Raw genomic sequence first — 57,671 nt, 5'->3', positions numbered from 1 at the left:
TTTATCAGTTATAATTTGTACGTTTTGATTTATGTTTAAAAATATTCTAAGGAACCTTAATTATTATGAGTGAAGAAAAAGCAAAAATACTTAAGATTGATGATGTATTCCAATTAAAATTGAGAATTCCAGACTATCAAAGACCATACAAATGGACAGTTAAAAATGTTCAGCAGCTTCTAGAAGATTTATCAGAGCACTTCAGTCAAAATCAGAAATCTTATCGGATTGGTACTTTAATTACACATAAAAATGATGAGTGTAGTGATATTGTAGATGGTCAACAAAGAATTACCACATTATTCCTATTATTAAAATATTTAGATTGCAATTTTGGCAAAGAAGTAGATTTAATTTACAAGCATTCAATAAGTTCCAATAATATAATTAAAAATTATAATTTTATTAATGAATTTATTTCAGACTCTTCTTTGAATAAATATGATTTTTATAAATATATATTAGATAAGTGTGAAATGGTATGTATTGAACTAATAGATTTAGATGAAGCGTTTCAGTTCTTTGACTCTCAAAATTCGAGAGGAAAAGCTTTGCAGGCTTATGATCTTCTAAAAGCCTTTCATTTAAGGTCCATATCAAATGATAATAAAGAACAGCTTGAATATGTTGAAAAATGGGAAAATTCTATTATTTCTACGAGATTTAATAAAAATGGTGATCTTTATTTTATTATAAATTTAATACTTTTTAGGTTGAGAAGATGGCTTCATTATCAAAATGGATTTCATTTCACTACAGATGATCTTGATGTTTTTAAAGGAGTAGATGATAGTATGAATTACCCTTATCTTACTTCAATTAAAGCTACTCAATATTTATATAAAATGGCTAATTTAAATCCTTTTATTTATAATCGTGAGTTTATAGAAAATCCTTTTTTTATTTCTCAAACTATTATAAATGGTAGTTTGTTTTTTAGTTATGTTGAGCATTATATAAAATTGTATGATTGTTTATTCAATCCTAACAATGGAAGATTAAAGAGAACTAAAGTATTAGATACAAATGTCTTGGATTTTATTTATTATAATAACTATGAAAGAACGGGGGATACATATGTACGTAATTTATTCCAGGCTATAGTTATTTATTATTATGATAAATTTGGAGATAACCATTTAGATACTGCTGTTATAAAAATATTAAAATGGTCTTATAGGATTAGAATGGAAAAATTTAGTGTACGAGTAGAAACTATAGAAAATGAGGTGCAATCTAAAAATAGTATTCTTCATTATATCGATCAAATTATACACTCTAAAGATATATTAAAGTATTCTATATCTCTAAACATAAAGGAAGTAAATAGAAAGAATATTCATGTTTTAAATTCATTGTTTAATTTTAATTTTGAGGAGCTAAAGGATGAGAAGTGAAGGTATTGATTATTTAACAATTAAAGATTTGTTAAGTAATAAAGATAGATATTTGATTCCTCTTTATCAAAGAAATTACTCTTGGGGTAAGGATGAAATAGAGCAACTTATCAATGATATATATATTGCTTCTAATTTAAATAAAAATTATTACATTGGAAGTTTGGTTGTGTATAAAGATAGAGAATATTATGAGGTTATTGATGGTCAGCAGAGATTGACAACAATTAATATATTAAATGCAGCTTTTTATAAGATTAATAATATAAATTATCAATTGGGTAGTAATCTAAGCTTTTCTCATAGAGTTAATTCTGAATTGTCTCTTAAGTCTATATATGGTAAGGACCTTGGTCATCTGTATTATGATAAGTTTAATAATATTGAATTTGGATATGATTTTGCTGTTAGAAAGCTAGAAGAGATAAAAGAGAATGATGCTGATGGCTTTAATTTATTTTTAGATTTCTTTTTTAATAAAGTACTAATTTTAAGAACAGAAGTATTACCAGAAACAGATCTTAATCATTACTTTGAAATTATGAATAGTCGAGGAGAACAACTTGAACAGCATGAGGTTTTAAAAGCTCATTTTATGAGCAAATTTACAGAAGGTATGGGTAATAAAGATAATGATTCGATAAAAGCTCAAGCTTTATTTGGTAATATCTGGGACGCATGTTCAGATATGGAGAGAAATGTTGTTATGGGATTTTCTCCAGGGGTTCGAGAGAAGCTCTTCTTTGAAACTAAAAGTAAATATGGTGAGAATCAAGAAAAATATCTTGAGAATTTTAAGTGCAAAAACTTTAATGAAATACTTAGCAAACTAGAAGAACAAAATATAAAAGAAGTTAACGGCGCTAGAAATATTATTGATATCCTTGAAAAAGAGATTTTTGCCCCTAAAAATAGTAATGAATTTAAAGAGGAAATAATTCAGGAGAATACAAGTAGTATAATTAATTTTTCTAATTTATTAATGCATGCATTAAAAGCTTATAAAAAAGATAAGCAGAGTGAAATTGAGTTAGATGATAAGAAATTAATTTTTACATTTAAAGAATTTATTAAAACAAGGGTGGATGTTGAGGATTTTATATTTTTCTTATTAAGAATAAGATTGTGTTTTGATAAATATATAATAAAGTATACCAAATCTTCGAATGAAGATTGGTCATTGAAAACGGCATATCTTTATACAAATAAAGGAAACAAGAGTGTGCAGTATATTGACACATTTCTAGATGGGGAACAGGGTAAAATAAAGTTACTTCTTTCAATGTTTCAGACTGTTTATACTACGAAGAATTATAAAAATTGGTTATTTTCTATATTAAATGGATTTATAAATGAAAATTGGAATACTAATAATTATATATCTAACTTAGAAAGCCTTGCTAAAAAAACAGCTAAAGATAGTGATGAGCTAGATAAAGGAACTAAAGTTAGACATTTTATATTTAATTATTTAGATTATCTTCTTTATAAAAAGTATAAAGATGAGAGTATACTCGCTTATTTGCCTGAGCAAAAGATAAGGCATGATAAGTTTAATGAACTAGAATCTTATTTTGATAAGTTTAGATTTTCTTATAGACATTCTATAGAACATTGTTATGCACAGAACCTTAATAAAGATGAAGATCTTGGTTATATAGAGAAAGGGGTAAAAGTAATTGATAGTTTTGGAAATTTATGTCTTATAGAAGCAGATTTTAATTCCTCATTATCAGATAATACAATTCCCTTAAAGAGAGAAAAGTTACTTGAGTTATTGAGAAAGAATCGAGATCGTTCAGCTAGCCTAAAACAAGTTATTATGTTGATGTATGATGATAATTGTTGGTCTTCTCAGAGCGCTAAGAAAACAATTGAAGAACACGGTAAGCGGATGAAAGAATTATTGAATGAGAGTTTCAATTCCTAACGACATCTTTTGTCGCACCACTCACTAAAATACTCCTTACCAACCCAGTAAGGAGTATTTTTTATGTCTGCATATAAATTAAACCCACCGACAGTGTCTTCTTATACTGAAAATATGATGCTTAAAGTTTTATTTGAGCATAAAGGTTTTTCCGAAGTGTTTCGGGAGAGTAGTTGGCGAAGTGATGAAATTGCCAGTGCGTTTGGGCTGCCTGAAGAATTAGAGAATGATAAAAATCTACGCACGGTTGCTCGTCAGCTTTTAAAAGAGCGGTATAAAACACTTCAAAAATCCACTGCACTTTTACCGGAGTTATGGAAACAGGCGTATGAAAATTTGGCAACGTTGGCAGAATTTTTGCAACTGAATCCCGTTGAACAGGAACTTCTCCGCTTTGCCATGCATTTACGCAGTGAAGGAGTTATGCGAGATTTGTTTGGCTACTTGCCGAAATCGGATTTGCAAAGAACGGCTGCGATCATGGCGGATTTACTGAAGCAGCCGAAAAATCAGATTCTATCCGCCTTAAAGAAAGGCAGTAAACTCGATGCTTATGGTCTGATTGATCGCGATTATCGCCCCGATAGTGTGCATGATTATTTAGATTGGGGCGAAACCTTAGATTTTGATGAATTTGTGACACAACCATTAAACGAAAACGTCCTATTAAAATCTTGTACGGAAGTCGCTCAAGTGCCAAGTTTGGAACTGGATGATTTTGCCCATATTGCCGGCATGAAAGAGATGATGTTGACCTATTTACAACAGGCAATAAAACATCATCGGAAAGGCGTGAATCTTTTAATTTATGGCGTGCCCGGCACCGGTAAAACCGAATTTGCCGGGTTGCTTGCACAGGCATTAGGGATTTCGGCGTATAACATTACTTATATGGATTCTGACGGAGATGTTGTGAAGGCAGAGCAACGCCTGAACTACAGTCGTCTTGCTCAAACGCTATTGAACGGGAAGCAGACGCTTTTAATTTTTGATGAAATTGAAGATGTGTTTAACGGCTCGTTTATGGAGCGTTCTGTTGCGCAAAAAAATAAAGCGTGGACAAATCAGTTGTTGGAAAACAATAACGTGCCGATGATATGGTTATCGAATTCGGTTTCTGGCATAGATCCTGCTTTTTTACGCCGCTTTGATCTTATTTTAGAAATGCCAGATTTGCCGTTGAAAAATAAGTCGGCACTGATTACGCAACTGACTAAGGGAAAATTAAGTCCAGCCTATGTACAGCATTTTGCTAAAGTGCGGTCATTAACGCCGGCGATTTTAAGTCGCACAATTCGGGTGGCAAAGGAACTCAATACATCAAATTTTGCGGAGACGTTGCTCATGATGTTTAATCAAACGTTAAAATCGCAAAATAAACCGAAAATCGAACCGCTTGTTTTAGGCAAAGCCGACTACAACTTGGATTATGTAGCTTGTAATGACAATATTCATCGTATTAGCGAAGGGTTAAAGCAGTCGAAAAAAGGGCGAATTTGTTGCTATGGCCCGCCAGGAACTGGGAAAACCGCTTGGGCAGCATGGCTTGCAGAACAGTTGGATATGCCTCTGTTGTTAAAACAAGGCTCAGATTTACTTAATCCTTATGTGGGCGGGACAGAACAAAATATTGCTCAAGCCTTTGAACAAGCGAAAGCCGATAACGCATTATTAGTGTTAGATGAAGTGGATACGTTCTTATTTTCTCGAGAGGGAGCAAATCGAAGCTGGGAGCGTTCACAAGTGAATGAAATGTTGACACAAATTGAACGCTTTGAGGGGCTGATGGTGGTATCAACAAATTTAATTGAGGTGCTTGATCCAGCAGCCTTACGTCGTTTTGATTTAAAATTGAAGTTTGATTATTTAACGCTCAAACAACGCTTGGATTTTGCTAAACAACAAGCGGAACTTTTAGGGTTGCCGTTGTTATCGGAAGAGGATTTAAGTCAGATTGAATCGTTTAATTTATTGACGCCTGGAGATTTTGCTGCAGTGGCTCGTCGTCACCAATTTTCCCCTTTTCAAAAGGTGCAAGATTGGCTAAACGCATTACAAGGTGAATGTGAAGTGAAACCAGCGTTTTCTGCAACGACAAGGCGGATAGGATTCTAATCAAAGTGCGATCAAAATTTTTATGGTTTTTTGACTGCATTTTTTATTGTTTTTTCAACTAACGGAAAATAAAAACCATTGAATTTATCTTCAATTATGATTTCTGTGATCCACCTCACAATCTTAATATGACAATTATCATAACCCTTTAGAGAGCGTTATATTATCTTTACGCTATGTTGATCGATATAGGGAGGACAACATATGCTCATGACGATACTCAGCTTCCTCATTGTAACTGGTGTGGTTGCTTATATTTCTTGGTTAAAAACAAAAGGGGATGATTTAAGTACATCCAAAGGGTATTTCTTAGCTGGCCGTGGTTTAGGTGGGTTAGTGATAGGGTGCTCAATGGTATTAACTTCACTCTCAACAGAACAACTGATTGGCGTAAATGCGGTCTCTTATAAAGGAAACTTTTCAATTATCGCGTGGACCGTTCCAACGGTTATTCCGCTTTGTTTCTTAGCACTTTATATGTTACCGAAATATTTGCGTAACGGTTACACAACAGTGCCAGAATTTTTTGAAAGCCGTTTTGACCGTCAAACACGCTTGATTATGTCAACATTATTCTTGGTGTTTTATCTTTTCATCGTAATTCCAACCGCACTTTACACTGGTGCAATCGCCTTCAATAAAATCTTTAACTTAGAAACCGCATTTGGCTTAAGCTATGGGGCAGCTATAACTTACACCGTCATTGCGATTGGCGTTGTTGGGGCTATTTATGCGATTTTTGGTGGTTTGAAAGCAGTGGCGGTATCAGACACGATCAATGCGGTGATTTTAGTCATTGGCGCATTGCTTGTACCATTCTTTGCCTTGATGTATTTAGGCGATGGCAGTTTCTCCGAAGGTTTACACACAATCACAACAACGCACATTGAAAAATGGAATGCGATTGGTAGCGAAACAGATGCCACTCCTTGGCCAACTATTTTCACGGGGATTATGGTTGTTCACTTTTTCTATTGGACAACTAACCAAGCTATCGTACAACGTTGCTTAGGTGCGAAAGATTTACAATCAGGTCAAAAAGGTATTTTGATCGCGGCATTATTCTTATTAACTTTACCGATCATTTTAAACCTTCCTGGTTTATTGAGTTTCCATATTTTAGGGGAAGGCGTAAATCCAATTGATGCCTCTTATCCATTATTAGTAAACAAGGTATTACCAACTTGGTTACAAGGTTTCTTTATTGCCGCATTATTTGGCGCAATTTTAAGTACCTTTAACTCATTCTTAAATTCAGCAGCAACCATTTACTGTAAAGACTTATTGCCTTCTATCAGCAAAAAAGTGCGGTCAGAAGAAGAATTAATTTCTTACGCGAAAAAAGTTTCTACCATTATGGCCATTGTCACTATGATTTTCGCTCCGTTACTCATGTTTGGTACAGATGGTATTTTCTTAATCACTAAACGTTTCGCAGGATTTGTGAATATTCCAATCGTTGCTTTATTTGCCGTAGGTATGTTTAACAAAACTGTATCTGGCAAAGCGGCACGTATCGCTTTACTTGCTCACGTTATCTTGTACTTCTGCATCGTTTGGGTGTTTAATGTCAAAATCAACTTCGTGTATGTTATGGGCGGATTATTTGTATTTGATGTCGTATTAATGCTCATCTTAGGACAATTCTTACGCCGCGAACCTTACATTGAAAACAAAGAAAACTTAGGTAACGTAGATTTAACTAACTGGAAATACTTAAAAGTAACCAGCGTATCTTTAATCTTAGGTTTACTTGCGCTTTACACTTTCCTTTCACCACTTGGTATGGCATCAGAATCTGGCAATCCATCAATGGTACTTGGCGTATGGGCGGTGTTACAAATTATCGTGTTATTTGTTGTACGAGATAAAGAGGCTAAATAATGAACATTATTTATATTCTACTGGATCAAATTCGTAAAGATATGTTGGGACCTTATGGTCACCAAATTGTGAAAACCCCGAATTTAGATCGTTTGGCAAAAGATGGCGTTCGCTTTAATAACGCCTTCACTCCAGCGTCTGTTTGTGGTCCTGCACGCACTTCACTTTTTACTGGATTAATGCCGTCCTCTCACGGCATTATTAAAAATGGAGAAAAAGGTGGTACAGGTGAAATTAGCCAAGAAAAACCGAATATCGGTAAATTGGCTGGCTATAATACTTATGTTGTAGGGAAGTGGCACGTAGGTACTAAATCTGTACCCGAAGATTACGGGATTAAAGGCCATAACTTTGATGGTTATGGCTATCCCGGCAGTGGAGTATATAAAAATTTAGTCTTCAACCAACCACCAACACATTCCAATCGTTATAAAGAATGGTTAGAAGAAAAGGGGTATGAAATCCCAGAAGTAAGCCGTGCCTACTTTGGTGATAACCCACATTTACGAGTACAAGAACTTTGCGGTTTACTTTCAGGCACGAAAGATCAAACTATCCCTTATTTCATCATTGATGAAGCGAAAAAATATATTCAAGAGTCATTAGATGAAGGCAAGCCGTTCTTTGCATGGATAAACTTCTGGGGGCCTCACACACCTTGTATCGTGCCAGAACCTTATTATTCCATGTATCGAAAAGAAGATGTGGTGCTTGATAAAAGTTTCTTTAAACCGTTAGAGGGCAAACCAGGACATTTCCGCACAATTTCAAAAATGTGGGGAATGTGGGAAGCGAGCGAAGATCATTGGAAAGAGGTCATCACAAAATTCTGGGGGTATATCACCTTAATTGATGATGCAATCGGTGAATTATTCGATTACTTAGAAAAAAATGGTCTTTATGACCGCACTTTCTTGGTAGCAACCGCAGATCATGGTGATGCAATGGGTGCGCATCGAATGATTGAAAAAGGTGAATTTATGTTTGATGCCACCTATAACATTCCGATGATTATCAAAGACCCAAATTCAGACCGAGTCAATCAAGAAGATGATAACTTTGTCTATCTTCATGACTTAACCTCGACAGTTTTTGATTTAGCTAATCAAAAAGTTCCTGAAAGTTTTGAAGGGCAGAGTATTCTCCCGATTATGCGTCAACACCAAGATAACCAAAGAAAAGGTGTACTTGGTCAACTTGCGGGGCATTTTGTGTATTTTGAACAACGTATGTGGCGTCGTAAAGATTACAAACTCGTATTTAATGCGACTGATGTTTGTGAACTTTACAACATCCGTAACGATCCGGAAGAAATGCACAATTTATTCTATGATTCACAATATAACAGCATCAAAAAAGAGATGTTGGAAGAAATGCGCGCAGAGATGAAACGTCTGAATGACCCACTGGAAAATTGGGTTTATCGAATTATTGACGAAATTTAATCAAAGTCGTAGATTAAGGGCGTATCTGATACGCCCTTTGTTATCTCTGCACCTTATTTGTCTTTTAAAAGCACAGGAATAAACATGAAAACAACATTACTAAAAACACTGACACCAGAACTTCACCTTGTTCAACATAACAACCTCCCAGTTCTTCACTTGAAACATGCTGTTGGTAGCGCAAAAATTTCCTTACAAGGGGCACAGCTTATAAGTTGGAAACCGCAAAATGCGAAGCAAGATGTATTATGGTTAAGTGAAGTAGAACCCTTCGAAAATGGCAATGCTATTCGTGGTGGCGTACCAATTTGTTATCCTTGGTTTGGTGGCATAAAACAACCTGCACACGGCACAGCTCGTATTCGTTTATGGCAATTGAGTCATTACGATATTTCAGCGAATAAAGTGCGGTTAGAATTTGAGTTGTTTTCTGATTTAAATATTATCGAAGCTAAAATTGTAATGGTGTTCACAGACAAATGTCATTTAACCTTCACACATTATGGCGAAGAACCTGCACAAGCAGCATTGCATACCTATTTCAATATTGGGGATATTAATCAAGTGGAAGTACAAGGTTTACCTGAAACTTGTTTTAATAGCTTAAACCAACAACAAGAAAATATTCCGTCACCGCGTCACATTTCTGAAAATGTTGATTGCATTTATTCTGCAGAAAACATGCAGAATCAAATCCTAGATAAAAGTTTCAATCGTACGATTGCACTGCATCATCATAATGCAAGCCAATTTGTTCTTTGGAATCCTTGGCATAAAAAGACGAGTGGAATGAGTGAAACTGGTTATCAAATGATGTTGTGCTTAGAAACTGCTCGCATTCATCACTTGCTTGAATTTGGCGAAAGTTTAAGCGTAGAAATTTCGCTTAAAGGCTAAATTTTGTTGCATAAGTGGTGTGAATACTATAGAATTCGCGGGATTTTGCTCGTTCCTTACGGGCAACAAATTTGAAATCTTTTATTTTTAGCGAAAAGATTTTTACTATTAACCAATAGAAGGAATACGATTATTAAAACCGTAAAAAAAGCGCCGGCAGTAAATCGCCCAAACCGTATCAATGAAGAGATTCGTGTAAAAGAAGTTCGTTTAATTGACCAAGATGGTGAACAAGCAGGGATTGTTTCTATTCAACAAGCCCTAGAAATGGCAGAGCAAGCAGAGCTTGATCTTGTTGAAATTAGCCCAAATGCAGAGCCGCCGGTTTGTCGCATTATGAACTACGGTAAATTCCTTTACGAAAAAAGTAAAACCGCTAAAGAACAAAAGAAAAAACAAAAAGTTGTCCAAGTTAAGGAAATTAAATTCCGCCCAGGCACAGACGAAGGTGACTATCAAGTTAAATTACGCAGCTTAATCCGTTTCTTAGAAGAGGGAGACAAAGCGAAAATTACCGTGCGTTTCCGCGGTCGTGAAATGGCTCACCAAGACATTGGCTTTGACGTGTTAGAGCGCGTAAAAAATGATTTAGCTGAAATTTCTGTCGTTGAATCTGCACCAGGTAAATTAGAAGGCCGTCAGGCTGTAATGGTGTTAGCACCGAAGAAAAAATAAGAATTTTGCTGAGAAATCTCAGCAAATCTTTTTGTTTAAGTTTGACTTAAATAAAAAGACAACTGCATGTTAGGCACACTACGCAGCCTAACTGCTTTTGAAAAGGCAATTTAATTTGCCTTATGATGGAAATGATCAGTGCTTCCAAGTAACTTTTTAAGTTCGCCTGATTATGTTGTTTTAAACGAAAAATGCGGAGTTATTTTAACAATGCCTAAAATCAAAACAGTACGCGGCGCAGCGAAGCGCTTCAAAAAAACTGCTTCTGGTGGTTTCAAGCGTAAACAATCTCACTTACGTCATATTTTGACTAAAAAAACAACTAAACGTAAACGTCATTTACGTCATAAATCAATGGTTGCGAAAGCAGACCAAGTTTTAGTAGTAGCTTGCTTACCATACGCATAAGCCGTTATTTAAGCAAAACGTACGATTAGTTCATTTTAGAAAAATATTACATAGGAGATTAAATAATGGCTCGTGTAAAACGTGGTGTTATTGCAAGAGCACGCCATAAGAAAGTTCTTAAGGCTGCTAAAGGTTATTATGGTGCACGTTCACGCGTGTATCGCGTTGCTTTCCAAGCGGTGATCAAAGCTGGTCAATACGCATATCGTGACCGTCGTCAACGTAAACGTCAATTCCGTCAATTATGGATTGCACGTATCAACGCTGCAGCGCGTCAAAATGGTTTATCTTACAGCAAATTCATCAACGGCTTGAAAAAAGCATCTGTTGAAATCGACCGTAAGATTCTTGCTGATATCGCTGTATTCGACAAAGTAGCGTTCGCTGCATTAGTTGAAAAAGCAAAATCTGCACTTTAATTTTTTAAAGTTTAGATAAAGAAGAATTAGGACGCTGAAAAGCGTCCTCTGACTACCGACAAACCCACCTTGCAGCCTAGCTGCCAAAGGTGGGTTTATTTTTGTCGTTTTACTTTTTTTCTTACATGTCACTTTAAATAGCCATGATCTGTCCCCAAAAGTTGGACTAAACAACCAACTGATTAAGGGGTAGATTTTTGATGAATAAATTCAACCAATCATTCAAACAACAAGTGATCGATTTTTATCTTCAATATGGTAAAAATCGTTCTCTCACCAGACAGCATTTTCAACTTGCAGAACAAACATTAAATCGTTGAATTGAACAATTTAATCAAAATGTAATCAATGGGTTAGAAGTAATAGGCAAGAAGAAACAAACGTATTAATAGGGAAAATCCTATTTTACACTCTGATCAAGGGGGCAATATCAAATTAGAGGGTATCAAGCAATCCTCTTGAAATACGGTATTCGACAAAGTATGTTTAGAAGGAAATTGTTTAGATAATGCGGCGATGGAGAGTTTCTTTGGATGGTTAAAAACAGAGCGCTATGAGAGGAAACAGTTTGATACTTTCGAACAACTCAAAAAACGATTAATGAGTACATTCATTATTACAATCATGAGCGTATTCAGTGTAAACTAAAAGGGCTAAGCCCTGTAGAATACAGAACTCAGTTCTTGATTTAACAGTCTAACTTTTTGAGATCAGATCAGAAAAGATTATCTTTTTATTCTATAAAATGTTTTGTTGGAACTTAACTAATTGTTCTACTTGATGTAAATTTGGATTATAGACCCATTCATTATCAAAATGAGTTTTTAATCTATTTTCCATAAATAAATTACCAATCACTAAAGAGTGAAATTGGTTTCCTTTTTCTCTTTGTTTTCTTATGTCGCTAAGTAAAGTTTCAGGCAATGACCCCATTACAAAATCAGAAATCATTAAAACATCTGCTTTTTCATAATTCTCCGATTGGCATAGCGATAAAGCATATCGTAATGCAGGAGCAGCATCAGTCCCACCGTGGAACGATTTACTCAAGAAAGAAACTAAATCGGCAATGCCTTTTGTTGCACTAATTTCAAACGTCTCAATACCTGTTGAGAAATTAATAACAAAACATTTTCTTTGTTCTGCTTTAGCTTTATTTCCCAAATACAAAGACATCGCTTTAGCAATATTTTCAGGTATACCGCTCATTGAACCACTTGTATCCACACACAAAATCATTGGACCAAGTTTATTATCTTCTTTTATTTCTATTTCGGTAGTAATCTCTTGTTGTTCATCTTGAAATGCTGTTCCTTGTAATTCAAAACAAACTAATTTTGATTCTAAATATTTTAAGTCAAATAAAATAGCGGTTTCAGGATCTGCCATTAGTGCCAATTCGGAAGGAATAACATACTCTAGATCTTTGCCTAATTTAAGACCAATAATTTCTTCTTTAGAATTAACATCAGTAACAGGCACGGGCACACTAATTGTTTGAGTAATAGTTTCTACCTTTGATGACTGCTCAATTTGTCGCATTTTACCTAATAAATCTGCGATTTTTTGTGCTTCTTTATCTTGTGAAAAATAATTTGCCCAACGAGTAAGTTCTTTAATTGATTGTGGGGTTAAAGAACCTAAACTATCATCAAACCAGATTCCAAAATCTAAGCCCAAAGGAGAAAGTTGTCGATCTAATTGTTGAATAAGTTCCAACCATTTTTCCAACTCTGTAAGGAATTTTCTTCTTGCAAGTTCAATCTGCTTTAATTCCCATTGAGCCTGTGATTTATCTAGATTTTTTTGCCATTCTTTCAATAATAAACTAGAAGCAATTCCTTTTTCTTTATTATTACTTTCTAATTTTTTATACCAAAAAGAATAATCAAAAGGAATACCTACTAATTTACAAAAAGCTTGGCATTCTTGGATAGCTTTATCATTTAAAACAGATTTATTTTTATGAAATTCGCTATTCCATATTTTCCATTTTTTTCGGAATTTTGGAAATGGATTCTCTTGTTGAATAAATTTCTCTGTTTTCTTAAACCAATTACGGATATGATCACTTAAATATTCAGCAAGTTGTGGTCTTTGAATAAGCTCTTCATATTTTTCAGAAAGGGATTTTTTGATAATCCCTTTTTCTGATAACAAGTTTATTGGCATAATGACTCCAAACGCTCACAGTCTGTAATTCGTAATTTAAGCTGTTCTATTTGTTTTAAAATACCACTTACTGCTACATTAATTTCATTTTCAGTAACAAATGGGCTTTGCAGTTGTTTTTTATAAGATTTATTTTTATCTTCAATTATAACTAAAGTATTACTTAAAATAGATCTAACTTCTTTTATTGCCTCTGAAAGTGATTTAATCAGCCTTTTATTCACTTTTTGTTTTCTTTGACCTTTCTTGAATAAAGGTTTAGGAGAGAATCTTAAGTTTTCATAATCATTATTTAACATCAATATGCAACTTCCTTGTTGGTCAAATTTATATGAAACATCTTTGATAAGATTACCTTGAGAATCTACAGGATGGTACTCCTGCGATGTTTTCATATGTTTAAATGGTATATTTAATATGAATTGTCTATTCCTATTGCTATAACTACTATATTTATAGTTAAAATTAGCTTCAATTTCAAAATACTCATCTCCATTTAGGTTATAAGTATCATAAATATCTTCAGAATAATATAGCTCGTTATGAATTTCTTTATCTAATTTATCTTTTTCTCTATCTAAATCAGCCAAATCAACCCCACTGTCAAAACCGCATTCTTTGATTACATTCATTACTATATTTTCTACCGCTTCACGATTTTCAGGAGTAGTCCATAAACAATATTTTAATAAAACAACATCACTATGGTTAGTTTCTTTACGTCCATTACAGAATGCAGATGCCTTTAATAACAATGCAGCTCGTTGCCAACGTCTGTCTGAAACATATACTTTCAACTCCTCAAATTTATCTGCTAATTCTTGGCGAATATATTTGATAATTAACAGAGTATCATCACTGAGTGATACATTATGTAATTGCTCTCGCCATTGCATAAGTTCTTTAGAACGAATAACTAATTCGGGGCTTATGCTTGGTTTTTCTGAACTCGCTTTACTATTTAATAGTTGGTTGAAATTTTTATTTTCTTGAATTGGAGGAACAAGAAGACGAAGGATAAAACGGTCATATAAAGCGTCTAACCCCTGATTTTCTGCAGGAACTTCATTGGAAGCTGAAATAAGAGATTTTAATGGAACATCAATTCTCTCATTACCATTTTTAAAAATATGTTCATTAATAATAGTTAAAAGGTTATTTAAAATAGCAGGACTTGATTTCCAAATTTCATCTAAAAAAGCAAAATCAGAGGTTGGTAAATATCCTTCAACTTGGCGAACATAGCGATCAGCCTTTAATTCTTTAATAGAAATAGGACCAAAGATTTCTTCTGGTGTGGTAAAGCGATTCATCAAGCATTCAAAATAATTTGATGTTTCAAATGCACAAGCTAATCTCCTTGAAATTAAACTTTTTGCAGTACCAGGTGGACCATACAGAAAAGTATTTTGACCAGAGATAGCTCCTAATAAAGTAATGGCTAATATCTGCTCTCTTTCGTGCATATTAGCATTTAGTTGCTTTAATAAATTAGATATGCGCTTTTGCATAGCTATTTCTTGAGCATTGATAACTTTATCTAGTTCTTGCGAAGCTCGGTTTTGTTCTGATTTTTTATTCATTTGAAAAATTTCCTTAATCTTAAAATATTTAAAAATAATGCTAATGACGAAACCATTATACGTTATATATTTATAATATATAGCAAAATGTCTAACAAGGGATTAATTATTTCCAATCATTATAATCAAGGCTTTTAGGCTTATTTTTAGTGACTGACGTAGATTAGCAAGTATGCTAGTCTATAAAAATGAAGATAACTCATTATAAATTAAAGAAATCTATACAAAATAAAAGCGCCTTAAGCTTTTTGTATTAGAAGTTACAGCCCGAGCAGCAGCTGATTTATTCGATATACAAGCCTCAGCGATTTTGTTTTACCGAAAAATTCATGAAGTCATTAACTATCATTTAGCCCTTAAAGATGATTAGGTTTTTGATGGTCAAATTGAGATTGATGAAAGCTATTTTGATGGCATCGTAAAGGAAAACAAGGTAGAGATACAGTAGGAAAAGTTGCCGTATCTGGTTTGTTAAAGTGACAAAGAAAAGTATTTGCGGTGGTGGTAGAAAATAGCGAAACAGGACATTATTAATTGTAGAAGATCAAACCCAATATGATGGTCTCCCGTTTAAAAACTCGTGCCTGTCATCTTAATTTAAGCTTAGATTCTTTTCTACTAAAATACGTTTCCCATCAAATAATGTTCCCATCGCTGTTCTTTCACAACACATTTTACCTTGATGGGTACAATAAGGGTTATAATACAACATCTATTCATCTAATAAGTCTGTTTGTAATGTATCTAAACCCGTATAAATTCTCTTTCTAAAGGCAACCTGATAAAACTCCTGCAAAATCGTTTTGTGGAAACGCTCGCAGATGCCATTGATTTGCGGATGTTTGATTATCGTTAATGGCTAAATAAAGCTCATCATCGTGATTTTCCACTTTTCCACCATATTCACTACTGCGGTCAGTTACAATGCGTAACATCGGTAATTCTTTGCCTTCAAAGCAAGGGAGTACCTTGTCATTAAGAATATCTATGGCACTAATTACGGTCTTCATCGTATAAAGTTTTGCAAACGCAACTTTACTATAAGTATCGATAAAGGTTTGCTGGTAAATGTGTCCTACGCCTTTGAGATTACCTACATAGAAGGTATCTTGAAACCCGAGATAACCTGGGGGGAGCCGTTTCAATTTCTCTACACGCAGGGACATCTTCTTTTTTTGCGCTCTAGGGCTTGTACTTACGATTCACTTAAAATAATACCTTTTTCGGCAACCAACTTCTCAAGTGCAGTTAATTTTTGTTTGAAATTAGCCAGATTATGTCTTAACCAAATGGAATGCACGCCTCCTGCTGAAACAAAAAACTTGTTTACGTAATTCATTGCTGGCACAAACCTGTCCAAAGGCGGGATTATCTAAGGCGAATTGTACCACTTCTTGTTCAACTTTCTAATCAACACGATTTTTCAGGTTAGGCACGCATCGATTTTGATTAAGTAAGGCTTCAACTCTACCTTGTTCTGCTTGTTGATAGTGATAAAAGGTATCACAACTCATGCCCATAATTTTATAGGTTTGTGAGATGTTACCTAACTCTTCCGATAAATTAAGTAAACCGGTCTTGTGTTTAATGATAGAGTTGTAAGTAATAAAACATGTGAGTTTCCTTTTTTGTTTAGATTGATTTTGACACTCATATTCTAAATGGGGAAACTCTCACTTTTTATTGTAATTTGTTAGATTAAGTCTGATCTTCTGCAAATTAGGACGCTGAAAAGCGTCCTTTTTTTGCATTTGTGACTTCAAATTTTGTAAAATAATGCCATTAGTTCTCATCTGTTAAAATCTATGGCCGAAACAATCCCACTGAATCCTATCACGTTGCCTTTAAATCAAATTAGCTTAATCGAAGCATCTGCTGGTACGGGGAAAACATATACTATTGGTTCTTTATATCTCCGACTTTTATTAAAGGCTGGAGAAAATAACTTTTCTCGTCCGTTAAATGTGGAAGAAATTCTGGTGGTAACCTTTACGGAAATGGCAACAGAAGAACTCAAGAAAAAAATTCGTGAGCGTATAACAGATGCGATTGATAAACTCACAACCTTCTCAGAAACCCAAGATAAATCCGCATTTAAAAATGATGAATTTCTTACCGCACTTTGTGATAATTTGAACATTTTTGAGGCAATTCATCTCTTAAAATTAGCTGAGCAAAATATGGATTTGGCGGCAATTTATACCATTCACGGTTTTTGTCGCCGTATGTTGATGCAATATGCTTTCCATTCTGGCATTCACTTCAATTTAGAATTAATTAAAGATCAATCTGATTTATTAGTTCGTTTTGCTAATGAATTTTGGCGAGAACATTTTTATCCATTGCCTTTTGAAATGGCTGATTTTATTGCGAATGAACTAGGATCACCAGATTACGTATTATCCCTATTAGAATCGAATTTAGGCAAAAATTTAATTGTTGATTTGGAGAACCAACAGGCATTATCTATTTCTATCACAGAATTTTTACACCAATATCTTGGTGAGTATTTTAAAGATATCAAGGCACTAAAACGTTTTTGGTTAGAAAGTGCGGGTAAAATTTCTGAATTAATTACAGAAGAATTGAATAAAGATTATGCAAAAGGTGAGCCCAAATCCTTAAGCCGTCGAAGCTATAATACATCACGTTTGGCGAAATGGATTGAGCAAGTAAACGCCTGGGCAAATAATCCGCGTGATTATTTACTAAATGAAACCTTGATGTCGTATTTCACTCAATCAGCTTTAGGTGAAAAAGGTGAGGAGGGCGCATCCCCCTTTATTGCCCCTATTTTTACTGAATTAGAAGAACGTACAAATGCTTTAATATCCCCAGATTTACTTCGTCGAGTTATTCTTTATCATTATCGACAAGGCTTACAGCAAAAACTTTTAGACTATAAACTAAATCATCAAGAAAAATCCTTTGATGATTTATTGCGCTTGTTTTGCAAAGCCTTGCAAGGTCCGCAAGGGGACGAATTAGCGGAAATGATTCGTTTCCAATATCCTTTTGCGATGATTGATGAATTTCAGGATACAGATTCACAACAATACGCTATTTTTTCAAAAATTTATCGTGATAATCCTGAAAAAAATACTGGTTTTATTATGATTGGCGATCCGAAGCAGGCGATTTATCGTTTCCGTGGCGCAGATATTTTTACTTATCTAAAAGCATCGGACGAAGCCCAATCTCGTTTTGAACTCACTAAAAATTATCGTTCAGAGAAGCATTTGGTTGATGGCGTAAATGCTTTATTCGATTTTCCTCAATCGCCATTTATTTATCAAAATATTAACTTTACTGCTGTTGATTCTCGTGATGATCATCTGCGATTTTATTTAAATGGTAAAGCTGAACCAGCTTATCGTTTTTATCTAACTGAAAGTGACAAAGTGAATAAAACTGAAATGGCAAAAATATGTGCTATTTCTATTCAACATTGGCTAAAAAGTGCGGCAGAAAATCAGGCAGTTTTTCAAAATGAAGATACTTGTAAAACATTGCAAGCGGCAAATATTGCCGTATTGGTGCGTGATAAAAATGAAGCGGCTCTAGTAAAAAATGAATTGCAAAAATTGGGGATCGCGTCAGTTTATCTTTCTGATCAAAATAGCGTATTTGATAGCAATGTTGCGAAAGAATTAGCTTGGGTGCTTAAAGCCTGTTTGAATGTGGCAGAACGTCCAATTTTGAACGCAATTGCGACCGCACTTTTTGGCTTAAATGCGGCGGATATTCATCAAATTCAGCAAAATGAGGCAGACTGGCAACGTTGGGCAGATAGTTTTGCTCAATACCAACAAACTTGGCAACGCCAAGGAATATTGGCCATGCTACATCAAATTTTATTGGAACAAGGCATTTCAGAACGCTTATTAAGCCAAGCCACGGGCGAGCGAGATTTAACGGATTTCCTACATTTGGCAGAAATTTTACAACAAGCTGCCACGCTACACGAAAGTGAAGCGGCATTGCTCAGTTGGTTTGAAAAACAAATTCAAGGCGAAGGTCGTCAAGAGGCTCAAATTCGTTTAGAAAGTGAACGCCAGTTGGTAAAAATAGTGACAATCCATAAATCTAAAGGCTTAGAATACGATTTAGTTTGGCTACCATTTTTAGCTGTACCAAGCAAAATTCCAACGGCTGGTGACATGAATGTTTATTATTCTAAAGAACGAGATGAAACCTTATGGGATATGGAAAATCGTAATTTAAACGCACTTTATGAAGAAACTTTTGCGGAAGAGTTACGTTTACTTTATGTGGCTTTAACGCGTGCCAAATATCAAATGGCATTCGCTTTGCCTGCGCAATTTGATAAAAAATGGAATGCCTTGCATTATGTACTAAGCCAAGGTGAAATAGGCAAGGAAATAGCGTTATCAGCGCCTAAAGATACCGAGACGTTGTTGCAAACCTTTAAAGAAAAAATGCAAGATAATGTGGAAATCTGCACTACGCAAAATCTAGAGGCTTTGCCGACCTTATCAATTAATACAAAAAATGATGAGCTTAAAGCCGCAAAATTTACGGGCAATATTGAGCAAGATTGGCGAATAACCAGTTTTACTTCAATTGAACAAGGTCATCGCCGACAAAATTATTTCACTGAAAGTGCGGGTAAAAAACACGCTGTTTTTGATGATGCAAAAGATTATGACAGCCAAAATTCGATTGAAATTTCGACCGCACTTTTAAGCGAAAATGAATCAAATATTTTAGATTTGCCACGAGGTAAACAAGTCGGGACTGCATTGCATCGCCATTTTGAAAATTGCTATTTTTCTGATTTAGCAAATACAGAAGAAATTGACAAATTAAGACAATCCTTACAGTTAGATGAAACCCTTACAGAACCGCTACAAAATTGGCTACAACAGATTTCACATACGCCACTTTCTCATGAAATAGGAATAGCATTAGCTGATTTGGTAAATAAAGATTGCATTAAAGAAATGCCATTTTATCTGGCTATTCGGGAACATTTTGATGTTGATGCGTTTAATCGCACGTTGAAAGCCCATCATCATTTGCCAAGCGATCCACTTCAATTTGAACAAATTCAAGGCATGGTGCGAGGTTCGATTGACTTAGTTTTCCGTCATAATGGGAAATATTATCTTGTTGATTATAAATCTAATTTCTTAGGTTCAAGCCTTACTGATTACAATCAAGAGGCATTGAAAAAAGAAATGTTACACAGTCACTATGATTGGCAATATTTAATTTATACGCTGGCATTACATCGTTATTTGCAAAGCGTTGTGCCTCATTACGATTATGCGCGAGATTTCGGCGGGGTATTTTATCTTTTCTTACGTGGAATGAATGGTGAGCCACAATCTGGCGTATTTTACGATCGTCCAAGCGTTGAATTAATCACAGAATTAGACGGGGTGTTTTAATGTTATCTGTATTATACAAACTTAAAGAGCAGGGCATTCTTTCTCAAGGTGATTATTATTTTGCTAAGTTGATAGCTGATAAACAATGTCATACGGATTATGCGGAACCAGTCAAAAATTTAGCCATATTATTAGCCGCACTTTGTAGCTGGCGTTATACGCAGGGAAATACTTGCAGCCAATTAGATCGCTATTTAGAACATAATTTATTTGGCTTGGCTTATCGTACAACGGAAGAAGATTATTTAGCTGAAATTCGCAAAAAAATTGGTTATTTACCTGTGGAAGATTGGCAAAATGCGTTGTGCGGGCATATGGCATTTACGCAAGATCCCGTCAATCAAATTGCGCCAATGGCATTTCAATTTGGCGCGTTGTATTTCTATCGCGCTTGGCAAGATGAATATCGTATCGCGCAATATATAAAAAACACTTTAAAAAAACACCGCACTTTAGCCTTTTCTTATGATGAAATTCGTCAAAAATTAGATAAATATTTCCCTGAAAAACAGGAAAAAATAGATTGGCAAAAAGTGGCGGTAGCCACAGCGATTAAAAGTCCATTTTCGATTGTTACAGGCGGCCCAGGAACAGGAAAAACCACGACAGTTACGCGTTTATTGCTCGTTCTACAAGAATTATTTGATTGTAAATTACACATCAAATTGGTTGCACCGACTGGCAAAGCCGCCTCTCGTTTGGAAGAATCGATTAAAAATGCGTTAGGTTTTATGCAAGAAAAAATGAATTTATCCGATTCACTTTTCAATGCGATCCCACAAAAAGCCAGTACTTTGCATAGTTTACTGGGTGTGAATGCTTTTAATGATTACACGCGCTATAACAGTCATAACCCTTTGCAGTTGGATGTATTAGTTGTTGATGAAACATCAATGATTGATTTGCCAATGATGGCAAAACTTATCAATGCCTTAAAGCCTGAAACTCGATTAATTTTATTAGGCGATCAGGCGCAATTAGCCTCTGTTGAGGCGGGGGCAGTATTGGGAGAATTAGCTCAATTTGTTACTCAACCTTATAGTCATGAACAAGCTACGTATTTGCAAGCGACGACAGGATACGAAGTAAAAGGTTCTGATTGTTCAAATCTAATACGTGATTGTTTATGCCATCTAACAGAAAGTCGCCGTTTTGATAAAGATTCAGGTATTGGCAAGTTGGCTGAATTCATTCAAAAAGGCAAAGCAGACGATAGCCTTGGGTTATTTGAACATTATCCTCAAGAATTGCACTTTAATGCCTTAAATGATGAACGCGATGCGGTCAATCAAGTGGTGAAAAGTGCGGTGAAAAATTACCGCACTTTCTTAAAAATGTTGGATGATTTACGTAAACAAAAAATTGCTCCTAACGCTAAAAATGAACAAGGCATTTCCTATGCCGAAGCTATTCAAGCGCAATTTAATTCTGTGAGATTTTTAACCGCACTTCGTAATAGCGATTTAGGTGTTGAAAATCTCAATAAAGAAATCGCATTAGCGTTGCGAGAGGAAAAATTGCTTTGGTTCCGTAATGAACAAGATTGGTATATCGGCAAGCCAATTATGATTACTGAAAACGATCATAATGTTCGCCTTTATAACGGCGATATTGGACTGTGCTTGGCAAATGGCAAAGTATGGTTTGGCAATCGAGAAGTGCTGACAAGCCGAATTCCAGCACACGAACCCGCTTTTATGATGACGATTCATAAATCTCAAGGTTCCGAATTTGAACATACCGTCATGGTGCTTCCAACAGAAGTGAATCCAGTACTGTCTCGAGAATTAGTTTTCACGGGCGTGACTCGTGCAAAAAAAGAACTCACTGTATTTGCCGATGAAAAAATATGGAAAACAGCGATTCGCCAGACAGTGAGACGCCAGAGCGGATTGGGTAAATTATTGGAAGAGTTGAATTAGTCAAAAAGGCGGAATGAATCCGCCTTTAAATTTATAAATCCATCACTTATTCATCAACAATATCAGTAAATTCTGCGCCTAATACTTTTGCTAAATCTTGTGGCGCAATTTCTACGCTTAGCCCTCGTTTTCCGCCTGAAACATAAATCGTTTCAAACTCAAGTGCGGTGGAATTTATCACCGTTTTCACGCGTTTCTTTTGACCGAGCGGGCTAATTCCCCCCACAAGATAGCCTGTACTTTTTTGCGCCGCATCTTTATCTGCCATTTCCACTTTTTTCACACCGATAGATTTTGCCGCTTTCTTTAAATTCAGCATATTGGCCGTTGCAAGCACAAAGCAAGCGAGTTTTTTCTGATCGCCATTTTCCGCCACAAGTAAGGTTTTAAAAGAGCGATTAGGATCAATGCCTAGTTTTTCTGCGGCCTCATCACCAAAATGTTGATTATTCGGATCATGATCATAAGTGTGCAAGATAAAAGGAATTTTTTGTTTTTTAAGTAAATCAATTGCAGGTGTCATTATTTCGTTCCTGGTTTTGGTGTAAAATAATGCCAATTATTTTACAGCGGAGAGAAAAATGGACGCAACCTTAAATATTGCGATAGCAGCAGAATTTGAATTAAGTGAAAAAATTGTAGAGCGTTTAGAACAAAGTGCGATTGAAATTAGCAGCGTTTCTATTGTTGAAATAACACCTTTTGAAGAAGAACAAAATATTCGTTTTCGCAATAAAGGCGTTGAACAACTTTCTCCAAATGAAGTTGAGTGGGCTGATTTTAATTATGTCTTTTTTGCAGGAAAACTTGAGCAAGTTTCCCATATTGCGCAAGCAGCAGAGCAGGGCTGTATTGTCATTGATATGTTAGGCGTTTGCAGTGCGCTTTCGGATGTGCCCGTTGTTGTTCCAACGGTAAATGAATCACAACTATTTGAACTGAGACAACGTAACATTGTTAGCTTGCCTGATCCACAAGTAAGCCAACTAGCTTTAACGCTTGCCCCGATTTTACAAGAGACTAATCTTAATCAAGTGTTTGTCACTTCTTTATTACCAGCCTCTTATACAAATGCGGAAACCGTCACTAAACTTGCGGGACAAACAGCCCGTTTATTAAATGGTATTCCATTAGACGAAGAAGAAACGCGCTTAGCGTTTGATGTTTATCCACATCAAACACCTAGTTTATCTAATCAATTACAACGAATTTTTCCGCAATTAGAGCGTGTTACATTCCACGCAATCCAAGTGCCTGTATTTTATGGATTGGCACAAAAAGTCACCGCACTTTCAGACTATGATTTCAACTATCAGCCTCAAAATAGCGAGCTTATCGCTTTAGAAGAAACCTTAATTACGCCTGTGCTTAATGGAGAACAAGAAAATGGCGAAGAATCAGTAAAACTTCATTTAAGTCAAATAAGTGCGGTAGAAAATGGCATAGAATTTTGGTCTGTGGCAGATGAACAACGTTTTAATCTCGCCTTACTTTCAGTGAAATTGTTGGAGGGAATTTATCAGCAAGGTTATTAATACCCAGGAAATCAAGGAGAATAATATGCAAAATATTCTATTTATTATCCATTCATCCCCTTATGGTGACGAGCATTTTTTTAGTGCATTACGTTTGGCGTTACAGTTGCAAGAGCAGCATAAAAGTGCGGTTAATTTAAAAGTATTTTTAATGTCTGATGCGGTAACTGGCGCTTTAGCAAAACAAAATCCAGCAGAAGGGTATCATTTACAACAAATGTTGGAAATTTTAACTGCGCAAGGGGCGACAATTAAACTTTGTAAAACCTGTACAAATGCTCGTGGTATCACTGAATTGCCGTTGGCGGATGGGGTGGAAATAGGCACCTTATCAGAGTTGGCAGATTGGACGATGGAAGCCGACAAAGTATTAAATTTTTAATTTTCTCGATAAAAGAACCCGCCACAAGTGCGGGTTCTTTTTTGCTTATTTTGTTGCCGTTTTCATTGCTTGAACAAATTCAGTTAATTCAACTAAACATTGCTCGTGATTATCTAAATTTCGCTCAATGATTTTGACCGTTGCCGAACCTGAAATCGCACCGGCAGCCCCTAAAGACAACGCTTCTTTAACTTGCCCTGGTTGAGCAATGCCGAAGCCTTGTAAAATTGGCGGGGCATTATGCGCCTTAAGCTGTTCTACAAGGGTATCTAAATTCGCTGCGTGGGCTTGATTTTCAGCACTGGTTACGCCTGCGCGAGAAACTAAATAAGTATAGCCCTCGCTATTTTCGGCTACACCTTGGATCGTTTTTTCGTCCGCGTTTGGCGGGCAAATAAATACCGGTTGAATACCGTGTTTTTTAGCTGCTTGTACATAATCTTCTTTTGCCAGTAACGGAATATCTGCCACAAGCACAGCGTCAACACCGACTTCTGCACAGCGTTGATAAAAAGCATCTAAACCTTTGGCAAAAATTAAATTGGCGCAAAGCAATAAACTAATTGGAATCTCTGGATATTTTGACCGTACTTTTTCTAATAACTTAAAGCTATCTTCAGTGCTATGACCCGCAGTTAAAGCTCGATTATTCGCAGATTGAATAACTGGGCCATCAAGTAGTGGATCGGAAAAAGGAAAACCAAGCTCTAAAGCATCCGCACCGTTATCTACAAGCGTACAAATAATCTCAAAAGAGCGGTCAAAAGTAGGGTCACATAAGGTGACGAAAGGAACAAATGCCCCTTCATTTTTTGCTTTAAGCGCAGCAAATTGAGTTTCAAAACGGCTCATTATTTCATTCCTTTTTCTGTCAAAATTTTATCTACGGTGAAAATATCTTTATCGCCACGTCCAGATAAATTCACGACTAAAATTTGTTCTTTGTTAGGTTCTTGATGAATCATTTTTAAGGCTTGAGCAAGGGCGTGTGAGCTTTCTAATGCAGGAATAATGCCTTCATGTTTAGCTAACTCTTGGAATGCATTTAATGCTTCATCATCAGTAATACTTGGATATTCTGCTCGTCCAATACTTTGTAAATAAGCATGTTGAGGCCCAACAGAAGGGAAGTCTAACCCAGCTGAAACTGAGTAGGATTCCTCAACTTGACCATCTTCTGTTTGCATCAAAGGGGATTTCATCCCGAAATAAATGCCAACTTTTGCATGGCCTAATGGTGCGCCATGTTCACCGCTTTCAATGCCTTTCCCCGCTGGTTCAACGCCAATCAAACGCACATTTGGTTCATCAATAAAGTCAGTAAACATGCCAATTGCATTAGAACCACCGCCAACAGCAGCAATCACTGCATCAGGTAAACGACCTTCTCGTTCGAGAATTTGACGTTTCGTCTCAATTCCAATCATTTTTTGAAATTCTCTCACAATCGTAGGGAATGGATGAGGGCCTGCCGCCGTTCCAAGTAAATAATGGGTGTTTTCATAGTTTGCTGACCAATCACGCATAGCTTCACAACAAGCGTCTTTTAAAGAGCAAGAGCCTTTTTGTACAGGAATCACCTCTGCGCCCATTAGACGCATACGAAATACATTCGGCGATTGACGCTCAACATCTTTTGCGCCCATATAAATACGGCATGGCATATCTAACATAGCACAAGCTAGGGCGGTCGCAACACCGTGCTGACCAGCACCTGTTTCGGCAATAATACGTGTTTTACCCATGCGTTTAGCTAATAAAATTTGTCCTAAAACTTGATTAGTTTTATGAGCACCACCGTGTAATAAATCTTCACGTTTAAGATAGATTTTCGCTTTAGTACCTTTTGTTAAGTTGCGACAAAGGGTAAGTGCGGTCGGTCTTCCGGCATAATTTTTGAGTAAATCTTGAAATTCACGTTGGAATTCAGGATCGTCTTTCGCGTCTACAAATGCTTTCTCAAGTTGTTTAAGCACTGGCACGAGTATTTCTGGTACATACATACCACCAAACTCACCAAAATAGGGATTTAAAATAGTTTCTGACATTGTGTTTCCTTATTATTTTAATTTGAATTTCTTACCACATTAAGTGGTGCAAAAGTTTGTGCTGTTGGCATCACTTCAATGCGATTAATATTAACGTGTTCGGGTTGCTGATTGAGCCATAAAACCATGTTTGCAATATCTTGTGGTGTAACGTATTGCACATTTTCATAGAGTTTTTCTGCTCGTGCATCATCACCTTTAAAACGCACATTAGAAAATTCTGTTCCGCCACAAAGCCCTGGTTCTACGCTAGTAACACGGATATTTTTCCCCGCCAAATCTGCACGTAAATTTAAGCTGAACTGTGTCACAAAAGCCTTTGTACCGCCATATACGTTACCGCCTGGGTAAGGGTAGGTACCTGCAATTGAACTTAAATTAATAATATGGCCCGTATTTCTTTCTACCATTTGAGGCAAAACGAATCGAGTAATATTCACCAATCCTTTAATATTGGTATCAATCATTTGTTCCCAATCATCAAGATTCGCTTTATCGGCAGATTCTAAGCCAAGAGCCAATCCTGCGTTATTAACAAGTAAATCAATATTTTTCCATTGCGTAGGTAAAGATTTAATTGCTTCTTCAGTGGCTAGTCGATCAGATATATCGAAAGCAAGAGGCAGAAAATTTTCACCCAATTCAGCTTTTAGTGAAGTTAAACGCTCGGTACGACGGCCAGTACCAATTACAAAATATCCAGCTTGAATAAGCGTTCTACAGATTGCAGTACCAAATCCTGCGGTAGCACCAGTAATAAGGGCAATTTTAGACATCATTCTCTCCTTTTTATTTACGATATCTTTATACTACTACGCTAGTACAAAAAAATATAGGAGTTTATGAAGAAATTTGAAGAAAAAGAATGGAAAATAAAAGCAAAAAGTGCGGTGAAATTCCACCGCACTTTCAAAATTAATGATGATGGTGTTCTGGTTTTGGTGGGAGTTTAGCCAATCCTTTACCAACCGGTAAAATTAATGTGCTATAGCTTGCAGATTGCTGACAAATTTGTTGATCTGCAAATGGTGTTTTATGAATAACTTTAATTTTCCAAATACCATCAATTAATGGAATGATATTCACACGTCCTTGACTATCTGTTTTACCTGAAAAACCTTGTGGTTCACGATGACTTGTACTTGCTTCAAGATCTTTTACTACAATAGTATCTGCTGTTGCAATTACAGTTTCGCCTGCTAATGGCTGATCTTGGTAGAAAATTTGAACAGGGAACGGTTCGCCTGATTTTACTTTGCTTGGATCACGCAGAGGAACAATTTCAAGTGGTAAACCAACTCTTGTCATTGCCATTTCTGCATTTAATGGTTTTTTACCAACTGTAACAAGACTTTTACCAAACATTTGAGTTTGTTCGCAATAAGTTGGATTTTCTAATCCTTTCAAATTATCCATTTTCCAACCTTCAGAATTTTGTGACCAAAAGGTTGGTTTATAAGTCGCTGTCACCCAATAAGAGCCATCAGACAATGCTTTCTCTGATTGATATTGATAGTTTTCACCTTTTTGAACTAAGGTTTGTTTTTCACCATCTTGACGAATAATTTCCATTGGCGCAAAAATTTTTAAACGCGCTTCAGGAATTTTTTCTACGTAAGGGTAGTCCCCATAAGCTAATTCTGCTTTTAATACAGAACCAGATGCCAATTTTGCAGGCGCTTGAACCCAAACTTCATGAGCTTGCGCTACACCAGCTAAAGCCAATAAACTTGCAATTAATGTTTTTTTCATACCTTTCCTTAATAAAAAATAGAGGTGAGCATTTATAAAATGAGCTCGAATATTAAATGAAAATAACTATCATTTAAATGGTAATTTAGAGGGAATTTAAAATTTGTGATCTAAATCACAAAATATCTATATAAATCATATAAAAAATTCCCTAAATACTTAGTACTTAGGGAATTTCTAAATGTAGATGGCTATTATTAATTGTCTTTTTTAGATGGCTTAATGCCTAATAAATTACAACTTAATTTACTAATCACATGTTCCGCAGTATTTCCCAATAATGCAGCAGACAAACCTGTACGGCCAACTGTACCTAAAATTACTAACTCTGCTTCAATTTCTTTTGCGACTTCAGGAATCACTTCTTCAGGGAAACCTTCACGCACATGAGTGTGGTCTTCACTAATACCAAATTTTTGACGCAATGCTTTCATATTAATGAGATGTTGGCCACGAATACCGTTTTCGTAGCCTGAAGTATTAAATTCTGGTAAATCAATCGCCATATTGATTGGAGCAGAAGGGTAGGCTGCAACTAAGTGAACATTACCACGATTTAAATTTTCAGCGAGTGACATGCCTGTTTCCACTAGTTCTTGATTAAATTCATCTTGATAGTCTTGCTCACCAGAAACATTCACCGCCACAAGAATACGGCGTTGATGTTTCCAATCGCCATCGCGAACCATCAAAACAGGAACGGGGCATTTACGAAGAAGCTGCCAATCCACTGGAGTAAAAATAAGTGAAGTAAAACTTTCTTCATCTTTAGTATATTTCACCACAAGATCATAATTGTTACTTTCAACTTCTTCTTTAATCGCCTCAGCTTCGTTACTATTCCAAACAATGTGAGATTGCAATTCAATTTCCGGATCTGCATATTTATCTAAGTAATATTGAACCGCATGGCGGTGTTTTTTAATTACTTGTTGATGCATTTCTGAACGTTCTTCAGAAGAAAGTAAAGCCGACATTTCATAAGATAAGTCATATACAGATAAAAGTGCGGTGATCTTTACTTTAGTTTCATTTTTTTGTTCTTTCACCAAACGCACGGCACGCGCAAGGGCATATTGTTTTTCATTTTCAGGATTGAGAACAACCAGGATATTTTTAAATTTCATAACAACCTCCAAAATTTACCATAGAATAAGAAAGAATCTTTTGAATGGCAAGGAGCTATTTTCAAAAAGGTGATCTAGTGCAAAATTTATTTTTAATGAATACAAAAAAGGCGTGAAATTCACGCCTTAAAAATTATTCAACTAATGTTATTTTGGTTTTATTCGTGCCAGTTAATTCAATTAAAGCATTGAGATCATTAATTGTAATATATTTTCCTTGCACTGTAAGAACACCTAGTTTTTGAAAGCGTCCCAATAATCGACTGATAGTTTCAACGGTTAAACCTAGATAGTTACCGATATCACCACGCGTCATCGTTAAGCGGAATTCTTTAGCTGAAAAACCACGAGCAGAGTATCGTTTCGAAAGATTATGAATAAAAGCAGCCAAACGTTCTTCAGCATTCATTTTAGACAGTAACAAAATCATTTCTTGATCACTTTTAATTTCATTACTCATTAAGCGCAAAATTTGTTGGCGCAATTTTGGCATTTTACCAGCTAAGTCATCCAAAATATCATAGGGAATTTCACATACCATTGCGGTTTCTAAAGCTTGTGCAAAACTAGGATGTTGCATTTGAGTAATTGCATCAAAGCCAACTAAATCACCAGGTAAATGAAATGAAGTGATTTGTTCTTCGCCAGATTCACTAATAGTGTAGCTTTTAATCGTACCAGAGCGAATTGCATAAATTGAATTGAGGGAATCACCTGCTTTAAAAAGAACTTGTGATTTTTGGATAGGTTTCTTTCGTTCGATAATATTATCAAGCTGATCTAATTCATGTTCGTTCAGCGTAAAAGGAATACAAAGTTGACTAATGCTGCAATCCTGGCAATGAATAGCGCAACCTCCCGATTGAACCCGGCGTCCTGCCTTGGTTTCTGCAACGAAATTTTTCATGTAAGCCTCAAATATTTCGAAAAATTAGTGTAAAATTGATCTAACTCAATAATTATACCACTAAATAGTCATTTTAAGAAGAGTAAAGCATTATGGCAGCAGAAAAATTAACAAAAAAACGGCTAATTCAGATTTTAATCATGTTATGTATTTTAGTTATTGCATTTGTTTGGCGATATTTTTAAAAAACAGAAATCCTTTGATTATTTTTAAAACAAATGGATTATTTCTAAAAAATTTTACTTGTCACACATTTATATATACGTATAATTCAACACCATTAAGCCTGGGTGGCGAAATTGGTAGACGCAGCGGATTCAAAATCCGCCGTTGAATAAACGTGTCGGTTCGAGTCCGACCCTAGGCACCACATACAACCCCTTGACCATTGGTCAGGGGTTTTTATTTTATGCATTTCAGCCAGTAAAATCAATACTTTACGCTCATATTCACCATAAACCCATCAGCAATTCCAACCTCAAATATTGCCATTTTTTAAGTATTTTTATATGTTTTTATGCATCTATTACGCCAAAATTACGCCAACTAACCTTTAAATTTTGACGTACCCTAGCAAAAAAATAGGAGCAAAAAAATGGCAACAATTCGCAAGCGTGGTGATAAATGGCGGGTAGAAATCTATAAAAACGGTATGCGTAAATCCAAAACCTGCGCAACAAAAGCCGAGGCTACGTTATGGGGCGCGGAAGAAGAAAAGAAAATGGGATTGCAGTCGTAAGGTACCACAATTATTTTAACCTAGCATAATTTTATGTGGGGTTTTTCTTTGTAACATCCGTATTTCAAATAAAAAAATAAGCCTAGTGTAATACTAGGCTCATAAATATTTATGCTCTTAGACTAAGCTTCAGTCGCAAGATTACCTAAATCTTTATCAACTAAGAATAAACCTTTACCATCTTCTCCAAGAAGATTTAATTTATCCAAGATACCACTGAATAATTTTTCTTCTTCATGCTGTTCTGCTACATACCATTGTAGGAAATTAAATGCAGAGTAGTCTTTTTCTTCAAAAGTTTTGCCTACTAATTCATTGATTTTACTGGTAATCAATTTCTCATGTTCGTAGGTAATTTCAATTACTTCTTTTAATGATTTATATTCGTGTGATGGCGCTTCAATTGCAGAAATTAGAGCAACTGAGCCTGTCTCATTTAAATAAGTGAATAATTTACGCATGTGTTGCATTTCTTCAGCTGCGTGAGCTGATAAAAATTTTGCAGCACCTTCAAACCCTTTTTGCTCGCACCAAGCACTCATTTGTAGATATAAATTAGAAGAATAAAATTCCAAGTTCATTTGGTCGTTTAATAGTTTTACTACATTTGCTGATAACATTTTATTTCTCCTATCTATTATAAAGTTGCTAACTCACGATCAATAAAGAACAACGCTTTACCATCTTCGCCAACAAGGTTAAATCTATCAATAATTCCACTAAATAATTTTTCTTCTTCGTGCTGTTCTGCTACGTACCATTGTAAGAAGTTAAAAGTAGAGTAGTCTTTATTTTCAAAAGTAACTTCAACTAATTCATTGATTTTGGAAGTTACTAATTTTTCATGCTCTAAAGTTGTTTCAAATACTTCTCTTAATGAAGAATAATCGTGTTTAGGTGCATCGATTTTTCCTAAAAGCGGCATACCGCTGGTTTCACTTACATAATTGAACAATTTTTGCATATGTTCTAATTCTTCATCTGCATGACGAAGTAAAAATGCAGCAGCGCCCTCATAGCCATGAATTGAGCACCATGCGCTCATTTGTAAATATACATTAGAAGAGTAGAACTCTAAATTTATTTGGTCATTCAGCTTGTTTGTGATGATTTGATTAAGCATAACTAATTCCTTTCCATTTGATTGATAAAGTGCAATAAAACTTGACTTGCAATTCTCATTTTAAACTCACAAATGAGAATTGCAAGTTTTTTATTAAAATAAAATGCATATAACCAATTAATTTTAAAAAGAAAAATTAAAAACAATTATTCTCATTTGAGTAATCTAGGCGTATAAAATAATTACAATGTCACAATTAAAACTAAAGATTTTAAATCTACTAACAAATCTTCTATCAATTTATTCAGATTTCACCTAGCGCAATCCAAATCCAGAATTAAATATTATTGTTTTAACTTTTGAATAGAGAAGAAGCAGAGTATCCCTTTTTGACCGCCTCACAAAAGTTACTTTTACATCCATTTAATTTAACATAATATACATTATGCGAAATTAGTTATCAGGTTAGCGAAAGCTACGGATTAAATAAATCACATAGTTATACACAAGTCACAGGTACTAGTAAAACAAGACAAAATAAGGCTAGATAACACGTTGTAACGCGTAATTTTATAGAGTTATTGAATGGATAAGTTGAAATGTAAAGATAATGTAAAGGTGAAATAAGCTAAATCTATGTGATTGCGCTACGTAAAATCTGGATGATTTTTTGGATAATTATTCCCAGAAAAAAACAACAAAAAAGCACGTTTTATTAAAACGTGCTCTTCTAAAAAAATGTGACAACGTATCAGTTAACCTAGTAGTTTTATACCATATTCATATACTTGTTGTAGCAAAGATAGTTTTTCAGGGTTATCTGAATGTTCCTCAGCTAAACGTTGTAAACTTGATTCAAAATCTACCGCACTTTTTTCAAGTTTATTCTGTCGGTATTTTTGCCATTTAATTTGTTCAGCGCGTGTGAGGGTTTTATAAAAATGACGAGCGCGATAATGGAATAATAATTCAGGGATACGTTTATCTTCAAAAGCTAAACCATGTTCAGCTAATTTTTCTGCAGGTAAACTACGTAAAATAGACATATTATTTTTATCAGCATTGCTGAAAAAGCCATTGTACAGCTCAGTTTCTACATTATCATTCGATTCAAATTGACGTTCTTCATTAAAAATATCTGCCACTTTTGCACGAATATCAAAAGATGCTCGTAATTTTGCAAGATTATCCAAGCATAATTGTCGATCTATCCCCAAGCGATTTGCTGTTTCTGGTAACAAGGTTTTGGCTGGCGCTAAAATAGGACATTTATTGATATGCACAAGCTTTAATGGAACAGATGAAACTCCCCTTTCTTCTAATTCCAATTTTTTTGTATATAAATCTGCCCGCAATTCATCCGCACTTTTAGCTAATAAATTATCGATATCGCCAGTTAAATCACAAACAATGAGTGCATTTTGATTTGTAGGATGCCAAGCTAAAGGTGCAACCCAAGTGCAATTTCCACGATAATTTCCTAACATGCCAGAAACATGCACTAAAGGCGACATTGCGCCTGTATCAACCAGCTTTTCGATTTCTTTTTTACCTCGGTTTTCAAAGAAATATTGAAATAATTTAGGCTGTTTTTCTTTAATTAATTTTGCCATAGCAATAGTTGCATATACATCCGCCATTGCATCGTGAGCATTTTCATGCGCAATAGCATTTGCTTTAGTGAGTTTTTCTAATCGGAAACTTGGCATTCCATCATCGTCATAAGCCCAATTTATCCCTTCTGGACGCAAGGCATAACAGGCTCGCACTAAATCTAACAAATCCCAGCGTGAATTCCCGTTTTTCCAGCTGTATTCATAAGGATCAATAAAATTACGATAAAACGTATAACGCGTCATTTCATCATCGTAGCGAATATTGTTATAGCCCATGACACAAGTATTGGGTTGGGAAAATTCTGCTAAGATGTTTGCGGCAAATTCAGGCTCGGAAAGCCCCTTTTCATTACATTCTTGTGGTGTAATTCCTGTTACCATTACCGCTTCAGGAGCCGGTAAATAATCGTTGGTTTGTTTACAATAAAACATTATTGGTTCACCAATGATATTAAAATCAGCATCTGTACGAATACCCGCAAATTGCGCAGGACGATCTGTTGCTGGATTTACACCAAAACTTTCATAATCGTAAATAAAAAAGCTGAAATCTTTTGCCATGACTACTCTCTTTTACGCGATAATTTTATCTAAATAATATAGGCAGAAAATAGCTGATAAACTAAAAATAATACCAGACCAATTTAGCTTACTGATTTTTTCTTTAAAAGCTAATGCGCCAGTTATCGTACCTAAGCAAATTACGCCAATGTTCATTCCTGCGAAAACAAGCGTTGGATTTCCAGCAAAACTTTGATGGGCTTTTATGTAGAATAAAATATTAAAGAAATTCAATACACCTAAAACGATGCCGCCAATTACACTTGATGCTGTCCATTGGGCACGTTTTAAGAATAAATAGATAAACATAACGCAAGCTGCAAGCGAGAAAGAAATAAACAATGTTGCAGGAAATGCACCGCCGCTTTTCGCCACTTGTTTGAATAGAATATCAATAATGCCATACCCAAACCATACGCCGATCAATCCTAAAACACCTTTAAAATTCACCGCACTTTGCCCTTGATTTGGCTTAGTTAATAAACAAAATAAACCTATAAATGCTAATACAATACCAGTGATTTTAGATTGGCTTAGTGTTTCATGAAAAATTAAAAACGCCGATAAAATAGGAAGAAACAACGAAAGACGTTGTGCCGCATCTGAACGCACAATTCCAGCAAACTCCACCGCTTTTGACATAATAATAAACACGCTAGGTAGCAATAAACCTAGCGCTAAAAAAATGGGTGAATTTTCGCTTTGTACAATGTAATCAGTAAATTCTAAACCTTTAAAATCAGGTTTGAGTAAGAAATAACTGAAAGTGATGGCTGTAATGTAGTTGAATGCGATAGCTTGTTCAATAATGATATTTTTTTTACGGGCTATTTTAAGCAAAACTGAAACCGCTACGCTGCAAAGAATAGCAAGAATAAGATTGTACATTTAAATTCCTTATATAATTAAAGTGCGGTCAAAAATCTTAAAATTTTAACCGCACTTCCCTTCTATTTTTTATTCTGTCGCACCGAATCCGCGTAAACCAACAACATGTACGTGCTCTTGGTTACCTGCGATTTTACGCACGAGTTTATAAGTTGTACCTTTTTCCGGGCTAATGTTTTCTGGCGCCGCAATAAGCAACTGCATATCCAAACGTTCGCAAAGCTCAAACAAGGTAGAAATAGATTTACCGTCTAAACGTGCTGCTTCATCTAAGAACAATAAGCGACAAGGCACAATATCTTTACCACGAATTCGACGACTTTCTTCTTCCCAGCTTTGAACAACCATTAAGAGAATTGACATACCTGTACCGATAGCTTCACCAGTAGAAAGTGCGCCACTTTCAGCACGTAACCAACCATCAGCACCCCGGAATACTTCTACTTCAAGCTCAAGATAATTACGGTAATCTAACAATTCTTCACCAATTGTTTGCGCTGTGCGTTGTCCCATATCAATATGTGGATTGATGCGTTGATAAAGCTTCGCCATGGCTTCAGAGAAGGTGATACGGTTATCGTTGAATAAATCTTGATATTCATCTTGCTGACCAGAAAGCGCATCCAATAACATAGCATGGGTATCACGAATATTTACTACTAAACGAACAGATTTCACCTGACCAAACGCAATGTTTTGTAAACCTTGGTTGAGCATACGAATACGATTTTGTTCGCGCTGAATCGTTTTACGCATAATATTTGCAACACTTTCAGAACTGATTGCCAATTTTTTCTCACGGCCAGTTAATTCAGCTGTTAAACGAGAAAGTTCAATTTCCATTTGTTCAATGGCATCAATTGGGTCATCCGTTTTAATAATGTCTTGGCGAATACGTTCACGTAGATGCTGATACACCGCAATAAAGAACCGCACTTTATTTTCAGGTTTGCGACTATCTTCCGACACTCTTAGGCTATCACGTAGATATTCATTATCTGCCACTGCTGTACGCAACGCACCTAATGCTTTATCCGACATTGAACGTAACTCATCTGCAGATAAATAAGCGAGCTCTCGGCGATTGAGGCGTTTTTCCATATCAGAGTTGCGGGATAAGCGTAAAACCACACACCAACTCACTTTCGCTGCTACAACTAATTCACGTTGAGTTTTATAATCACGTTCGGTTTTACGAATAAGACGATTTAAGTTGTCCGCTTCACTTTCAATTAATGTCAGTTGTTTTTCTACATAAGAACGGCGCTGACGGCTTGTTGAAAGCTGTTGATGTAATTCATCACGACGGATACGTGCACGTTCTTCGGCGCTATCATCAGCTCTCACGCCAAGATCGCTAATTTCACCAATCAATTCATTTAAGAGTTGATATTTACTATCGTAAGAGCTTTGTAACTGAATCAATACGCGATTATATTCAGCAAATTGACTTTGTTTTTGACGAACTTGCTCACGTTGCGTATCTCGCTGAGCCTGCATTTGTTCTAAACGTTGGCGAAGTTTTTCATTGAGTTCAGAAGTTTCAGCCTGCCCTGCATCTTCATAACCAAAATGCGGTTTACGTTGTACAACATCAGCTAACGCAAATACGCGTTGTTGAACTTGTTTTTGACGTTCAATCGCTTGAGTTAATTCATTTTTTAAGCCTTCGTAATTTTCTGGATCACTTTGTAAACTATTTGCAATCGGCTCTAATTGTGACAACGTTACACCATATTGACGAATAAAATATTCATCTTGCTCTGCAATATCTAATTGTTCACGACATTCTTCAATACGATCAATTAAATCCTCATCGGCCAACACATTGAGTTGTGGAATTAACTTATTAAGTAATTGCAGTTTTTCTTTTGCATTATCTAATTGAATGCGTAATTGTTGTTCGCCGCTATTAAATTGGTTTAATTCACGATCAATTTCATTACGTTCGCGATTAATTTCAGACATTAACTCTTCTGGATTTGGCTGGAACGCAAGTGCCAAATGCAACCCAACAAATTGGCTGAAATGTTCGTGTAAACGTTGGCATTTTTGTACATCAAACGCAATTTGTGCATGTTGTTCTGCCACTTCATCACGTTCAATTTGTAATTCTTCTAAACGTTTTTCACGTGCGGCACGCCCAAATAACGGGATTTCAGGGAATCTTGAATAGCGTAATTCACGATCTGAAACTTGCACTACAACACCTAGCTCAAGTTCTTGTGCGGATAATACGCTGTCGTCAAATGCGGTAGGATCACCCTCAATTAAATACAAATCGTCTGGGCAATCTTCTAATTGCGCAAGTTGTTCACGCACGGCATTGAGATCACGCACAACAATAGCATGACGTGCAGGCCCATAAAGTGCGGAGAAATAAGGCGCATCTTCAATGGTTACATCATCGTAAAGCTCTGAAAGCAGTACACCACTAAAACGTTCTGCCAACATATTTAAACGTGGATCTTCTGAACCATCTGGCTGACTTAAACGAGAAATTTGTTCGTCTAATTGCAAACGTTTTTGTTCAAGTTGATCACGCTGCATTGTGAGTTCACGCTCTTTCACAAGTTGTGATTGCATAAAGTTCATCACATCTTGGCTATGTTCAAACGTCTCGCCACTTTGTTGCTCTAAACGTTCTAATGCAGCTTGAGCTGTCAGCCATGCCGGTGCTTTACGCGCATTTTCATCATAAAGTGCGGTTAAATTTTCACGTTTTTGACGAAGTGTAGAACGATTTTCCACTTGTTCTGAAAGTTCAGCAGAAATATCTTCAATTAACGCTTCTTGCTCTGCGTGATAATCCTCTAATTCTTCTGCCGTTTGTAAACTTAAATTAGCACGTTGATTAAAATCATTAAGTAATTTGACCGCACTTTGTTGTTGTGCGTAACGTTGCTCAAGTTCATGTAATTTTGTGCGAAGTTGTGGCGTTTGTTGTGCCTGCAATTTTTGGCTTGGATATTCACGTAACAATTCTTTGGCACTTTCCCAGGCTGCAGAACGAGGCATTTCACCTGCAATTTTGCATACCAATTGATACGCTTTATCGAACTGAGATTTCGCTGCTTCAGAAATAGACATTTTGTGCTCAAGCTCAAGTACGGTTTCTGTCAAACTTTCAGCATGTGCTTCAAACTCTGCGTGATAATCTTCCACATTTTTAACACTTAAATCCGCTAAACCGCATAATGTTTTCGCTTTTTCAAGAGCTGTAATGGCTTGTTGATATTGAAGTGCGCGAGTTTGTTGGGCATCTAGTGCTTGTTGATAGTCTGCTAATTGGGCTCGCACCGCATCAATTTCAATTTCAGTTTGCTCAAATTGGGCTTGGCTTTCTTCTAACGCATCATTCGCATCTTCAACCACCATTTTTTGTTCTTCTAAACGCTCGGTGAGTTCTGCAATATCTTCTTGATAACGCGTGATTTTTTCTTGATGACGCAAAGCATTTAGCACTAAGTTAAGATGATCAACCGCACTTTGGTGATCAACTTCTAAAGTACGTTCATTTTCTGCCAATTCAGCCGCTTCTCGACTTAAATCAACTAAACGATGTTGAGATAAATTCTGCTCTGCTTTTGCTTTATACCACTCGCGACGAGATTCTAATGCAGCTTCAATATTGCCACGGCGTTCATTCGCATTGCGCATATAATCTGAAGCAACATAGTTGGTGGTTTCAGTAATTAAATGTTTGAATAAATCGCGATCTGATTGCGTGACCTTAATCGCCTCTAAAGTCATACGGTTCTCACGCAATGCACTTTCCATATCTTGGAAAGCTTTGCGTACGCCTAAATTTTCTGGCAATAAATAGTCACGTAAAGAACGTGTGATCGCACTGGAAATACCACCGTATAAAGACGCTTCGATAAGTTTATAGAATTTGCTGCGGTCTGATGCTGAACGTAAACGTTTAGGAATAATACCTAAATCGAACATCATGCCGTGATAATCGGTGATGGAATGATATTGTTTAAATTGCGCACCAATATTTTCAATTTTATCTTTAAGTTCGTTTAAATTGAGTACGCGTGCTTGACGTTCGCCCACTGTTTCAGTGAAAAGTGCGGTCGGATTTTGAGATAATTCAACACCCTGAATTGAGAACGTTTTTAAATCAACCTTTTTATCACGACCGGCAATTTGTTGCAGACGCACACCAACAAGAATACGTTGATGACGTGAGTTAATGGTATCTAATACCGCGTAACAAACACCCGGACGCAATTTACCATGTAAACCTTTATCGCGAGAACCGCCTGTAGAGCCTGCTTCAGTGGTATTACGAAAATGTAAAAGGGTTAAATCTGGAATTAATGCTGTCACAAATCCAGCCATTGTGGTTGATTTACCCGCACCGTTACCACCAGAAAGTGTGGTAACTAATTCATCTAAATCGAAAGTACGGGCAAAAAAACCATTCCAGTTAATTAAGGTTAAAGAACGGAATTTACCACGCTCTACACCATTGTTTGCAGTCATGCTAAAAGGCATTGGCGTTTCAACGATTTCTTCGACGTTTTCATTTTCCATAATGACTTCATCGCTCTCTAATTCGATTTCATTTTCTAATTCAAAAACATCAGACATTATTCTTGTTCTCCGTCAAATTCTTCGTCAATTTCATCCGCACTTTCCGTATCGTTTTCCTCTAATTGTGCTTGTTTTTCCAACGCTAAGGATTCTGGTGTTGCCGCTTCCCCATCACGAATGAGTCGAGCTTGGGTCTCTAATGGATCATCTCCGCTACGTACTTCCGCACCAAAACGAAATACCGATTCAGAAATCGTAAATTTCCCACTATTTTGTTCGCCAACAGTTTGAATCATACCTAAACGACGTAAACGACCAATTGCAGCCCGTACTTTTTCTGCCAATTTTTGTTTATCTAAGTCAGAACCACTTGAACGCTGATTAACTGCTTTTAATAATTTTCCTTCATCGGCAAGATTTAATAATTCATCATACACTTCTTGCGTGCTAAAAATGCCTTGTTGAGCCAAACGTTCTGGGCTTAAATAAAGATAACAAAGCACTTTACCAACAAGCATTTCCAACTCAGAAAGCACTGAACGCGCAATTAATGTCGTTGCTTTCGGACGAAGATAGAAAAATCCTTCTGGAGCACGAATTAGTTCCACGTTATAGCGACGATAAAATCCGTCTAATTCATTTTGGAAATCCATTAAAAATGCGTGATTATCTAAATGCTCCGTGCTGATATGGCGACCTGAGCGCAATAGACTATCTACCGCTGGAAATATTGGATTTGCAATCGCCACAGCGAGTTTTGGGGAAATTACATCTTGAAGGTTGTCTGTCATAGGTTATTTCTCTATTAAAACTTTATTCAGTTACTTTCTTCGTTAATCATTATTGCCAAATCTCCTCTAGCCCCTCTTTGCTAAAGAGGGGGATATTCTTTAGCAAATCAATTCTTGCTGATTCCTTCAGCATTTTCTAACACCATGAAATAATCTCAATATCGATTATTTCATTATTATTCCCCCATTTAGCAAAGAGAGATTAGGGAGATCTAACAGAAGTAATTCCGTCGAAATTAGCTTTTAAATTATCTTAAAATCAATACTTATCAATCACATGCGCTTGTACTTCTGCGCCACGTTCATTAATTGCTTGCCAATCTGGATAAATACCCGATAAATCATCATTCGCCATACCAAGGCGCACAGCTTGATCAACAATGATTCGAGCCACATCAAAATGACGAGAAAGTGGATAATTTTCCAGTTGTTCTTTTAACACTAAACTCAAATCAATCGGACGGTTATTTTCACGATAAGCAATCAGTAAGCCTTGCATATGCTCTACAATTTGATCATGTAAATCAGAAAGGGATTCGTATTGCAATTCTTCTGGTAATTCACCTAAAGCATCATCTTCACGCAACACCATTTCTTCATCGCGCAGATCAACTAAACGCTCAGCTTGCGCGGTCCATAAGAACCAAGGATGATCAAAATAATGATGAATAGAATTACGTAAACGTTGTGAGAACACGCGATTTTTATCCATATCAATGGCTGTACGAATAAATTTATGCACATGGCGGTCATAACCAATCCATAAGTCTATGGCTTGTTGTCCCCAGCTAATAATTCGGTCAAGTTTTGATTGTAAATCGGTAATTAATTGATCAATAAAATACAAATCATCTCGTCCGATCACACAATCTTGAATACGCAATAATTGTGCTTGAAGTTTATCCCCTGCGGCATTTAGCGTATCTTGTAATTCGCGCAAATTCCCAGATGTTTCATCTAATAAACGTTCACAGCTTAAAATTGCCGCTTGCCAATCTTTAGTAAGAAGCTCTGCAATTTCATCTTTAATACTTTGCTGGTTTTCATCCATAATGCGTTGTGAAAGATCGATGCTATCAAAAATCTCTGCAACGGAATATTTTAATGGCGCAAACACATTACGACGCCAATAATGTTCACTTTCATTATTCTCCACGCCTTCTTCTGCAGAATCAGAAGCGCGTTGAATTTCATCTGCCACAATGGAAAGTTGCACTGAAAGACGCAATGCGGAAAATTCACGCTGACGAATGTAATAATCAGACACGCCAACACCTAATGGTGTTAAACGATAAATCGCCAAACCTTCAGTAAATTCGCTACTAAAACGGTTTAACAAACGTTGTTTCACTAATTCATTAATTGCATTATTCGCTCGTGTTGCAATGGCATCCGTGGATTGCTCAAAAGCGTTCATCGTGTGGCGGAAAATATCCACAAGATCGGCTTCTAACATTTCGCCGTCTAAACGTTCGTTGTTATAAATTGCAATCGCCAGCAGGAAAACCAAGCGCTCGGTAGGTAAATTCAAAGAAAACTCGCGATCTTTTGCCCAAGAGACGAGTTCTGGAATAGTTTGGGATGTTTCAATCATTGAATTGCAAAGCGTTAAAATTGAACAAAAAATTGGAAAGATTATACAGGATTTTTTGCGGATCTTAAAAATCTTCTTTTGAATTGACCGCACTTTTCCTATTTCTAACGCAGGAGAAACACAAATATTACCTATTTTATTAAAAAATAAAGATATTTATAGGTTTCTAAAAATATAATACTTTAGATAATTAATTTCAGGAGATTTCTGCTGTGAAAGTGGTAGTTAGTAAAATAAAAGAAAGAAGTTAATTTTCCGAAAATTTGCAAACCATATCAGAAATAAAAAACATTTGAGCGTTTTTGCACAATTTTAGTTAATAAGATTTCCTATACTGATACCTCATGTATATCAAAAAAGGAAAAATCATGAAAAAAATGATCTCAACAGTATTTTGTTCGCTTATTGCTGGTACGTCTTGTGCCAACTCATCAGTTTTTAGCATTAATGTGCCAGATTTACCTAAACACGGATTTCACGCTAAAAACTTGTTAAGTGCCGATTATGGTTTTGGTTGCAATGGAGGAAATCTGTCACCAGCGATTTCTTGGGAGAATGCTCCGAAAGGGACAAAAAGTTTTGTGGTGACGATCTATGATAAAGATGCGCCAACAGGCATTGGCTGGATGCATTGGGTCGTTGCAAATATTCCTGCAAATACGACCTCTCTTCCTGAAGGCATTAAAGCTGATGGTACTAATTTACCACAAGGTGCGCTGCAAACCCGCACTGATTTTGGCGTGCCAGGCTTTGGCGGAGCTTGTCCACCCGAAGGACAAAAACATCGTTACGAAATTAAAGTCACAGCAGTAAGTGTAGAAACCTTGCCAAATGTGACGGCAGATACAATGCCTGCTGTAGTCGGTTATTTTACTAAAGCTAATGCCCTTGCCGAAGCTTCTATTATTGTGGAACATAGTCGTTAAACAGCGCTCGATTGCCGAACCTCTAACGGAGAACAACCAAAATGTTGTTTAAATTTCACGGAAAAACGTGAATGACTTTCATAGCCAACTTCATAGGCGATTTGTGAAATTGGGCGTTGAGTAAGTTGTAACAAATTCAACGCTCGCATCATTCGAATTGTAGTTAATACTTCCCGAAACGATGTTTTTTCTGCAGCAAGATGACGGCGCAATGTAGCTTCACTGGTATTTAACAATTTTGCAATGTCTCCAATTTTCCAGTGATACTCAAAATTTTCTGAAATTTTCTTACTAATTTGACACTTTAAGGAAGGTGTAGAAAATGGATTAAATACACCACCCTGTTCCGACAACCAAGCTAGCAATTCCCACAAGCGAATTTCCACAATACGATCAGGAATTTCATCACTGGAAAGTGCTTTTGAAACAATCGAAAAAGCTTGCTGTATAAAAGGATGTGCAGGCAAGTGAAACAGGCTTTCAAAGGGTTTTGGTTCCGAAAGCAGCCCAAAAAATCTCTCAACCACTGCATTATCAATAGATAACCAATCCGCTTGATATACACCTAGTTCATCAGGTTCATTAATCACATCAAAGCGTTGATTTCCTGCCAACATTACCATTTCACCAGCTTGGATAATTTTCTCTCCATTTATCCAACGTAAAATTTTCCGACCACGCCGAACCCAAATAACGGTAGGTTGCGTAAAATAAGATTTATCTAGTTTCAATTTATGTTGTTGTATAACAGTACTTTTTTCAGCAAAATTAGGACGAATGGGCATAAAAATTCCTTGTAAAAGTGCGGTCATTTTAAGTAATTTTTTATGGGTATTCTAGATTATGCTAAACACTCTCCCAATTTCTAAATGAAGGAGCATTTAGAATAATCTGCTACCTATACAGATAAAATTATCGTTCAGTTATGTAATCAAATAGAAGTAGAAAATTACAGAGAATCTAACTAGTTTATAGTTTAGTATTGTACTAGATAACTAGTACTCAACCCTTAACTTATTATTTTAAAATGGAAATTCTAGATTTTATGTCACTATGATTAAAATGCCATTATTGTCAGCTCAGATCTAATCTTCTACAGTTTAAGAACATATTACTTCTAAATTTTAGGAAAATACGATCTTGCTCTGATTTTTCACGTATAATGTGCGCCTTTCATGAATAACTAAAGATAACAAAATGAGCGAATTAACCCAGTTAGCCCAACAAGAAAAAAAACAAACTTATAATTTCAATAAATTACAAAAACGTCTTCGCCGTAACGTAGGCAACGCTATTGCAGATTTTGGAATGATCGAAGATGGCGATAAAGTCATGGTGTGTTTGTCCGGAGGAAAAGACAGTTATACGCTTCTCGATATTTTGTTGAATTTACAGCAAAGTGCGCCGATTAAATTTGATATTGTTGCAGTAAACCTTGATCAAAAACAACCAGGGTTTCCAGAACACGTATTGCCTGAATATTTAGAAAGCATTGGCGTAGATTACAAAATCGTACAAGAAAATACTTACGGAATTGTAAAAGAAAAAATTCCAGAAGGAAAAACCACTTGTTCACTCTGCTCTCGCCTACGCCGTGGAATTTTATATCGTACCGCCACAGAACTTGGTGCAACCAAAATCGCTTTAGGACACCACCGAGACGATATGTTAGCGACGCTATTTTTAAATATGTTTTATGGCGGCAAAATGAAATCAATGCCACCTAAATTAATTTCTGACGATGGCAAACAAATTGTGATTCGTCCGCTTGCTTACTGCAAAGAAAAAGATATTGAGAAATATGCCATCGCGAAAGAATTTCCGATTATTCCTTGTAACCTATGTGGCTCACAACCCAATCTTCAACGCCAAGTGGTGAAAGAAATGCTCAATACTTGGGATCGCCAATATCCAGGACGCTTAGAAACCATGTTCAGTGCGATGCAAAACATTACATTGTCACATATGTGTGATCCGAAATTATTTGATTTCAAAGGAATCAAGCATGGGCAACTAATTGATGGCATTGAAGGCGATACCGCATTTGATGAAGAACGAATTACGCCAATGCAATTTGAGGATGAAGATCAAACCGATTTTTCAAACAACGAAATGATTAACTTTAAAGAAGTAAATTAATATGTTGAATATCAATGGAATTGAAGTTGAAACTGATAAAGATGGTTATTTGCTTAATAGTCAACAATGGAACGAAGATGTCGCTCGCGCTATTGCGCAGTTAGAAAGTATTGAATTAACAGATGCCCATTGGGAAGTGATTTATTTTGTGCGAGACTTTTATCAAGAATATAACACCTCCCCTGCCATCCGTATGTTGGTAAAAGCCATGGCTGAAAAGCTTGGTGCGGATAAAGGTAACAGCCGTTATTTGCAACGCTTATTTCCTGAAGGCCCAGCAAAACAAGCCACAAAATTAGCAGGCTTGCCGAAACCTGCAAAATGCTTATAAAAGTGCGGTCAATTTTTTGAGAATTTTAAACTCTAGGTTTATTTACGACTGTCTTTTTGTAAGATAATATATAGGCTCTTTTAAACCCTAACTAACAAGGAAATGTTATGAAAATTAGTGCAAGAAACCAATTAAAAGGTAAAGTTGTTTCAATCGAAAACGGTTCAGTAAATGCAATCGTTCACATCGATATCGGTGGCGGTAACGTGCTTTCTTCTACTGTGTCTTTAGCAGCAGTTAAAGAATTAAACTTAGAAGTTGGTAAAGAAGCGTACGCAATCATCAAAGCAACTTCTGTAATGGTTGGTGTAGAATAATTTATTCCATAAAACAGAACTGAATATAACCGCACTTTTAAAAGTGCGGTTTTTTATACCTTATTTTTCCAATCAACACATTTTGAGATAAAAAAATAACGGCAATCGCTTAAACGATCACCGTTAAATTGAACTCACTGTTTAAACAGCAAATTATATTGGTTATTTTCGAAAAGTATTACTCTTCATTCAATAACTTTAATTCACGGCTTCTTACTTGATTTTTCAAGATTTCCGCAAATTCTTCCACAGTAAATGTACCTAAATCAGCACCTTTACGGGTACGTACGGCCACTTTGCCTTCTGCGATTTCTTTATCACCGCAAACAAGCATATAAGGCACGCGACGTAAAGTATGTTCGCGGATTTTGAAGCCCACTTTTTCGTTACGTAAATCAGTTTTGACTCGTAAACCTACATCGGAAAGCTGTTTTGCTACTTTCTGTACATAATCAGCTTGGCTATCAGTGATATTCATTACAACCGCTTGAGTTGGAGCTAACCACGCAGGGAAGAAACCAGCATATTCTTCAGTAATGATACCAATGAAACGCTCAATAGAACCTAAAATCGCACGATGAATCATGACAGGAGTTTTACGGCTATTGTCTTCTGCCACATAAGTTGCATCTAAACGACCTGGTAACGCGAAGTCTAATTGAACGGTACCACATTGCCATTCACGGCCAATGCTATCACGTAATGCAAATTCAATTTTAGGACCATAGAATGCGCCTTCACCTTCTTGAATTTCATATTCAAGACCGTTGTGCGCTAATGCAGCAGCAAGACCTGCTTCCGCACGATCCCACATTTCATCTGAACCGATACGATTCTCAGGGCGAGTAGAAAGTTTTACTGCAATATTAGTGAAACCAAAGGTGCTATAAATGTCGTACACCATTTTGATACAGCTAGTTACTTCGCTCTCAATTTGATCTTCAGTACAGAAAATGTGTGCATCATCTTGAGTAAAGCCACGAACACGCATTAAACCGTGTAAAGAACCCGATGGCTCATTACGATGGCAAGAACCAAATTCCGCCATACGGATTGGTAAATCACGGTAAGATTTTAAACCTTGATTAAAAATTTGAACGTGTCCTGGACAGTTCATCGGTTTGATTGCATATTCACGGTTTTCAGATTGAGTCGTGAACATTAAATCTGCGTAATTTTGCCAGTGACCTGTTTTTTCCCACAACACGCGGTCCATCATGAACGGACCTTTTACTTCTTGATAATCGTATTGTTTTAATTTAGTACGCACAAAAGTTTCAAGTTCACGGAAAATTGTCCAGCCATCATTGTGCCAGAATACCATACCCGGAGCTTCTTCTTGCATATGATATAAATCTAATGCTTTACCAATTTTACGGTGGTCACGTTTTGCCGCTTCTTCTAAGCGTGTTAAGTATTCAGCAAGTTGTTTTTTATCCGCCCAAGCCGTACCATAGATACGTTGTAACATTTTATTTTTACTGTCGCCACGCCAGTACGCACCAGCGACTTTTTGTAATTTGAAATGCTGACAGAAACGCATATTTGGCACGTGTGGGCCACGGCACATATCAATATATTCTAAGTGATGATATAAGGCAGGTGTTGCAGTACGTTCAATATTTTCATCTAAAATTGCCATTTTGTATGGCTCGCCGCGTTTTTCAAAGGTATCACGCGCTTCTTGCCAAGTAACACGTTTTTTCACGACGTCATAATTGGTTTTTGCCAATTCCAACATACGTTTTTCAATCGCATCAATATCGTCTTGAGTTAAAGAGCGATCTAAATCCACATCATAATAGAAGCCGTTTTCAATGGTTGGACCGATTGCCATTTTTACATCTGGAAATAATTGTTTAATGGCATGACCAAACAAGTGTGCGCATGAGTGGCGAATAATTTCTAAGCCATCTTCATCTTTAGCAGTAATGATTTCAAGTGTTGCATCTTGGTCGATAACATCGCACGCATCGCGACGCTCACCATTTACACGGCCTGCGATAGTGGCTTTAGCAAGACCTGCACCAATATCTTGTGCGACTTCAAGAACAGAAACAGGATGATCGAATTGACGTTGGGAACCGTCAGGTAAAGTAATAATTGGCATTGTTTTTTCCTTATACAGTGGTCACCCATACGAAAGGTGACGTGTTCGTTTAAAATTCTATAAAAATTAACCGCGCTTTTGCCCTACTTGGCTTCATTCCTACCATTGAACAAGCGAAATTAGGCAAAAAATGCGTGGCGAATTCTATCACTTTCTTAAGGTATTGTTAAATAAATGCACATATTTTACAGAAAGGAAATAATGTTTTTCTGACTAGGGGCTTTATATCCTAAAAATAAAGGCTAGAATAATCGCATTTTTAAATACCCAGTTAAGGAATAAAAATGAGAAACGTATTAGTATTAAAATCTAGCATTTCAGGAAATAACTCTCAGACTAATCAATTAGTTGATTATGCTGTCGAAAAATTACAAGGTAATAACATTATCGTACGCGATTTATCTCAACAAGCGCTTCCATATTTTGATGCCACAGCAGCAACAGCTGTACGTGGAGAACCTAAAAACGATAAAGAAAAACAACTTCTTGCACTTTCCGATGAATTAGTCTCCGAATTAAAAAATGCAGAGACTCTGGTTATTGGTGCACCAATGTATAATCTTGGCATCCCAACACAATTAAAAACTTATTTTGATTTTATCGCACGTCCACGTGTCACTTTCCAATATACGGCAAATGGACCGGAAGGGTTATTAAAAGGTAAAAAAGCGATTGTGTTATGTGCATTTGGTGGGTTGTATGATGAAGAAAATCTAGTGACACAATATATGAAATCAATTTTAGGTTTTATCGGTATCACAGATGTGCAATTTGTTTATGCACAAGGCATTGGATTCGGACCAGAAGCAATTGAAAAAGCCCAAGCGTCTGCAAAAAATAAAATTAATGAAATTGTAGCCGCCCTTTAATCCTCAGATAACATACAAAACATAAGAAGATTTATTACAAAAAAAGTGCGGTAATTTTACCGCACTTTTCTTCTTATTTTTTCCGTTCAACCCATTTTCCATTGGTGAAATCAACAATCCATTTAGTTGCTTTTCCATCTTTTTCAGAAGTCACATATTGTTTCTTCTCTTTACGACTAAAACGAACAATCGCTTCATTCCCTTCTGGGTCTTTTTGTGGTGCATCGGCTAAATAAGCTAATTTTTCAGGTAAACGCTCGCGATATTGCACAAGTTCAGCGATTTTAACTGGGCGTGTTTCGCGTGATTTCGGGAAGTTATGCGCGGACATAAATACACCACTCGCACCGTCACGCAATACAAAATATGCATCAGATTTTTCGCATTTTAACTCCGGGAAATGTACTGGCTCTTCTTTCGGTGGGGCGACTTCGCCATTTTTCAAAATTTTGCGCGTATTATCACAATTTGTACATCCCATATACTTGCCAAAACGACCAAGTTTTAAATGCATATCTGCACCGCATTTATCACACTCAACAACAGGTCCATCATAACCTTTAATTTTGAATGAGCCTTCTTCAATTAAATATCCATCACAATTTGGATTATTACCGCAAATATGGATCTTACGATGGGCATCGATTACATAGCTGTCCATTGCCGTTCCACATTTTGTACAACGTTTACGATCCATTAATGCTTTGGTTTCTGAAGATTCATCTAAAACGTTCAATAATTCCGCTTCAGGAATTAAATTAATCGTCGTTTTACACCGCTCTTTTGGTGGTAATGCATAGCCTGTACATCCCAAAAATACCCCCGTACTTGCCGTACGAATTGCCATATTTCTGCCACAGGTTGGGCATTTAATATCGGTTTCTACAAGGCTATTTGGGCGCATACCGCCTTCAAGTTCATCCAATTCAGCTTTAGAAAGCTGGCTAGAAAAATCCTTGAAGAATTGATTCAATTCAGTTTTCCAATTCACCGAACCAGAGGCAATTTTATCTAAAGTATCTTCCATATTCGCGGTGAAATCGTAATTCATTAATTCACCAAAAGACTCATTGAGGCGATCGGTCACAATTTCACCCATCTTTTCTGCATAGAAACGACGATTTTCAGTACGAACATAGCCACGTTCTTGGATAGTAGAAATAATTGCCGCATAAGTGGAAGGTCGGCCAATACCACGTTTTTCCAATTCTTTTACTAAAGCCGCTTCAGTAAAACGAGCAGGTGGTTTAGTAAAGTGTTGAGTTGGTTGCACTTCTTTTAAAGCAAGTTTTTCTGAAACAGTAACTAAAGGCAATTCTTGATCTTCAGGATTCTTACCTATCTGTGGCAATACTTTTGTCCAACCATCAAAACGTAAAATTCTGCCTTTTGCTTTCAAGGTATAATCACCAGCTGACACAGTCAATGTACTACTATCATATTGCGCTGGCGGCATTTGACATGCTAAGAATTGACGCCAAATTAAATCATAAAGGCGTACTGCATCTTTTTCCATGCCCTCTAAAGATTCAGGCAATGCTCGAATGTCTGATGGACGAATAGCCTCATGCGCCTCTTGCGCATTTTCTTTACTAGAATAGAAATTTGGTTTTTCTGGTAAATATTGTGCACCAAAATGATTTTCAATATAGCTACGTGCCATATTAAGCGCATCTTGACTCAAATTGGTTGAATCCGTACGCATATAAGTAATGTAACCCGCTTCATATAAACGTTGGGCTAACATCATTGTTTTTTTAACGCCAAATCCCAAGCGAGTACTTGCAGTTTGTTGAAGCGTTGATGTAATAAATGGCGCTCTAGGGCGAGAACTGGTTGGCTTAGTTTCCAAATCTGTGACAACGTAATCTGAAACATTCAGAAAATCTACCGCACTTTGTGCTTTTTTTTGATTTTTTGGATCAAATTTCTTGCCTTTATAATTCGTGACATCCAAGCGTATAGTTTGTTTATTCTGATTATTCGTAAGGACGGCAACTTCCCAATATTCTTCAGGCTGGAACGCTTTAATTTCACGCTCGCGTTCTACTAAGAGTTTAACCGCAACCGATTGAACTCGACCAGCAGAAAGCCCGCGCGCGACTTTTTTCCAAAGTAATGGCGACACCATAAAACCCACTACTCTATCTAAAAAACGACGAGTTTGTTGGGCATTAACACGATCCATATTTAATTGTTCAGGCTTTTCAAAAGCCTGTTTAATGGCATTTTTAGTGATTTCGTTAAACACTACACGGCTAAAGCGCTCATTATTGCCACCAATCACCTCACGTAAATGCCATGCAATCGCTTCCCCTTCTCTATCCAAGTCGGTTGCTAGATAAATATGCTCTGCTTTTTTAGCAAGCGATTTTAATTCGGAAACCACTTTTTCTTTACCAGGCAAAATCTGATAATTTGCTTTCCAATCGTGATAAGGATCAATCCCCATACGTTTAACTAAGGCGTTACGTTCCTTCTCTGCCTTAATTTTTGCTTTTTCTTCGGCATCCATACCTTTGGTTGAAATTGGTTTAGCTTTTTCACCTGTACTAGAACCAACCGTCGGCAAATCACGAATATGTCCAACACTCGATTTCACCACATATTGGCTACCTAAATATTTATTGATGGTCTTTGCTTTTGCCGGCGACTCCACAATCACCAAGGATTTACTCATTTGATTACCTAATATCACTAGAATTTTGTAAAATTGGGGGTATAGTGCAAAGTTATGTAGGCAAAATCAAGCATTTTTTCAAAAAAGGTCTATAAATGGATAAACTCAATGCGATTTCTATTTTCTGCAAAGTCATTGAAACCCAAAGTTTTACATTGGCAGCAAAGCAACAAAATATTTCTGTAGCAATGGCTAGCAAATTAGTTTCACAGTTAGAAGAACATTTAAAAACACGATTGTTACAACGTACCACCAGAAAAATTATGCCTACTGAGGCGGGGGTGATGTATTACCAACGCTGCCAAGGAATTTTGCTTGATTTAGATGAGGCTGATTCTAGCATCACCCACCTTACCAGTTCATTACAAGGAAATTTACTCATTTCTGTTCCTCGTGATTTTGGTTTGCTTTTTATCGTACCGAATTTACCGCTATTTATTGCTGAACATCCCAATCTGCATGTTGAAATTGAGTTTAATGACAAAAAAATTGACCTTGTAGCAGAAGGCTATGATCTTGCATTACGTATCGGCTATATGGCGGACAGTTCTCTTGTATCACGCAAAATCAGCACCACTACACTCCATTTTGCAGCCTCACAAAGCTATCTTGAGGCGAATGGTATTCCACAAACGCCTGATGATTTAGAACATCACAATGGCTTACTTTATAAAAATGCAATGAACCAAGTAAATTGGGTTGGCTCACGCATAAATCAAACACAACGTTTCAAAATCCAATCAAAGGTGGTGAGCAATAGTGGTTTAGCCTTATTAGAAATGGCAAAAGCAGGACTAGGCATTGTGAATTTACCAAGATTTATTATTGGTCAATCTCTCGAAAAAGGTGAACTGATTGAAGTCTTACCGGAATATAAACAACAAAAATTAGAAATTCATGTGGTCTATCCAAACAGAAGACATTTACCAATAAAAGTACGGGCATTTATTGAATTTTTATCTGGATTGGGCTTGTGTTCAGAAATTTTGGAAAATCCTGAAGATAGTCACTAAACACCATAAAAAAATACCGCACTTAGGCAACCCCAAGTGCGGTTATTTTTAGGTGTATTTTTATAGTGCTTTTAAGATATCTTCAACACGATCTTTTGCATCCCCAAAGAGCATTTGCGTATTCTCTTTGAAGAATAATGGGTTTTGTACACCTGCGTAACCCACAGCCATTGAACGTTTGAACACAATCACATTTTGTGCTTTCCATACTTCCAACACAGGCATTCCCGCGATTGGGCTATTTGGATCTTCCATCGCAGCTGGGTTTACCGTATCGTTCGCACCGATAACCAATACCACATCAGTATCGGAGAAATCATCGTTGATTTCATCCATTTCAAGTACAACATCGTAAGGCACTTTTGCTTCGGCTAAAAGCACGTTCATGTGTCCTGGTAAACGCCCTGCAACGGGATGAATACCAAAACGAACGTTCACACCACGTTCACGCAATTTTGCCGTAATATCAGCGACTGGATATTGTGCTTGTGCAACAGCCATACCATATCCCGGCGTGATAATGACAGAACTTGCATTTTTCAATAATTCAGCCACTTCTTCCGCTGTAGTTTCACGGTGCTCGCCTTGTTCTTCGCTTGAAGAAACTTGAACATCGTTACCAAAGCCACCCGCAATTACACTCACAAATGAACGGTTCATTGCTTTACACATAATGTAAGAAAGAATTGCACCAGAAGAACCAACAAGCGCACCTGTTACAATGAGTAAATCATTATTCAACATAAAACCTGCTGCTGCCGCTGCCCAACCAGAATATGAGTTAAGCATTGATACCACAACTGGCATATCTGCCCCACCGATTGATGCCACTAAGTGCCATCCAAATGCAAGCGCAATCGCTGTCATTAATAACACAGGGAAAATGCTTTCTGGATTATTCAAGAATGCAACCATCAATAATGCAGATACCACAAGTGCAGCTAAATTTAATTTATGGCGATGCGGCAACATTAATGCTTTTGAATTAATTTTTCCACTTAATTTACCAAATGCAACAACCGAACCAGTGAAAGTTACTGCGCCGATAAAAATACCTAAAAATACTTCAACATTATGAATATTCGTTAATACTGCTTGTTCTGCTGCGAATGCCGCTTGTGCTGCTGCATCTAATCCTTCTGGCATTAACGCCTCATGGTGTAAACCATAGCTATTAAAGCCTACGAGTACAGCCGCTAAACCGACGAAACTGTGAAGAATCGCCACAAGTTCTGGCATTTCAGTCATTTCTACTTTTAATGCACGTTGAACACCGATTGCACCACCGATGATCATTGCAATAATGATCCAAAATGTTCCTTCAGAATGAGGTCCAAAAATGGTTGCGATAAGGGCAATTGTCATACCAACAATACCGAACCAACAACCCGCTTTAGCAGTTTCATGTTTAGAAAGTCCTGCCAAGCTCATAATGAAAAGTAATGCTGCTAAAATATACGCAGCCTGTACTAAACCTTCAGACATTGTGCGCTCCTTAACCTTTTCTAAACATTGCTAACATACGTTGTGTGACACGGAAACCACCAAAAATATTGATGCTTGCCACCAAAATCGCCACAAAAGCTAACGCATCGATAAATAGATTGCCTGTTGGCTGACGAATTTGTAATAACGCGCCTACAATAATAATGCCTGAAATTGCATTTGTTACTGCCATTAATGGTGTGTGAAGCGCATGGCTAACATTCCAAACCACGTAATAACCCACCACACAAGCTAAAACAAATACGGTGAAATGTGATAAAAATGCAGCGGGAGCAACAGAAGCTAACCAAAGGAATAACACGCCAACACCAGCCATCACACCGTATTTCACACGAGGATCTGTTGGTTTAGATTCTTTTTTCTCTGCCACTGGTGCAGCTTTGGTTTCTTGTTTTGGTTGTGCAGACACTTGAATTTGTGCTGGTGGAATTTCTTCCCCATCACGAACAACGGTTACACCACGAAGAACCACATCTTCAAAATCAATATTGATATTGCCATCTTTCTCTTTGCACAAAAGTTTTAATAAATTGACTAAGTTTGTGCCATAAAGTTGAGACGATTGCGTTGGTAAACGGCTTGGGAAATCTGTATAACCAATCACTTTCACTTGGTTTTCAGTTGTAACAACTTTCCCTGCTTGCGTATATTCACAGTTACCGCCAGTTGCAGCGGCTAAATCCACAATCACCGAACCTGGTTTCATTGAATCCACCATTTCTTTGGTGATTAAACGAGGCGCTGGTTTACCCGGAATGGCTGCCGTAGTAATAATAATATCGACTTCTTTAGCTTGTTCTGCGTAAAGCTCCATCGCACGACGGTTAAATTCTTCCGACATCACTTTCGCATAACCATCACCACTGCCGCCTTCTTCTTTAAAATCAATTTCTAAGAAGCTTGCACCCATACTTTGAACTTGCTCTTTCACTTCAGGACGAGAATCAAAAGCACGAACAATCGCCCCAAGGCTATTTGCTGCACCAATTGCAGCTAAACCAGCCACACCAGCACCAATCACCAAAACTTTTGCTGGCGGAACTTTACCTGCAGCAGTAATTTGCCCGGTAAAGAAACTACCGAATTCATGAGCAGCTTCAATGACAGCACGATAACCAGAAATATTCGCCATAGAAGAAAGCGCATCCAATGCTTGTGCACGAGAAATACGAGGAACCGCATCCATTGCTAACACATTAATTTTCTTCGCGGTGAGTTTTTTCATTAACTCAGGATTTTGCATACGCCAAATAAAGCTCACAAGCGTTGCGCCTTCCTTCATTTGAGCGATTTCTTCATCTGTCGGTGCATTTACTTTGAAGATAATATCCGATTGCCAAATTTCAGCCGACGTACCGATCTTCGCGCCTGCCTCTAAAAATGCTTGATCTTCAAAACTAGCTTTAAAACCTGCATCGTGTTCCACGATCACGTCAAAGCCCAATTTCAATATTTGCTGAACCGTTTTCGGCGTTGCCGCCACACGGCTCTCATTCTCAAGCAGCTCTCTAGGTACACCAATTAACATACTGTTTCCCTCTGATTGATGATTGGGTTGATGAGATTAATGAACAAACCTTCGCCTATTCATCGTTAAAATGACAAAAAGTCAAACGGATACAACTGTATCATTGATTGAATAAAAATAGGTAACGTTTTTAAGTGGTTTTACAAGATATTGTGATAGGGATCACGAAAAATCTCATATAAAAAACATCTCAAAAATTTAACCGCACTCCAGCGGAATAGTTACCCAACACTTCTTCATTAAAACGACTCTAATTTACCACTTTGACTTAGTGCAAGCTCTGTTGTGATATCTGTTTTAATCGCAGCAATCTCTATTCTTGTACCGTTTTGCCTGTACGTTTTAATTTCTCCGCGTCATCTTTAATTATGATATTTTGTGTACGGCAAAGGCGAAGTCAATGGCCATCGCCGTTTAGGTGTGTTACTCACTCGTGATATTTCCGTAGAAAAAGCATTAAAAAAAGTAGAACGAGCTTACGTGAAGTTGGATGTAAAACTATAAGATTTACTTAACATAAGTATCATTAAAAATACAAAAAGTGCGGTCAGTTTTTGAGAGGTTTTAAAACTCTTTGAAAGTTGACCGCACTTTACATCTAGATACTTTAAATTTTCTTAATCAAAAATTAAAAATATAGCTAATTATTAAACAATTAAGATCGTAAAGTTTAATTGTTTTAAACAACATAATTTTATAAAGTAAACTTATAAAGAATAATCATTATTTATTTTTCATATTTTTACTCAAGTAAAAACAGAATAGAAGCAAAACTAATATTAATGGAAACCATTTTAATGTCACTAATAAACTAACCTTACTAAAATCAAACTTAAACTTGTATAAAGCTAATGCATACATAAATAAAATTGATATCAATGACATTTTCAAAACAAGAAAAAAATCATTTCTCATGTTTATTTGCCTCCTTCAATTGTTCATAATATTTTTCAAAAGAATTTGTCATTGCCTCTTTTATAAGAGGAAAGCCCGTATAATGTCCAAATTTATTTTCAAGCCCTGAGCTTAGGATATTGCTTCCTGTTGTTTTAACAATATCATAGTTCCCACTATCTTTAGCCCAATCAACAGTCACTCCAAGCCCAATAACAGGAAGTATTGGCATACCTGTAGTTGCTCCAGCTGAAAAGAATGAATATCCAACCTCTTTAGTAGATTTCAATAAATTATCTCTTGTTAACGACTTCCCATTAGCATAATCATTAGCCTCGAAACCTGCTTTAATACCTCCAGCTGCCACGGCATTAGTTAGAGCTACTTTCGTTCCTTGCTCCCCCATATTTTTCACACCAGTACGAACATATTCTCTCGCACCATTAACACCTTTTCCGACAATATCCGCATAAGTTAATTGTCCATTTACATAGGCTTTATTGAGTGCATCATTTACAACTGGCAACGTCTTATTCAGCTTGTTCTCTACTTTGACTGCAGCAACAAACGCTTTATCACCTACATTTATCGCAGTATTTTTAACTACATTTACCGCTACATTCTCAACCATGGTTACACCTTTCACTAAAGCTGTGCCAGCGCCCGGTCCGCCAAATAGTGCGATAGCTTCTAAGTTTGATTTCTCAAGCTTTCTTGACCAGTTACCATTTAAAACTTTATCTTTTTCTATCGCATTCACCAATGATGGGTAATGAGGCTTCATCTGTTTTGATAAATCTACGTCATATAGGCGTTTCATTGCTTCTTCATGTGTAATGTGAACACCATTTCTTGCTTCAGTATGCACAATATCCCATGCTATTTCTGAAAGGTAAGTATCAAGATATTTTTTCAATTCAGGATGTAGGTTACCTTTATTTTTCTGCGCCTTGCTTAGTAAGAAATCCACTAAATCACTTTTGTTGAGTAATTTTTTAGCCTCTTCTAATTCAGCAGGGTATAAATAACCACGTTTATCAAGATTTTCTTCAAGTTTAGCCACGCGCTCGTTATCACGAATTGAGAGCTCATTATTCTCTACCGCATTCTTCGCCGTTTTAGCCGCAATAATCGCCCCATCAGAGCTATCTGATAAACTACCACCAGCAATACCTGCTGCTACTTGGCTTAAAGACGATACCGTACGTTTTTCTTCTTCGCTGAGCTTTTCAGGTGATTTATCATAAAGAGTCGAGGCAAGGAAATGAGCCGCCGCCTCTCCGCCCGCAGCACCTGCCGCGCCCGCAGCAACATTACGATTGCCCGCATAAGCCTCTACCGCGCCCCAAAGTGCATGAGCAGTCAAATTGAGAGCCGTATTCACATTACCTTTTGCATCTGTTGTCGCTTTCTTAATTTGATTATTCACTGCAGGTGATAATCCTGAAGCCACCACTTCCGCTGCCGGTCTGCCGGCTAAAGCGGTGCTGATAACATTTAATGCCGAATCAATGACAAGACGTTGACTTCCACCCGTTTCCCATTCTTT

The 57,671-nt window shown here is 36.6% G+C and carries 43 protein-coding genes, 1 tRNA gene and 5 pseudogenes (1 of these 49 running past the window's edge); 26 read left to right on the top strand and 23 right to left on the bottom strand.

Features of this window, described 5'->3' with window-relative positions:
* The 12 genes and pseudogenes from HMPREF9096_RS08940 to HMPREF9096_RS08935 form a co-directional block, all read left to right on the top strand.
* Positions 1–28 (top strand): annotated as a pseudogene (locus HMPREF9096_RS08940) (PP2C family serine/threonine-protein phosphatase); it begins 712 nt to the left of the window's first position.
* Positions 29–65: 37 nt separating this feature from the next.
* Positions 66–1,397: a DUF262 domain-containing protein gene (locus HMPREF9096_RS04225; RefSeq protein ID WP_009500510.1), complete on the top strand. Its 1,332-nt coding sequence runs from the start codon at positions 66–68 to the stop codon at positions 1,395–1,397.
* Positions 1,387–3,327 (top strand): DUF262 domain-containing protein, encoded by a 1,941-nt coding sequence (locus tag HMPREF9096_RS04230; RefSeq protein WP_009500509.1) that lies wholly within the window; start codon positions 1,387–1,389, stop codon positions 3,325–3,327. The genes HMPREF9096_RS04225 and HMPREF9096_RS04230 overlap by 11 nt, the downstream gene beginning before the upstream one ends.
* A gap of 63 nt (positions 3,328–3,390) precedes the next feature.
* Positions 3,391–5,442 carry an AAA family ATPase gene (locus tag HMPREF9096_RS04235; protein WP_009500508.1) on the top strand — a complete coding sequence of 684 codons (2,052 nt, stop codon included), beginning with the start codon at positions 3,391–3,393 and terminating at the stop codon, positions 5,440–5,442.
* 204 nt (positions 5,443–5,646) lie between these two features.
* Positions 5,647–7,326 (top strand): solute:sodium symporter family transporter, encoded by a 1,680-nt coding sequence (locus HMPREF9096_RS04240; RefSeq protein WP_005628694.1) that lies wholly within the window; start codon positions 5,647–5,649, stop codon positions 7,324–7,326.
* Entirely contained in the window at positions 7,326–8,771 is a 1,446-nt protein-coding gene (locus tag HMPREF9096_RS04245; protein WP_009500507.1) for a sulfatase-like hydrolase/transferase, read from the top strand. The genes HMPREF9096_RS04240 and HMPREF9096_RS04245 overlap by 1 nt, the downstream gene beginning before the upstream one ends.
* Positions 8,772–8,855: 84 nt before the next feature.
* Positions 8,856–9,668 (top strand): D-hexose-6-phosphate mutarotase, encoded by an 813-nt coding sequence (locus HMPREF9096_RS04250; RefSeq protein WP_009500506.1) that lies wholly within the window; start codon positions 8,856–8,858, stop codon positions 9,666–9,668.
* Between the two features lie 132 nt (positions 9,669–9,800).
* Positions 9,801–10,343 (top strand): translation initiation factor IF-3, encoded by a 543-nt coding sequence (infC, locus tag HMPREF9096_RS04255; RefSeq protein ID WP_083817192.1) that lies wholly within the window; start codon positions 9,801–9,803, stop codon positions 10,341–10,343.
* A gap of 210 nt (positions 10,344–10,553) precedes the next feature.
* Positions 10,554–10,751, top strand: a complete 198-nt coding sequence (gene rpmI, locus HMPREF9096_RS04260; RefSeq protein ID WP_005596065.1) for a 50S ribosomal protein L35 — start codon at positions 10,554–10,556, stop codon at positions 10,749–10,751.
* Positions 10,752–10,816: 65 nt separating this feature from the next.
* Complete coding sequence (rplT, locus tag HMPREF9096_RS04265; protein WP_005596075.1) at positions 10,817–11,170, top strand: 50S ribosomal protein L20; 354 nt, start codon at positions 10,817–10,819, stop codon at positions 11,168–11,170.
* A gap of 200 nt (positions 11,171–11,370) precedes the next feature.
* Positions 11,371–11,490: an IS3 family transposase gene (locus tag HMPREF9096_RS09250; protein WP_009500504.1), complete on the top strand. Its 120-nt coding sequence runs from the start codon at positions 11,371–11,373 to the stop codon at positions 11,488–11,490.
* A 79-nt stretch (positions 11,491–11,569) separates the two neighbouring features.
* Positions 11,570–11,862 (top strand): annotated as a pseudogene (locus HMPREF9096_RS08935) (transposase); the annotation flags it as partial.
* A 46-nt stretch (positions 11,863–11,908) separates the two neighbouring features.
* Here the strand turns inward: HMPREF9096_RS08935 and HMPREF9096_RS04270 are convergent.
* The gene (locus tag HMPREF9096_RS04270; RefSeq protein WP_009500503.1) at positions 11,909–13,342 is read right to left on the bottom strand and encodes a VWA domain-containing protein; all 1,434 of its coding nucleotides are present in this window, start codon (positions 13,340–13,342) and stop codon (positions 11,909–11,911) included.
* Complete coding sequence (locus tag HMPREF9096_RS04275) at positions 13,333–14,925, bottom strand: AAA family ATPase (protein ID WP_009500502.1); 1,593 nt, start codon at positions 14,923–14,925, stop codon at positions 13,333–13,335. The genes HMPREF9096_RS04270 and HMPREF9096_RS04275 overlap by 10 nt, the downstream gene beginning before the upstream one ends.
* A gap of 188 nt (positions 14,926–15,113) precedes the next feature.
* Between HMPREF9096_RS04275 and HMPREF9096_RS09315 the strand changes: the two are divergent.
* Positions 15,114–15,402 (top strand): annotated as a pseudogene (locus tag HMPREF9096_RS09315) (IS1595 family transposase); the annotation flags it as partial.
* Positions 15,403–15,517: 115 nt separating this feature from the next.
* On the opposite strand, the pseudogene HMPREF9096_RS09145 reads toward HMPREF9096_RS09315, so the two are convergent.
* Positions 15,518–16,532 (bottom strand): annotated as a pseudogene (locus HMPREF9096_RS09145) (helix-turn-helix domain-containing protein).
* Positions 16,533–16,730: 198 nt separating this feature from the next.
* Here HMPREF9096_RS09145 and recB point away from each other — a divergent pair.
* Positions 16,731–20,339 (top strand): exodeoxyribonuclease V subunit beta, encoded by a 3,609-nt coding sequence (gene recB / locus HMPREF9096_RS04280; protein ID WP_009500499.1) that lies wholly within the window; start codon positions 16,731–16,733, stop codon positions 20,337–20,339.
* Complete coding sequence (gene recD / locus HMPREF9096_RS04285) at positions 20,339–22,261, top strand: exodeoxyribonuclease V subunit alpha (protein WP_009500498.1); 1,923 nt, start codon at positions 20,339–20,341, stop codon at positions 22,259–22,261. The genes recB and recD overlap by 1 nt, the downstream gene beginning before the upstream one ends.
* 46 nt (positions 22,262–22,307) lie before the next feature.
* Here recD and ybaK read toward each other — a convergent pair whose 3' ends face one another.
* On the bottom strand, positions 22,308–22,784 hold the full coding sequence (gene ybaK, locus HMPREF9096_RS04290) for a Cys-tRNA(Pro) deacylase (RefSeq protein WP_005631703.1): 477 nt from the start codon (positions 22,782–22,784) through the stop codon (positions 22,308–22,310).
* A 58-nt stretch (positions 22,785–22,842) separates the two neighbouring features.
* Between ybaK and HMPREF9096_RS04295 the strand changes: the two genes are divergently transcribed.
* Together HMPREF9096_RS04295 and HMPREF9096_RS04300 are read left to right on the top strand one after the other, a co-directional pair.
* Positions 22,843–23,796 carry an oxidoreductase gene (locus HMPREF9096_RS04295; RefSeq protein ID WP_009500496.1) on the top strand — a complete coding sequence of 318 codons (954 nt, stop codon included), beginning with the start codon at positions 22,843–22,845 and terminating at the stop codon, positions 23,794–23,796.
* 25 nt (positions 23,797–23,821) lie between these two features.
* Positions 23,822–24,178 (top strand): DsrE/DsrF/TusD sulfur relay family protein, encoded by a 357-nt coding sequence (locus HMPREF9096_RS04300; protein ID WP_009500495.1) that lies wholly within the window; start codon positions 23,822–23,824, stop codon positions 24,176–24,178.
* 45 nt (positions 24,179–24,223) lie between these two features.
* Here the strand turns inward: HMPREF9096_RS04300 and trpA are convergent, their stop codons facing one another.
* The 6 genes from trpA to fnr form a co-directional block, all read right to left on the bottom strand.
* Positions 24,224–25,030, bottom strand: coding sequence for a tryptophan synthase subunit alpha (trpA, locus tag HMPREF9096_RS04305; protein WP_009500494.1), 807 nt, complete (start codon positions 25,028–25,030; stop codon positions 24,224–24,226).
* Positions 25,030–26,226, bottom strand: coding sequence for a tryptophan synthase subunit beta (gene trpB / locus HMPREF9096_RS04310; protein WP_009500493.1), 1,197 nt, complete (start codon positions 26,224–26,226; stop codon positions 25,030–25,032). Before trpB ends, trpA begins: the two co-directional genes overlap by 1 nt.
* Positions 26,227–26,243: 17 nt before the next feature.
* Positions 26,244–27,002: an SDR family oxidoreductase gene (locus HMPREF9096_RS04315; RefSeq protein WP_083817191.1), complete on the bottom strand. Its 759-nt coding sequence runs from the start codon at positions 27,000–27,002 to the stop codon at positions 26,244–26,246.
* A 139-nt stretch (positions 27,003–27,141) separates the two neighbouring features.
* Complete coding sequence (locus tag HMPREF9096_RS04320) at positions 27,142–27,978, bottom strand: DUF4198 domain-containing protein (RefSeq protein ID WP_009500490.1); 837 nt, start codon at positions 27,976–27,978, stop codon at positions 27,142–27,144.
* Between the two features lie 197 nt (positions 27,979–28,175).
* The gene (gene uspE, locus HMPREF9096_RS04325) at positions 28,176–29,105 is read right to left on the bottom strand and encodes a universal stress protein UspE (RefSeq protein WP_009500489.1); all 930 of its coding nucleotides are present in this window, start codon (positions 29,103–29,105) and stop codon (positions 28,176–28,178) included.
* A gap of 133 nt (positions 29,106–29,238) precedes the next feature.
* Positions 29,239–30,012 carry a fumarate/nitrate reduction transcriptional regulator Fnr gene (gene fnr / locus HMPREF9096_RS04330; protein WP_005634634.1) on the bottom strand — a complete coding sequence of 258 codons (774 nt, stop codon included), beginning with the start codon at positions 30,010–30,012 and terminating at the stop codon, positions 29,239–29,241.
* A gap of 284 nt (positions 30,013–30,296) precedes the next feature.
* On the opposite strand from fnr, the gene HMPREF9096_RS04335 reads away from it, so the two are divergent.
* Positions 30,297–30,382, top strand: a tRNA-Leu gene (locus HMPREF9096_RS04335).
* 225 nt (positions 30,383–30,607) lie between these two features.
* On the top strand, positions 30,608–30,751 hold the full coding sequence (locus tag HMPREF9096_RS09245; RefSeq protein ID WP_009500486.1) for a hypothetical protein: 144 nt from the start codon (positions 30,608–30,610) through the stop codon (positions 30,749–30,751).
* Positions 30,752–30,873: 122 nt separating this feature from the next.
* On the opposite strand, the gene ftnA (HMPREF9096_RS04340) is transcribed toward HMPREF9096_RS09245, so the two are convergent.
* The 7 genes from ftnA (HMPREF9096_RS04340) to mukF all read right to left on the bottom strand — a co-directional run bounded on the left by ftnA (HMPREF9096_RS04340) (position 30,874) and on the right by mukF (position 41,809).
* On the bottom strand, positions 30,874–31,371 hold the full coding sequence (gene ftnA, locus HMPREF9096_RS04340; protein WP_005637808.1) for a non-heme ferritin: 498 nt from the start codon (positions 31,369–31,371) through the stop codon (positions 30,874–30,876).
* Positions 31,372–31,388: 17 nt separating this feature from the next.
* A complete protein-coding gene (gene ftnA / locus HMPREF9096_RS04345) occupies positions 31,389–31,874 on the bottom strand; it encodes a non-heme ferritin (protein WP_005634630.1) in 486 nt (161 codons plus the stop codon).
* 695 nt (positions 31,875–32,569) lie between these two features.
* Positions 32,570–33,991 (bottom strand): exodeoxyribonuclease I, encoded by a 1,422-nt coding sequence (sbcB, locus tag HMPREF9096_RS04350; RefSeq protein WP_009500485.1) that lies wholly within the window; start codon positions 33,989–33,991, stop codon positions 32,570–32,572.
* 12 nt (positions 33,992–34,003) lie between these two features.
* Entirely contained in the window at positions 34,004–34,879 is an 876-nt protein-coding gene (locus tag HMPREF9096_RS04355) for a hypothetical protein (protein ID WP_009500484.1), read from the bottom strand.
* Positions 34,880–34,948: 69 nt separating this feature from the next.
* A complete protein-coding gene (mukB, locus tag HMPREF9096_RS04360) occupies positions 34,949–39,481 on the bottom strand; it encodes a chromosome partition protein MukB (protein WP_009500483.1) in 4,533 nt (1,510 codons plus the stop codon).
* Complete coding sequence (gene mukE / locus HMPREF9096_RS04365; protein WP_009500482.1) at positions 39,481–40,215, bottom strand: chromosome partition protein MukE; 735 nt, start codon at positions 40,213–40,215, stop codon at positions 39,481–39,483. The genes mukB and mukE overlap by 1 nt, the downstream gene beginning before the upstream one ends.
* A 259-nt stretch (positions 40,216–40,474) precedes the next feature.
* Positions 40,475–41,809 carry a chromosome partition protein MukF gene (mukF, locus tag HMPREF9096_RS04370; RefSeq protein ID WP_009500481.1) on the bottom strand — a complete coding sequence of 445 codons (1,335 nt, stop codon included), beginning with the start codon at positions 41,807–41,809 and terminating at the stop codon, positions 40,475–40,477.
* 368 nt (positions 41,810–42,177) lie between these two features.
* Between mukF and HMPREF9096_RS04375 the strand changes: the two genes are divergently transcribed.
* Entirely contained in the window at positions 42,178–42,735 is a 558-nt protein-coding gene (locus tag HMPREF9096_RS04375; protein ID WP_032803414.1) for a YbhB/YbcL family Raf kinase inhibitor-like protein, read from the top strand.
* Here HMPREF9096_RS04375 and HMPREF9096_RS04380 read toward each other — a convergent pair.
* Positions 42,732–43,520 carry an AraC family transcriptional regulator gene (locus tag HMPREF9096_RS04380; protein ID WP_253269211.1) on the bottom strand — a complete coding sequence of 263 codons (789 nt, stop codon included), beginning with the start codon at positions 43,518–43,520 and terminating at the stop codon, positions 42,732–42,734. The genes HMPREF9096_RS04375 and HMPREF9096_RS04380 overlap by 4 nt on opposite strands.
* 412 nt (positions 43,521–43,932) lie before the next feature.
* On the opposite strand from HMPREF9096_RS04380, the gene ttcA reads away from it, so the two are divergent.
* The 3 genes from ttcA to HMPREF9096_RS04395 all read left to right on the top strand — a co-directional run bounded on the left by ttcA (position 43,933) and on the right by HMPREF9096_RS04395 (position 45,522).
* Positions 43,933–44,874, top strand: a complete 942-nt coding sequence (ttcA, locus tag HMPREF9096_RS04385; protein ID WP_005634611.1) for a tRNA 2-thiocytidine(32) synthetase TtcA — start codon at positions 43,933–43,935, stop codon at positions 44,872–44,874.
* Between the two features lies 1 nt (position 44,875).
* Positions 44,876–45,205, top strand: a complete 330-nt coding sequence (locus tag HMPREF9096_RS04390; protein WP_005634608.1) for a TusE/DsrC/DsvC family sulfur relay protein — start codon at positions 44,876–44,878, stop codon at positions 45,203–45,205.
* A 107-nt stretch (positions 45,206–45,312) separates the two neighbouring features.
* On the top strand, positions 45,313–45,522 hold the full coding sequence (locus HMPREF9096_RS04395) for a TOBE domain-containing protein (RefSeq protein ID WP_005631673.1): 210 nt from the start codon (positions 45,313–45,315) through the stop codon (positions 45,520–45,522).
* A gap of 178 nt (positions 45,523–45,700) precedes the next feature.
* On the opposite strand, the gene thrS is transcribed toward HMPREF9096_RS04395, so the two are convergent.
* Positions 45,701–47,632 (bottom strand): threonine--tRNA ligase, encoded by a 1,932-nt coding sequence (thrS, locus tag HMPREF9096_RS04400; protein ID WP_009500473.1) that lies wholly within the window; start codon positions 47,630–47,632, stop codon positions 45,701–45,703.
* 284 nt (positions 47,633–47,916) lie between these two features.
* Between thrS and HMPREF9096_RS04405 the strand changes: the two genes are divergently transcribed.
* Positions 47,917–48,501 carry an FMN-dependent NADH-azoreductase gene (locus HMPREF9096_RS04405; protein ID WP_009500472.1) on the top strand — a complete coding sequence of 195 codons (585 nt, stop codon included), beginning with the start codon at positions 47,917–47,919 and terminating at the stop codon, positions 48,499–48,501.
* A gap of 73 nt (positions 48,502–48,574) precedes the next feature.
* On the opposite strand, the gene topA is transcribed toward HMPREF9096_RS04405, so the two are convergent.
* Positions 48,575–51,181 carry a type I DNA topoisomerase gene (topA, locus tag HMPREF9096_RS04410; RefSeq protein ID WP_009500471.1) on the bottom strand — a complete coding sequence of 869 codons (2,607 nt, stop codon included), beginning with the start codon at positions 51,179–51,181 and terminating at the stop codon, positions 48,575–48,577.
* A gap of 95 nt (positions 51,182–51,276) precedes the next feature.
* Between topA and HMPREF9096_RS04415 the strand changes: the two genes are divergently transcribed.
* Positions 51,277–52,194 (top strand): LysR family transcriptional regulator, encoded by a 918-nt coding sequence (locus HMPREF9096_RS04415; RefSeq protein ID WP_009500470.1) that lies wholly within the window; start codon positions 51,277–51,279, stop codon positions 52,192–52,194.
* 60 nt (positions 52,195–52,254) lie between these two features.
* Here HMPREF9096_RS04415 and pntB read toward each other — a convergent pair whose 3' ends face one another.
* Positions 52,255–53,679, bottom strand: coding sequence for a Re/Si-specific NAD(P)(+) transhydrogenase subunit beta (pntB, locus tag HMPREF9096_RS04420; RefSeq protein WP_009500469.1), 1,425 nt, complete (start codon positions 53,677–53,679; stop codon positions 52,255–52,257).
* A gap of 10 nt (positions 53,680–53,689) precedes the next feature.
* Positions 53,690–55,228 (bottom strand): Re/Si-specific NAD(P)(+) transhydrogenase subunit alpha, encoded by a 1,539-nt coding sequence (gene pntA / locus HMPREF9096_RS04425; RefSeq protein ID WP_005631652.1) that lies wholly within the window; start codon positions 55,226–55,228, stop codon positions 53,690–53,692.
* Between the two features lie 378 nt (positions 55,229–55,606).
* Between pntA and purT the strand changes: the two are divergent.
* A pseudogene (gene purT / locus HMPREF9096_RS04430) lies at positions 55,607–55,732 on the top strand (phosphoribosylglycinamide formyltransferase 2); the annotation flags it as partial.
* A 400-nt stretch (positions 55,733–56,132) separates the two neighbouring features.
* Here purT and HMPREF9096_RS09410 read toward each other — a convergent pair.
* Positions 56,133–57,671, bottom strand: a 1,539-nt coding sequence (locus HMPREF9096_RS09410) for a VENN motif pre-toxin domain-containing protein (RefSeq protein WP_009500464.1), incomplete at its 5' end; no start/stop codon positions are given.

Origin of the sequence: Haemophilus sp. oral taxon 851 str. F0397, from assembly GCF_000242295.1 — a bacterium.
GTDB lineage: Bacteria > Pseudomonadota > Gammaproteobacteria > Enterobacterales > Pasteurellaceae > Haemophilus.
Note: the sequence above shows the minus strand (reverse complement) of the source record. Positions and strands in the feature narration are given on the sequence as shown.

Coding starts and splice junctions, on each gene's coding strand:
- HMPREF9096_RS04225 (WP_009500510.1), top strand. CDS start 66: ATGAGTGAAGAAAAAGCAAAAATACTTAAGATTGATGATGTATTCCAA.
- HMPREF9096_RS04230 (WP_009500509.1), top strand. CDS start 1,387: ATGAGAAGTGAAGGTATTGATTATTTAACAATTAAAGATTTGTTAAGT.
- HMPREF9096_RS04235 (WP_009500508.1), top strand. CDS start 3,391: ATGTCTGCATATAAATTAAACCCACCGACAGTGTCTTCTTATACTGAA.
- HMPREF9096_RS04240 (WP_005628694.1), top strand. CDS start 5,647: ATGCTCATGACGATACTCAGCTTCCTCATTGTAACTGGTGTGGTTGCT.
- HMPREF9096_RS04245 (WP_009500507.1), top strand. CDS start 7,326: ATGAACATTATTTATATTCTACTGGATCAAATTCGTAAAGATATGTTG.
- HMPREF9096_RS04250 (WP_009500506.1), top strand. CDS start 8,856: ATGAAAACAACATTACTAAAAACACTGACACCAGAACTTCACCTTGTT.
- rpmI (WP_005596065.1), top strand. CDS start 10,554: ATGCCTAAAATCAAAACAGTACGCGGCGCAGCGAAGCGCTTCAAAAAA.
- rplT (WP_005596075.1), top strand. CDS start 10,817: ATGGCTCGTGTAAAACGTGGTGTTATTGCAAGAGCACGCCATAAGAAA.
- HMPREF9096_RS09250 (WP_009500504.1), top strand. CDS start 11,371: ATGAATAAATTCAACCAATCATTCAAACAACAAGTGATCGATTTTTAT.
- HMPREF9096_RS04270 (WP_009500503.1), bottom strand. CDS start 13,342: ATGCCAATAAACTTGTTATCAGAAAAAGGGATTATCAAAAAATCCCTT.
- HMPREF9096_RS04275 (WP_009500502.1), bottom strand. CDS start 14,925: ATGAATAAAAAATCAGAACAAAACCGAGCTTCGCAAGAACTAGATAAA.
- recB (WP_009500499.1), top strand. CDS start 16,731: ATGGCCGAAACAATCCCACTGAATCCTATCACGTTGCCTTTAAATCAA.
- recD (WP_009500498.1), top strand. CDS start 20,339: ATGTTATCTGTATTATACAAACTTAAAGAGCAGGGCATTCTTTCTCAA.
- ybaK (WP_005631703.1), bottom strand. CDS start 22,784: ATGACACCTGCAATTGATTTACTTAAAAAACAAAAAATTCCTTTTATC.
- HMPREF9096_RS04295 (WP_009500496.1), top strand. CDS start 22,843: ATGGACGCAACCTTAAATATTGCGATAGCAGCAGAATTTGAATTAAGT.
- HMPREF9096_RS04300 (WP_009500495.1), top strand. CDS start 23,822: ATGCAAAATATTCTATTTATTATCCATTCATCCCCTTATGGTGACGAG.
- trpA (WP_009500494.1), bottom strand. CDS start 25,030: ATGAGCCGTTTTGAAACTCAATTTGCTGCGCTTAAAGCAAAAAATGAA.
- trpB (WP_009500493.1), bottom strand. CDS start 26,226: ATGTCAGAAACTATTTTAAATCCCTATTTTGGTGAGTTTGGTGGTATG.
- HMPREF9096_RS04315 (WP_083817191.1), bottom strand. CDS start 27,002: ATGTCTAAAATTGCCCTTATTACTGGTGCTACCGCAGGATTTGGTACT.
- HMPREF9096_RS04320 (WP_009500490.1), bottom strand. CDS start 27,978: ATGAAAAAAACATTAATTGCAAGTTTATTGGCTTTAGCTGGTGTAGCG.
- uspE (WP_009500489.1), bottom strand. CDS start 29,105: ATGAAATTTAAAAATATCCTGGTTGTTCTCAATCCTGAAAATGAAAAA.
- fnr (WP_005634634.1), bottom strand. CDS start 30,012: ATGAAAAATTTCGTTGCAGAAACCAAGGCAGGACGCCGGGTTCAATCG.
- HMPREF9096_RS09245 (WP_009500486.1), top strand. CDS start 30,608: ATGGCAACAATTCGCAAGCGTGGTGATAAATGGCGGGTAGAAATCTAT.
- ftnA (WP_005637808.1), bottom strand. CDS start 31,371: ATGTTATCAGCAAATGTAGTAAAACTATTAAACGACCAAATGAACTTG.
- ftnA (WP_005634630.1), bottom strand. CDS start 31,874: ATGCTTAATCAAATCATCACAAACAAGCTGAATGACCAAATAAATTTA.
- sbcB (WP_009500485.1), bottom strand. CDS start 33,991: ATGGCAAAAGATTTCAGCTTTTTTATTTACGATTATGAAAGTTTTGGT.
- HMPREF9096_RS04355 (WP_009500484.1), bottom strand. CDS start 34,879: ATGTACAATCTTATTCTTGCTATTCTTTGCAGCGTAGCGGTTTCAGTT.
- mukB (WP_009500483.1), bottom strand. CDS start 39,481: ATGTCTGATGTTTTTGAATTAGAAAATGAAATCGAATTAGAGAGCGAT.
- mukE (WP_009500482.1), bottom strand. CDS start 40,215: ATGACAGACAACCTTCAAGATGTAATTTCCCCAAAACTCGCTGTGGCG.
- mukF (WP_009500481.1), bottom strand. CDS start 41,809: ATGATTGAAACATCCCAAACTATTCCAGAACTCGTCTCTTGGGCAAAA.
- HMPREF9096_RS04375 (WP_032803414.1), top strand. CDS start 42,178: ATGAAAAAAATGATCTCAACAGTATTTTGTTCGCTTATTGCTGGTACG.
- HMPREF9096_RS04380 (WP_253269211.1), bottom strand. CDS start 43,520: ATGCCCATTCGTCCTAATTTTGCTGAAAAAAGTACTGTTATACAACAA.
- ttcA (WP_005634611.1), top strand. CDS start 43,933: ATGAGCGAATTAACCCAGTTAGCCCAACAAGAAAAAAAACAAACTTAT.
- HMPREF9096_RS04390 (WP_005634608.1), top strand. CDS start 44,876: ATGTTGAATATCAATGGAATTGAAGTTGAAACTGATAAAGATGGTTAT.
- HMPREF9096_RS04395 (WP_005631673.1), top strand. CDS start 45,313: ATGAAAATTAGTGCAAGAAACCAATTAAAAGGTAAAGTTGTTTCAATC.
- thrS (WP_009500473.1), bottom strand. CDS start 47,632: ATGCCAATTATTACTTTACCTGACGGTTCCCAACGTCAATTCGATCAT.
- HMPREF9096_RS04405 (WP_009500472.1), top strand. CDS start 47,917: ATGAGAAACGTATTAGTATTAAAATCTAGCATTTCAGGAAATAACTCT.
- topA (WP_009500471.1), bottom strand. CDS start 51,181: ATGAGTAAATCCTTGGTGATTGTGGAGTCGCCGGCAAAAGCAAAGACC.
- HMPREF9096_RS04415 (WP_009500470.1), top strand. CDS start 51,277: ATGGATAAACTCAATGCGATTTCTATTTTCTGCAAAGTCATTGAAACC.
- pntB (WP_009500469.1), bottom strand. CDS start 53,679: ATGTCTGAAGGTTTAGTACAGGCTGCGTATATTTTAGCAGCATTACTT.
- pntA (WP_005631652.1), bottom strand. CDS start 55,228: ATGTTAATTGGTGTACCTAGAGAGCTGCTTGAGAATGAGAGCCGTGTG.